A 57,020-nucleotide genomic window follows, 5' to 3' on the forward strand; every position below is an offset into this window, starting at 1 on the left:
GGCCCGCGCCCGCGCCCGCCGCCTCCCGGCCGAAGGCCGAGAGCGGCGGAGGGGTCACCGGCGCGGCGGTGCCCCGCCAGCGGGAGACGCCGGCGCCCGCCGCGCGCGACCAGGCGCCGCCGCTGTGGGCGAGGCGGGTCTCCGACGCCGAGCCACCCACCCCGTTCTGGCTGAGGCCGGCCGACTCCGACGACTGAGGCCATGAACCTGAACGACGACCGCCGGCGCCGCATGCTCTTCGCGGGCATCGCCGTGGTGCTGGTCCTGGCGGGCCTGTGGCTGTGGTGGCCCAGGCCCGACACCGACCCCGTGGAGCGGGACGCCGCCCCGGCGGGCCCCCCGCCCGCCACCGCCCCCGCGACCCCGCCGCCGGGCATCGACGAGCTCGTCGACCCGGAGGGCTTCGACGTCTACCGGCTGCTGCCCTTCAGCCGGGAGGACTTCGCGACCGCCGCCACCACCGCCCAGCAGTTCGTCTCCCGCTACGGGACATACCGGTACGACGAGGAACCCCAGACCTATCTGGACAGGCTCCGCCCGCTGGTGAACGATCAGGTCCATGACGACCTGCTGGCCGCCGCGTCGACACCGGGCATCCTGGAGCAGCGCAGGACCGATCAGACCGTCGCCGAGGGCAGCGCCTCGCTCAACTCCATCCGCACGATCGGCGACACCTCGATCACGTTCCTGGTCACCGGCATCCAGCAGATCACCGAGGCCGGGACCACCGGCCGCGACAGCGAGCAGTGGGCGGTGACGGTGCAGAACACCGGAGGATCCTGGCGGGTGTACTCCTTCGGCCCGGCCGACGTCGGTCAGGACGGGGAGACCGGATGAGGAAGCGCCTGCTGGTGGTCGGCGCGGTCAGCGTGTTCGGCGCGCTCTTCTTCGCGCTCCTGGTCGTCCCCACGTTCTTCGGCGCCTCCCAGTTCCTCTTCGGGGGAGGCGGCGGCCGCGGCAACTGCGTCGACACCTCCGACGCCGCCGCGCAGCCCAGTGAGGCCGAGGCGGCCAAGGGCATCCCCGAGAACTACCTCGCCCTCTACAAGAAGGCCGGCGAGGAGTACGGCATCCCGTGGAACATCCTGGCCGGCGTCGGCCGCGTCGAGACGATCCACGGCACCCTCAAGGCCGAGGGCGTCCTCAGCGGCGAGAACTACGCCGGCGCGGGCGGCCCCATGCAGTTCCTGGAACCGACGTGGAAGGCCTTCGCCGTCGACGGCGACCGCGACGGGGTGAAGAACCGCCACGACCCCGACGACGCGATCCCCGCCGCCGCCCGCTACCTCAAGCACAACAAGGCGCCCGAGAAGGTGCGCACGGCGCTGTTCCAGTACAACCACTCCTGGGACTACGTCGACGACGTGCTGGACTGGGCCGCCAAGTACGCCGCCGGCGAGTTCAAGATCATCCAGGCGGGCGGCCTGCCCGACTGCAAGGACACCGAGGGCCTGCCCGCCCACGCCGACGACGTCGTCGGCCGGATCATCGACTTCGCGCTCGCCCAGCGCGGCAAGCCCTACATCTGGGGCGGCGTCGGACCCGACGGCTACGACTGCTCCGGCCTCATGCAGATGGCCTACAAGCACGCCGGCCTGGACATCCCCCGCGTCACCTTCGACCAGTGGCCGTTCGGCGTCAGGGTCAAGGACGGCACCGAGCAGCCCGGCGACCTCGTCTTCTTCAACTCCGGCCCCGGCACCGCCCCCGGCAGGCCCGGCCACGTCGGCATGGTCATCGGCGAGAACAAGATGATCGTCGCCCGCTGCACCCAGTGCCGCCCCGCCATCGCCGTCATGCCCTACCGGATCGGCACCCTCATCGGCTTCACCCGCCCCCTCCAGCACCCCCAGGTCGCCGACCAGCTGGACAAGCTCGGCTGAGCCCGCCCGTCCCGCCGCTCCGTGGTCCCCGGAGCGCCCCCGCCGGCCCCGCATCGCCGCGGCCGGCGGGGACGGGAGGTCTGGCACACTGAACGGATGTTGCCTGACGAGCTGTTTCATCCGCTGGACCTGGACGACGCCCTGGAGGAGGCCGAGCGGGCCGGTGGACGCGCGGCGGTCGTCGGACTGCTGCAGGAGGCGCTGGACGACCCCCGGGCCAAGGGCGATGAGGCGCTGCCGGAGTACCTGGACGAGCTGATCGACCAGCTGACCGAGCTGAAGCGCTACCCCGAGGCGATCGAGGCGACCTACCGGCTGATCGGGGTGGACGAGTCCGCGCGGCTGGAGGAGCTCGGCGCGATCGCCCACCTGCACGCGCTGAACGGCGACCGCGCGCAGGCGCGCGAGCTGCTGGAGGAGCTGCGCGGCCAGGCCGAGCCGCTGGACGCGCTGATGAACACGCTGGTGCTCGCGGGCGAGCTGGACGACCCCGAGACGGCGGTCCGCTGGCTCGCCGAGGACCTGCGGCGCGGCGTCTCCGAAGGCTGGGACCCCGACCTCGTGCTGATCCACCGCGGCCACTTCCGCCGGCTGGGCGGCTCCGACGCCCGCCTGGAGGCGCTGGTCGCCGACTACCTGCCGCCCGTCGAGCAGCGCGGCACCAAACGCCTGCCGACCGGCCCCCGCTTCACCCACCCCGGCACCGACCGGCTGGAGATCGAGCGCCAGATGCGCGCCGACCTGTCCGCGCGCATCCTCACCCCCGAGGGCGACCTGATCCCCTGGCCCCCCGAGCGCAACGACCCGTGCTGGTGCGGATCGGGCGCCAAGTACAAGAAGTGCTGCGGACGTCCTACGGTGTGAGCCCCCGCTCGGTTAGGTTGCGGAGAACTCACGGGGAGGTCTCATGGTCATCGTGGTGGGCGCCGCCATCATCTCCGACGGCAGGCTGCTGGCCGCCCAGCGGGCGGCTCCGGCCTCGCTGGCCGGCGGCTGGGAGCTGCCCGGCGGCAAGGTCGACCCCGGCGAGTCCGACGAGGCCGCGCTGATCCGGGAGTGCAAGGAGGAGCTGGACGTCCTGGTCGAGCTCCTGGAGCGGGTCGAGGGCGACTGGCCGCTGGGCGAGGGCAAGGTCCTGCGGGTCTGGACGGCGCGCCTGTCGCAGGGCGAGCCCGTGGCGCTGGAGCACATGGCGCTGCGCTGGCTGGCCCCCGCCGAGCTCGGCGACGTCGCCTGGCTCCCCGGCGACCTCCCCGCCGTCGAGGCGGTACGTCCCTACCTGAGGCCTTCCGGGGCCTCCTAGCGGCGCACCTGAGGTCTTCTGAGGCGTCCCGGAACTGCGGATACGGGCCGCAGAGTGACGTGGAACACTTCGTGACGGCGGGTCAACAACCCGGGACGCACTAGAATTGTGGGGTAGACCGCTGATCTGCGCCGCCCGGTTCCGGATTCAGACCCGACTTCAGTCCTTCGGATGCGGCGAATCCCGACACGAAACCGAGCGTACTCTCATGCCCATCGCCACCCGTGACGACCTGCGAAACGTGGCCATCGTGGCCCACGTCGACCACGGCAAGACCACCCTCGTGGACGCCATGCTCTGGCAGTCCGGCGCCTTCCGCGACAACCAGTCCGTTGACGACCGGGTCATGGACTCCAACGACCTGGAGCGCGAGAAGGGCATCACCATTCTCGCCAAGAACACCGCGGTCCGCCACGGCGACCTCCTGCTGAACATCATCGACACCCCCGGCCACGCCGACTTCGGCGGCGAGGTCGAGCGCGGCCTGTCCATGGTCGACGGCGTGGTGCTGCTCGTCGACGCCTCCGAGGGCCCGCTGCCCCAGACCCGCTTCGTGCTGCGCAAGGCGCTGGGCGCCAAGATGCCGGTCATCCTGGTGATCAACAAGGTGGACCGGCCGGACGCCCGCATCGCCGAGGTCATCGACGAGGTCTACGAGCTGTTCATGGACCTCGACGCCACCGAGGAGCAGATCGACTTCCCGATCGTCTACGCCTCGGGCCGCGCCGGACGGGCCAGCCTCAACCAGCCCGCCAACGGCGAGATGCCCGACAACGAGGACCTGGAGCCGCTGTTCCAGGTGATCAAGGAGACGATCCCGGCTCCGGCCTACGACCCGTCCGCCCCGTTCCAGGCGCAGGTCACCAACCTGGACTCCTCCAGCTACCTGGGCCGCATCGCGCTGTGCCGGGTGTACAACGGCACCATCAAGAAGGGCCAGCAGGTCGCCTGGTGCAAGGGCGACGGCAGCGTCGAGCGGGTGAAGATCTCCGAGCTGCTGATGACCGAGGCGCTGGAGCGCAAGCCCGCCGAGTCCGCGGGCCCCGGCGACATCATCGCCATCGCCGGCATCTCCGAGATCATGATCGGTGAGACCCTCGCCGATCCCGAGGACCCGCGCCCGCTGCCGCTGATCACGGTGGACGAGCCCGCGATCTCCATGCTGCTGGGCACCAACACCGGCCCGCTCGCCGGCCGCGAGAAGGGCACCAAGGTCACCGCCCGCCTGGTCAAGGACCGCCTCGACCGCGAGCTGGTGGGCAACGTCTCGCTGCGGGTGCTGCCGACCGAGCGCCCCGACGCCTGGGAGGTGCAGGGCCGCGGCGAGCTGGCGCTGGCCATCCTGGTGGAGAACATGCGCCGCGAGGGCTACGAGCTGACCCTCGGCAAGCCCCGCGTGGTCACCAAGCAGGTCAACGGCAAGCTGCACGAGCCCGTCGAGCGGCTGACCGTCGACATCCCCGAGGAGTACCTCGGCGCCGTCACCCAGCTCCTGGCCGTGCGCAAGGGCCGCATGGAGCACATGACCAACCACGGCACCGGCTGGATCCGGATGGAGTTCCTGGTCCCGGCCCGCGGCCTGATCGGCTTCCGCACCGAGTTCCTCACCGAGACCCGCGGCACCGGCATCGCCCACCAGGTCTTCGAGAAGTACGAGCCGTGGTTCGGCGAGCTGCGCACCCGCCCGACCGGCTCCCTGGTCTCCGACCGCGCGGGCGTGGCCACCACGTACGCGATGTTCAACCTCCAGGAGCGCGGCACCCTGTTCGTCGACCCCTCCACCGAGGTCTACGAGGGCATGATCGTCGGCGAGAACTCCCGCGCCGACGACATGAGCATCAACATCACCAAGGAGAAGCAGAAGACCAACATCCGCTCCTCCACGGCCGAGGAGTTCGACCGCCTCACCCCGCCGAAGAAGCTCTCCATGGAAGCCGCCCTGGAGTTCATCCGCGACGACGAGTGCGTCGAGGTCACCCCCACCGCCGTCCGCCTCCGCAAGGTCATCCTCGACACCAAGGACCGCGAGCGCACCGCCGCCCGCGCCAAGCGCGCCTGACCTGCGGCGACATCGACCCGGCTCTCCGCGGAGAGCCGGGTCTTTCTCTTCGCCTTCGGGCCGCCGGCGAACGCGGAGGCGGTCAGGGGAGGGCGGGGCGGCCGGTGGTGTTGATTTCGACGGGCTTGGAGTAGGCGCGCAGGGTGTCGCCCTGGGCGGTGCCGTCGAAGACGACCTGGTATCTGGCGTCGCACCAGGTGCCGGCCTTGAACCTGAAGCGGCCCTCGGCGTCGGTGCGGCCGGTGGCGGCGATGCGCCAGGAGCCGGCGCAGAAGAAGATGACGGCGAGCTTCTGGCGGGGGTAGGGGCGGCGCTTGGGGCTCTTGGGGCCGGTGCGGTAGAGGACGCCGGTCACGGTGATCTTCTTGCCGACCTTGAGGCGGCGGGGGGTGAAGGAGACCCCGCCGAAGGAGGTCTTCCAGCGCCAGGCCTTGCGGACGGCGCTGACGGAGGGGGCGAAGCGCTCGCCGCCCGCGAAGCGCAGGCGCCACCAGCCGGGGGCGTGCGTGAAGGGGCCGAAGCGCAGGGCGCCCTGGCGGCCGGGGCGGCCGGAGGTGACCGTCCGCCACTTGCGCCTGCCGTCGGGGGAGTACTGCAGCGCGACGCTCATCGCCGCCGGGTCGCCGTCGCCGGCGCCCAGGGTGAGCCGGCCGGACGCCTTGACCTTGCGGGCCGGGGAGTAGGCGACCTTGAAGTCGTGGAGCACGGCCCTGGCCAGCACCCGGACCCGGGCGCGGGAGCTGCGGACCTCCTCGCCGTCCAGGACGAGCCCCGCCTGGAAGACGGCGCTCTCCCGCACGGGCGTCGTCACCGCGTACGAGCCGTCCGTGCGGGTGACGGCCTCGATCCCGTCCTGGCCCGCGGTGGCCAGGTCGTCGATCTCGACGGTCTCACCGGCGACCGGGAAGACGACGCCGCCCGGGGTCGTGCTCCGGAGCACCCCGCTCAACCGCACCCGCGTGCCCGCCGTGACCGACGGCTGATCGGCGAACAGGGTGAGGGTCGCGGTGGCCGGGGGAGCGGCGGCCCGCGCGGGAGCGCCGGGCAGCACGCCGATGCCGCAGGCCACGGCAGTCGTCAGGACAGGGAGGGAACGCCGCAAGATGATCTCGCCTTCACCGGGATGGCGCGATCGTATAAGCAAGCGATGACATTTCGCGCGTGTTCCCCGGTGCCGGGGCCGTGATGTCGCGGTCCGGGGGCGTGCCCCCGGACCTGCGGCGTCAGGTGAGGTGCACCGTGCCGGTGACGTCGGCGGCCAGGCGCAGGGAGTCCCCGTCCTGGAGGAAGGCCTCCACGCCGGGGGAGAGGCGCTCGCCGTTGACGAACGTGCCGTTGGTGGAGCGCTCGTCGCGGACCTTGGCCACCCCGCCCTGGTCCACCCAGACCGTCGCGTGCTTGCGCGAGACGTTGTCGTACTGGGTGAAGGTGGAGGCGGCCGGGGACTGCCCGGCGTCGCGGCCGAGGATCAGCTGCTGGCCCGCGGTGACCTTCAGCTCCCCGGTGGGGAAGCTCAGGCGCAGCGTCGGGCCCCCCATGCCGCCGGGCCGCAGCGGCTTGAGGCAGACGTTGCACTGGGCCGCGGCCGGGTTGGCCAGCACGCTCTCGCAGTGCGGGCACATCGCGGCGGTGCTGTCCTGCGGCGGCATCAGCGTGCCGTCGCGGGCGGGCGGCGGGTCCAGATGGCCCGGACGGCGTCCGTACGGGTCCTGGGGCTGCCCGTAGCCCTGCTGGCCGTACCCCTGCTGCGGCTGCCCGTAGCCCTGCTGAGGCTGGCCGTACGGGTCCTGCTGGCCGTACCCCTGCTGCGGCTGCCCGTAAGGGTCCTGGGGGGCCTGCTGGCCGTACCCCTGCTGGGGCTGGGCGTACGGGTCCTGCCCGCCGGGCTGCTGCCCGTAGCCCTGCTGCTGGCCGTAACCGCCCTGGGGGGCGGGCTGGCCGAGCTGGTTGGGCTGGCTGTACGGGTCCTGTCCGCCGGGCTGGGCGTACGGGTCCTGCCCTGCGGGCTGCTGGCCGTACGGGTCCTGCGCGGGCTGCCCGTAGCCCTGCTGAGGCTGTCCGAGCGGCGGCTGGGGCTGGTTGTACGGGTCCTGGGGCTGCTGGCCGTAGCCGGCGCCCTGGGGGCCCTGCTGGCCGAGCTGGTTGGGCTGGCCCTGCTGCTGGCCGTACGGGTCCTGCTGGCCGTAGCCCTGCTGAGGCTGGCCGTACGGGTCCTGTGCGGGCTGGGCGTAAGGGTCCTGTCCGCCGGGCTGGGCGTAGGGGTCCTGCCCTGCGGGCTGCTGGCCGTACGGGTCCTGCGCGGGCTGCCCGTAGCCCTGCTGCTGGGGCTGCTGCCCGTACCCCTGCTGCGGCTGGGCGTACGGGTCCTGCCCGCCGGGCTGCTGGCCGTAGCCCTGCTGAGGCTGGCCGTACGGGTCCTGTGCGGGCTGGCCGTACTGTGCGGGCTGGCCGTAGGGATCCTGCCCGCCGGGCTGGCCGTAGCCGCCCGCCGGACCCGGCTGCGACGCGTACGGCTGCTCCGAGGGAGCCGGCCGCCGACGGCGCCCGCGGGTGAGGTTGTTCCCGCAGGTCATGCAGATCAGGTCGCCAGGATTGTGCGGGGTCTGACAGACCTCGCAGGTCAGAGTCTCCATGAGGCCTCCCCGGCTCGTACTCCCGCCCCGTCCAGCACCGCGCTCAGACGATCCATGTCGCCTCGGCGCGGGATGCCGATGTAGTACACCCGCCGTCCTTCCGCACCGTCCTCGACGCACACCTGCATGCGCCGCCCGTCCATCTCGTCCGTCTCATACCGCCGGCGCCCGAGAGGGGACAGCGGTGTGAGTCGCTGGTTCGCCGATCCCCGGAGCGGGGATCCGTCGTTGAGCCGCTCCACGTACGGACCGGTCACCACAGCGTCGCACAGTTTAAGGATGTCCCGCGACTCCGGATCCCGGGAGAGCCTCGAGATTACATATCCGGAATAGACCAAGATGTCCAGCGCGCGTGACCTGCGCCACTCCTGGAGGCCCTCCAGCAGCTCCCGCAGCGCTCCCACCTGCTGGAACGGCTCTCCGCCGGAGATGGTGACCCCGTCCAGCACCGGCAGGCCCGCCAGCCACTCCAGGACCGCCGCGACCGGAACCCGGTGGCTCTCGTCGGCCTCCCAGGTGTCCCGGGACAGGCAGCCGGGGCAGGCCAGCGTGCAGCCCTGGAACCAGATCCCGGCCCGCACCCCCGGCCCCAGCGCGGTCACCGGGTGGTGCAGCTTGGCCAGCAGGACCGAGCCGCCGCCGCTCACGGCTCCTCTTCGGCGTCGTCGGGGGGCGTGGAGCCCAGCTCCAGCTCCACGATGCTGCCCTCGCGCCGGACGCTGCGCACCGTGACCCGCGTCCCGGCGGGCAGGTCGAGCTCGAACAGCGCGCGGGCCAGCGGGTTGACGAAGTGCGACTCCAGCGCCATGCCGATGCCGCGGCCGCCCTTGTCGAGCTCGCCGGTGCACCACTCGCGCAGCGTGCCCATCACCTCCGACTTGACGGCCAGGCTGAGCCGGTGCTCCTCGGTGACCCGGCGGCAGATGTTCGCCAGCTGCAGGTCGAAGATCTTCGACGCCGCCTCGGCGCCGATGAAGTTGAAGACGATCACGTTGTCGCCGAGCCGGTTGAGCAGCTCGGGCCGGTTGAGCGTCGAGGTGAAGTGGTCGGAGATCGCGCTCTTGATCCGGTGCTCGATCTCGGCGTACCCCAGGCCGGGCGTGACCGTGGCCGAGCCCAGGTTCGAGGTGAAGATCAGGATCGACTCGGAGAAGTGCACGGTGTGGCCGCGCCCGTCGGTCAGCCGCCCGTCCTCCAGGATCTGCAGGAACTTGTCGAGGATGCGCGGGTGCGCCTTCTCGATCTCGTCGAAGAGGATCACCCGGAACGGGTCCTCGCGCACCGCGTTGGTCAGCTCGCCGCCCGCCTCGTGGCCGATGTAGCCGGGCGGGGCGCCGATCAGCCGGTCGCCGGCGCCCTCGGCGGAGAACTCCGACATGTCGAAGCGCAGGTACGCCGAGTCGTCGCCGAACACCAGCTCGGTGATCGACTTGGCGAGCTCGGTCTTGCCGGTGCCGGTCGGGCCGGCGAAGAACAGCACGCCGCGCGGCCGCGAGCCGGACTTGGTGGCCTGCGCCCCCGACAGGCCCAGCACCGCCCGCTTGAGGATGTCGAGGGTCTTGGTGACGGCCTGGGGCTGGCCCAGGACCCGTTCGGGCACCCGGCGCTCGCCGTCCAGCACCCGGCGGCGCAGGTGGCCGCGCGACCACGGGTTGTCCAGGACGCCCAGCTTGTAGGTGCGCACCGCGTCCGGCAGCTCGGCCAGGTCGACGTTGCGCTCCTTGGCCAGCCGGGTGACCTCGATCATCGACTGGAGGGTCAGCCCGTCGGCCTGCTCGGCGAAGGCGTCGCACGCCTCGGCGGCGCTCTGGTCGGTCTCGGGGTCGGCGGCGAACGCGCGGGCCAGCAGCCGCGCCGTCACCTGCCGGTCGCCCAGGTGCGGGCGGGGCAGCGTCAGCTCGCGGATGGCGTCGTTCTCGGCGGCCAGCCAGGCCGGGAGGTCGCCGGGGCGCTCCACCAGCCACAGGATCGGGTTGTAGAACGGCTTGGGCCGCACCCCCGGCGCCCGGACGGGGCGCGCGGAGCGGGAGAGCTTCTCGCAGAAGCGGAAGAAGTCGCGTTCGGGGGGCTGGAGGTCGGTGGGGGAGGCGCCGATCCGGGACGCGCCCTCGATGAGGAAGGCCGCGCGGATCTGCTCGGTGGGCCTGGCCAGCGCCGCCAGGTACTTGGTGAGCCCCTCCAGGGACGGCTTGGCGTCCCACTTGCCGAGCAGCTTCTCGGCGGCGGCGTGGGCGTCGTCGTCCTCGGGGAAGACGCGCAGCCCGTCGACCACGTCGTAGACGAGCATGCAGGACACCCCGCTGGACTGCAGCGCCTCCCACAGCAGCTCGCGCAGCGGCAGCAGCGCCGTCTCGCCCCCGTTGGGGAAGAGGAAGCTGTCGTAGAGGTTGCCCGAGAGCACGTACTGGGAGTGCACCGACAGCGTCGCGTCGAGCTCCCGGACGAAAGGCGGCCAGCCCATGAGGCGGCCGCCGAGGGTTGGCTGGTCAGTGCTCACGTCGGCGTTCCCTCGGCTTGTTCTTCTGCTGCGTGGTGGTCGACGTCGATTGTGCACCCAACGGGAGCTCCTCGGCGCCGGGCTCCAGCCGCCAGGTGAGCTCCATGTTCAGGCCGTCCTCGCGCAGCCGCTCCTTGGCCGCCTCGAAGGCCTCGCACCACTCCCTTTCGCGCTCGGCGTCGCGGCGCCGGTCGTCCTCGCTCAGCGCCGGGCGGGTGCGCATCATCTTGGCGCGCAGGGTGGAGTCGTCCAGCTGCATCCGGACGGCCTGGTCGGGCCAGGCGGAGCGGGTCAGCAGCAGCGAGCCCTCCATGGGGACGAAGGTGGAGAAGCCGGTGTCGACCTGGTAGCCGAGCTCTTCGAAGGTCTGCGTGATGGTCGCCAGGATGTACCGGCGCTCGGCCTCGGCCTGGGCCAGGCGGTCCTGCTCCAGCGCCCAGGCCCTGAGGCGCTCGCGTTCGGCCCTGACGTTGCGGCCTGCCTCCTGGACGCGCAGCCGCACCTCGGTGAGCATCGCCTCGGCCTCGGCGTCCGTGGTGGCCCGGGCGACGCGCCCGGCCGCCTCCCGGACGCGCAGGCGGTCGGCCTCGGCGGTGTCGTGGGGGAGCCGGGAGAGGACGCGGGCGAGGTCCTCGCCGCGGTCCGCGGGGGCCTTGAGCTCCCGGGCGGTGCGGCGTCCGAGCTCCTCGGCGAGGGCGCTCTCGGCGCGGGCGAGCGCCTCGTCGGCGGCGGCGCACCAGGAGACGAGCACCTCGTACTCCTCCTCGCCGGTGAACTCCAGCTCCTCGGGGAGGGGCACGGCGGCCTGCTCCCGGCGCCGGACGTCGCCGAGCGCCCGGATCCGGGCGTTGCGGTCGATGACCTCGCGCAGCGCACGCTCGTACCGCTCGACCTCGGCGAGCGCCTCGGCCCGCCCGCCCGCCTTCTTCTCGGCGAGCGCGGCCAGCACCTCGGCCGTCTTCGCCCCGGCGCCGGCGCCCGCGCCGAGCAGCCGGTTCATCCCCAGGCTGGCGATCACCGCGGCGTCCAGGACGATCTCCGCCTCCACGCCACTGCTCAACTGCGCCCCTTTCCCGGCCCGTACGCGCGTACGGGTCAGCCCTCTATGACTTCCTTGCGGCGCGCGGAGTTCGCCTCACGCCACCGATGGCTTCGCACACCCCCGCCGAGCGCGTGGCCGACCGTCGCCACCGCGACCAGCAGCAGCCACAGCAACCAGGCCAGCGAGCTGAGGACCGAGACCAGCACGAGCAGCATCAGCACGGGGATCATCGCCGCCAGCAGCGCCACCCCGCATCCGCGCACGCCCGTCCGCCGCGCGGTGTTCGACACCGCCTGCGAGGTCTTGGACAGCCCGCCGCTGACGACCTTCCCGCCCTTGGCCAGCGCCGCCCACGGCCCGCCCGCCAGGTAGTCGGCGCCCTGCTGGTGGGCGAGCGCGACCTCCACGGCCGCCGAGACGAGCCAGGCGAGCGCGCCCGCGGCCAGCATCAGGCCGAGCGGCACCTCGGAGGCCCGCTGCACGCCTCCGACACCGGCCGTCTCGCCCGGCTGGGTCTCCCCGGCCATCGCGGCGACCACGAAGCTCCCGGCGCTCCACAGCGCCAGGAAGGCCAGCGACCACAGGACGGCCCTGACCCGTGCCGCGCTCCGCCCGGCCTTCCTCTTGTTCTCCCGCTGCTCCCACAACGCCGCACGGCCCTCGGCCCGGTAGGCGTCGGCGGCCGCGTCCACACCGTCGGGCAGCCGTGCGCCGTCCGGCGGACGCGTTCCGTACGGCCGCTGCGCGCCGGAGGACGATGACGCCTGCGGCGGCACGTACGGCCGGACCGGCTCCGCGGCCTCCTCCTGGACGGCCGGGGCCTCGCCCCGCAGCCACGCCATGATCTGCGCGTAGCCCCACCGCCGCCGCGGGTCGCGCGTGAGCAGGCCCTGGCAGAGCAGCCGCAGATGCGGGTCCTGCACGTCGTCGTTCTCGATGGCCCGCGTGGCCAGATGGTCGACGACGACCGTCTCGCTCAGCCCGTCGAACGGCCTGCGGCCGGTGATGAGCTCGCGTGCGATCATCCCGAGCGACCACCAGTCGCGCGCCGGGGACACCTGCCCCGACAACGACTCCGGCGCCGCGTAGGCGAGCGTCCGCGACGCGGAGGCGAACACCACGCTCTGCTCCAGCACCCGGCTGAGCCCGAAGTCGGCGATGACGAGCTCGCTCCCGCGCACCAGCACGTTCTCGGGCTTGAGGTCGCGGTGCACGATGCCGACGTCGTGCAGGGCCTTGAGCCCCTCGGCGAGCTGCGCCACGGCCGCCGTCGGATCCACCCGGCGGCCCTGCGACAACGCCTTCAGATTCCCCTCGGGCAGGTACTCGAGGATCTCGTAGTCCCGCCCGTCGGCGTGCCCCGTCTCCAGCACCCGCACCACGTACCGCGACGTCAGCCGCGGCAGCGCCTCCCACACCTCGCGATCGGCCGAATACCCCCGCCGATAGATCTTGACGACGTACCGCTGCTCTCCACCGGAGTGCTCCCGCACCAGCAGCAGGTCGGACTCCGCCCCCTGGACCGGAAGCTCCCCCTCGACGGCGAACCGCGATCCGAGCACTCCCGGCAACCGCACCAGGGAGTCTCCCCCCGCCTGCTGCGCCCCCTGCGCATCCCGGCTGGTGACTCCCGGATCCCGTCGTGTCCACTGCGGGTCGTCCACGCCGCGAGCCTACAGCCCCCGAACCCGGACGCACCCGACACGACCGCACCCTGCCGGACCGTGTTCCCTTACTCCGCCGGACGCGCGGCGCGGGGGCGGTCAGCCCAGCGCCCATTCGCCGGTCTGGGGGGCCATGCCGCTGTCCAGGGCGATCTGGAGGGTCACGGGGCGGACGCCCTTGGGCGCCTCGAAGACGAGGTAGCCCTTGCGCTTCTTGCCGGGCGCCATCTTCACCAGGTCGACGACCGGGCCCGCGGCGATCTCGGTGACGAGGATCGTGTTGTACTTCTGGCCCTCGGCGTCCAGCAGGACCGACCCGTTGGTGAGGGAGTCGTCGTAGACCGCGGTGCCGACGTTCTCCAGCGCGAGCTGCACGCCGACGAACCGCATGCCCTTGCGGGTGGGCTTGGAGCCGTCCGTGCTCCTGACGGTCCTGGGCGGTTTGAGCACCGTGATCGCGACCTTCAGGTTCTCGTCGGTGCCCTTCAGAGTGATCTTGTCGCCGACCTTCGCGACCTGCCGCGCCTGCTGCGGCGCCTCGTCGCCGGGCCGGTCCGGGCTGGTCGTCACCTCCGAGGCGGCGCATCCGGACGCGCCCAGCGCGAGCGCGGCGACCAAGGCGACAAAACGCTTCTTCATGGTTTTCTCCGAAACACGGGTCAACACCTGAGCAAGCCGAGTCTGGAGCGTGCCGTGCGCACGCTCTGTGTTGGCTGACGCAGGTGATCGACTTTCGGGAATTCCAGGAATTCCGGGAATCGTCAGCGGGACACGGAGACCGGGACGGGGGGCAGGTCGGCTATCTCGGCCGTGGTGGCGGGGGCGGAGGGGAGCTGGACGAGGGCCCAGAAGTGCTTGGTCTCGTTCGCCTCGAACTCGTTGGCGCCGATCCAGACTCCGGAAGCGGCGGAGCACAGGCAGAGGGCGGCTCGTGAGCTGCTGCCCTGCACCACGTAGCGGGACGTTCAGTTCGTGATGAGCCCGGTCTCCCAGGCCCAGGCCGCGATCTCGACGCGGTTGCGGGCGGGGAGCTTGGCCTGCACGTTCCCCAGGTGCGTCTTCACCGTGCCGACCGTGACGGACAGCGCGGCGGCGACCTCGGCGTTGGTGAGCCCTCTGGCGACGAGCCGGACGACCTCCGTCTCGCGGGACGACAGCTCCACCTGCGGCCTGCGCGGGGCGGGCGCAGTGCCCTGGAACCTGCGCAGCAGCCGCAGGGTGATGGACGGGCTGATGAGCGCGTCCCCCGACGCGGCGGCCCGGACGGCCTCCACCAGCAGAGCGGGCCCGGCGTCCTTGAGGATGAAGCCGTGCGCGCCGCCGTGCAGCGCACGGTGGACGTACTCGTCATCGTCGAAGGTCGTCAGGACGACGACCTTCGGCGGGTCGGCGACGCCCGGCCGGTTGAGCAGGCGCAGCGCCTCCAGGCCGTCCAGGCGGGGCATGCGGATGTCCATGAGCACCACGTCGGGACGGTGCCGGGCGGCCAGTTCCACCGCCTGCACGCCGTCCTCGGCCTCCGCGACGACCTCGATGCCGTCCTCGGCGGCGAGGATCATCCCGAAGCCGGTGCGGACCATGGCCTGGTCGTCGGCGACCAGCACCCGGATCGTCACAGGGCGCCCTCCACCGGGAGGGACGCCTCGACGGTCCAGCCGCCGTCCGGTCCGGGCCCCGCCCGCAACACGCCGCCGACCATGGACACCCGCTCCTCCAACCCCTTGAGCCCGAATCCTCCGCCCATACCGTGGCGCCTCCGCCCGTCGTCGCGCACACGCACGGTCACCCGATCCGGCGCACGGTCCACCAGGACCTCGACCTCCGTGCAGCCGAGGCCGTGTTTACGCACGTTCGTCAACGCCTCCATGACCACCCGGTGCACGGTTCCGGCCACTTCCAGCGGTAGTTCCCCGCCGTTCTCCGGCTCGACGAGTCGCGCCTTCGCCCCGTCCGGCAGGGAGAACTCCGCAACGAGGGACCGCACCGACGCCATCCCCGGCGACGCGGTGTGCGCGAGACCTTCGCCGGACTCCCGCAGCATCCCCACCATGCGGCGCATCGATGCCAGAGCCTCGACCCCGGCCCTCTCGATCTCCTCCAGCGAGGGCAAGACGAGTTCCGGCTTCTTCGCCGCGATGGAGCGCGCCCCCTGCGCCTGCACGACGATGCCCGTCACGTGATGGGCGACGAAGTCGTGCAGATCCCGGGCGAATTCGGCGCGCTGCTCCAGCCGTACGGTCTCCTCCCGCCGCCGTCTGTCCACCGCGAACAGCCGCCCCGCGAGCCCGGCCCCCGCCGCCGTCATCGCGGCCAGCGCGAAGAACAGGGCGAGGATCACCCCGACGTCCTGCACTCCGATCGCCAGCGGCCGCAGCACGATCGCCGCGACCAGCACCGGCGCGGCCAAGGCGGCGCTCACCATGGATCCCCGCCACGCGACGAGCGCCAGCAGGACGAGCAGAACAGCCGGCTCGGTGAACCCGAACGCGTCCGATGCCGAGGATTCCGCCCCCGAAACGGAGCGGAGGACAGCCGTCCCGGCCAACGACACCAGCCCGGCCGCACCCGAGGCCACCGATAGGCCGCGACCTTCCCATCGGTGGGAGACGAGGAGGATCACGGTGACCGCCGCCGCACACCCCAGCTTGAGGCCGCCCGAGTCTTCTCGGAACAGGCCGCCTCGCAGGTCGAGCAGCCCTCCGAAGAGCACCAAGGCCGCCGCGGCCGCCGCGGCGAGCCGTCCCCCAGATCTCATGCCGGTGAGGCTAACCGCATTCCGCAGGTCAGAGGCTCTGCCGAAAGTCGTAGAGCACGCGGAGAAGCTCGCCCTTTCGGGAGATCCGGAGCGCGGGGCCACCGGCCGAGACTCGTCGGCGACAAGGACCCCGAACCAAGGATCACACCGGTGAACATCGATTTCGAGCTCGGTTCCACGCTCGTCCTGGGCCCGCTCCTGGTGGCGTTCTGCGCCCTCACGGCCGTCCGAGCCGCCCGCAGGCGTCCCGGCTGGACGGGAGGACACGCCGCCGTTCGCCTCGCCGCGGCCTTCTACACGGCGGCCGTCCTCGACCTCACGATCTTTCCCATCGCCGTCACCTACGGCGAATACGCCAACCAGACCCCCTGGTACAGCCTGGTCAACTTCATCCCGCTGCTCGTCGCCGACCTGACGTTCGTGCCCAACGTGCTCATGCTGCTGCCGCTGGGCTTCCTCCTCCCGCTCATGACGGCCGGACCCGTCTCCCTGAAGCGGGCCACGGGTCTGGCCTTCCTCGCCTCGCTCACCATCGAGGCGGCACAGCTCCTGTGCTACCTGCTGTTCAACAACGGCCGCTCCGTCGACGTCAACGACCTGATCGCCAACACCCTCGGCGGCGCGCTCGGCTACCTGGCCTACCGCCTGGCGGTTCGCATCCCGTCCTTGAACGCCCTCCTGAACCGCCTGACCCTGCCGGCCGCAAAATGCTTTGTGCGGTGAATCGGCGTTTTCCTAGGATCGCCGGATGGGGCGCATCGTCATCGTGGGTGACATTCACGGGTGTTTCGAGGAGCTGCTCGAACTGCTGGAGAAGGTCGCCCTCCGTCCGGACGATCTGCTGATCAGCGTCGGTGACCTGGTGGACCGCGGGCCGGATCCCGGTGCGGTGGTCGAGTACTTCCGGGGGCGTCCGAACTCCGTCGTGCTGATGGGCAACCACGAGCGCAAGCATGTGCGGGGGGTCTTCTCCTACGCGCAGGAGATCACGTGCCTGCAGGTCGGCGACCGTTATGCCGAGATGGTCGACTGGATGCGGACGCTGCCCTACTACTTCGAGAACGAGCGGGTCCGCGTCGTCCATGCCGCGATGGTGCCGGGGGTGCCGCTGGCGTCACAGCGGGAGGAGGTCCTCTGCGGTTCGACGCGCGGGGATCGGGAGCTGGCGGCGCTGTTCCCCGACGGTCACTGGCACGACCATTACACCGACGCCGTGCCGGTCGTGTTCGGCCACCACGTCACCGGCCGGGAGCCTCTGATCCGCGACGGCAGGGTCTTTGGCCTCGACACCGGTGCCTGCCACGGCTGGAATCTGACAGCCCTGTGCGTCCCGGGATTCACGGTCCACGCGGTCCCGGCGCGCGCCGACCACTGGGCGGCGGCCAAACGCCGGTGGCAGCTGCCCGTCCTGAAGAGCAGGCCGTGGCTCGACCACACCTGGCCGGAACTGGATCAGGCGGTCGAGCGGTTCGCCGCCTCCCCCTCCTCCGACGCCGCCGTACGCCGCTGGCTGGAGGCGCTCGACGGATGGGCCGCGGATCTGCGGTCGCGGTTTCCCGCCCTGGTCGCCGCGGCGCGGCGCGTCGCGGGCGAGTTCACGGCGGACGAGCTGCGCCTGCACCCCGCCGCGCCGGTCCTCTTCCAGGCGCGCGGCGGGCGCCTCGACCCGGTGGCACTGGCCCGGCGGTGCCCGACGCCGCGCAGGACCATCGACCTGGCGGCCGCGCTGGGCCTGAGCCTGCCCGGACCTCCGGCCTGAGCCTGCCGGGCCCGCCGGGGCCTCCCGGACGGTACGGCGAGTCCACTTAGACACTATTGTCCTTTTGGTTCGGGGCAGGTGGTCCGTGGAGGTGGCGGTGCGGGTCTTGGCGGGGCGGTACGCGCTGGAGGAGGAGCTCGGGCGCGGCGGGATGGGCGTGGTCCACCGGGCCACCGACCTGGAGCTGGGCCGGGGCGTGGCGGTCAAGCTGCTGCCCGGGCAGTTCGTGCGGCAGCCGGGGTTCCTCGCCCGGTTCCAGCGGGAGGCGCGGTTGGCCGCCGCTCTGTCGCACCCGCACATCGCGGTGGTGCACGACATCGGGCAGGACGACGACACCCCGTACCTGGTCATGGAGCTGGTGGCCGGGCGGACCATGACCGAGGCCGCCGGCGGCGCGGCGATGGCGCCCGAACGGGTGGCGTCCGTGGCGGACGGCGTGCTGGACGCGCTGGAGCACTGCCACGCCCGGGGGATCGTGCACCGCGACATCAAGCCGTCCAACATCATGCTCGACGAGTCGGGTACCCGGTCGCGGGTGAAGGTGATGGACTTCGGCATCGCCCGGCTGCTGTCGGACACCGCCACCCGCCTGACCGCCTCCGGCATGCTCATCGGGACCCCGGCGTACCTGTCGCCCGAGCAGGCCGAGGGCAAGGACACGCTGCCCGCCTCCGACCTCTACTCCCTGGGCTGCGTCCTGTACGAGCTGCTGACGGGCCGCCCCCCGTTCACCGGCGACTCGCCGACCGTGGTGCTGCTCGGCCACCTCCAGCGCACCCCCGAGCCGCCGTCGGCACTGCGCCCCGGCCTCGCCCCGGAATGGGACGGCATCGTCATGACCGCCCTGGCCAAGGCCCCCGAGGACCGCTACGCCTCCGCCGCCGCCATGCGCGCCGCCCTCCGGTCCCTGCCCCCCACCGCCGTCACCGACGTCCCGCCACCCGCCCCCGCCCTCGCCCCGACGCCCGCGCCCGTCCGGGAGCCCGCCCGCAGCCCGGCCGCCGCCGAAGCGAGCCTCCCGTCACCACCGACGGAACTACCGCCCATCCCCCTCCACCCTCCCGCTCCCATCCCGCCGAACGGCGGACACGGCTCCGCGGGGACGGGACCGAACGGCGGGCATGATCTCGCGGGGTCCGGTCCGGGCGGCGGGCACGGCTTCGCGGGGCCCGGATCGGACGGCGGGTACGGCCTCGCGGGGACGGGGGCGGGGAGTCCGACCCGGAGGTCGGACGCGGTGTGGGTGTTCTTCGCGGGGGTCGGCCTGCTGTTCGCAGTGCTGGCCGGGGGCACGTTCGTCGTGGTCGCGGAGACGCGGCATGCCGGTGTTCCCGAGGCGGCCTCTCTGCTGCTGGTCCTCGCCGCCGCGGCCGCGGTGGTGCGGCGGGTGCGGCGGCCCGCCGCGGCGCTCCTCGCCGGGACGCTGCCGGCCTGGCCGTTCTGGATCATCTGGGAGTCCTTCCGGGCGTCCCCCGACCCGTTGTGGATCGTGTCGTACTCCTGCGCGCTGGCGGCGGCCGGAATCGGCGGCGCGCTGGCCATCGGCGGCGGGCTCGCCCGCCGTCCGATCCATCCGCTCCGTCCGGTCTGGGCCGCGCTCGGCTCCCTGGCGGGAGTGGTGGCGGCCACCGGGCTTCTCGACTTCCACCCGCGCCTGTTCGCGCCCGTCCTGGTGGCTTGCGCCGTGACGGTCCCCGTCATCGGCCTGTCGGCCTTCCTCCGCTCGCCGTGGGCGACGGTGGCGGCGGCCGCAGGCTGGCTGGCGGCCGTACCGCTGTACTCCTCCCTGATGCTCGCCTGAGGACGCGCCGGGCTGCACGGCCGGCAGGGCGGGCCCTGCCGGCCGCCGTGCGGGCGGCCGACAGGGCCGGAGAAGGGGCCTCGGGGGCCTGGCGGCTATGGCTGGGGGGAAAGGCGGTTGATGACGCCCAGGCGGTTCATGGCGTTCATCTGGGCGATGGTCGCGACGAGGGCGGCGAGCAGCTCCTGCGGGTAGTGGGCGGCGGCCTCCGCCCAGACGGCGTCGGAGACGCCCTCGCCGCCCGGGAGGAGGGTGCCCTCCTCGGCGAGGGCCAGGGCGGCGCGTTCGGCCGGGGTGTAGAAGGGCGACTCGCGCCATGCGGCGACGCCCCAGACGCGCCGGTCGTCCTCGCCGAGCTTCTTCAGGTCGGCACTGTGCAGGTCCACGCAGTAGGCGCAGCCGTTGAGCTGGCTGATGCGCAGGTACAGCAGGTCGATGGTGGCGGCGGGCAGGCCGGACGAGCGGATGTACTTCTCGAGTGAGCCGAGCGCCCGGTAGACGTCGGGGGCGGTGCTCCGCAGATCGATCCTCATGGAAGACTCCTCAGTTTCTCGGGATTCAACTGGATGTCGATCTCGCGGATCCGGCCGTCGAGGACGGTGAAGCCGAAGACGCCGGTGACCGTGCCGTCCAGGACGCGCAGCAGGCCGGGAGCGCCGTTGACCACCGCCGGGACGAACACCGACGTCGCGGCGAACTTCGTCCGCACCCCGACGAGGAAGCGGGCGACCCGTCCGGCGCCGGTCACGGGGTTGCGGGCCGCGCGCACCCGTCCGCCGCCGTCGGTGCGCAGGACGACGTCCGGGTCGAGCACGTCCACCAGCCTCGCCAGGTCGGCGCCGGAGGCGGCTTCGGCGAACAGCGCGACCGCCCGCCGGTGCTCCGCCTCGTCCACGTCGAACCGGGGCGCCCGGGCACGGACATGGCGCCGTGCCCGCGAGGCCAGCTGGCGGCAGGCCTCGGGGGTGCGCCCGACGGCCTCCGCCACTTCGGTGAAGGCCATCCCGAACACGTCGTGCAGCACGAACACCGTGCGTTCGGCCGGGCTCAACGACTCCAGGACGACGTGCAGCGCCAGGCTCATCGACTCGTCCAGCGTCACGCGGTCGGCCGGGTCCGGGGCGGTGACGACGGGCTCGGGCAGCCAGGGCCCGACATACCGCTCCCGGCGGTGCCGCGCCGACTTCAGCACGTCGAGGGCGAGCCGCGACACCGTCACCACCAGCCAGCCCTCGACGTCCCCGTCCACCCCGGCTCGCCACATCCGCAGCCAGGCCTCCTGGACGACGTCCTCGGCCTCGGCCAGGTCGCCGAGCACCCCGTAGGCCACCCGGACGAGCCGGGGCCGCAGCACGTCGAAACCGGTCGCGAGATCGTTCATGTCCCGAGCACGAGACGGGCCCTCGGAGTGTGACATCGGGCGGGAATCAGGGGAGGGCGTCGATGAGTTCGGCGAGCAGCCGGGCGAGGAGGCCGGAGAGGTCGGGGGAGAGGACGGTGAAGCCGTTCGGGCTCACCTCGTAGGTGGAGCCGACGAGGGCGCCGCCGGCGAGGTGGTAGATCTCGCCCTTGGCCGCGCCGAAGGCGAGGAGGCCGCCGCCGCCGTCGGAGCCGAAGACGGTGATGGCGTCCTCGGCCGCGCCGGTCAGACGGGTGGGCTGGGCGCCGTCGAGGACGTCCTCGACGGGGTGGATGAAGAAGCCGTTCGCCACGTCCGGCATGGCGAGCTCCGCGACGCGGCCGTAGAACTCGACGAGCTCGGCGGGGGCTCCCGCGGCGGCCAGGGCCTCAGCGGCGGCGCGGCCGGCCTCGGGGGAGGCCGCCACGAGGCGGTTCTCGCCGGGCGGATAGCCGAATGCCGCCTCGAAACGCCCGTTGAAATCCGCCAGGAGCCCCGACATGCGGTCGGCCCACTCACGGAGTCTCTCGCCACCAATAATCACCGTAACCCCTGTCGATATTCTCGGCGAATTCTTCGATCTGCGCACGGGTCGGGTTCGGATGGGTGTCGCGGAACCACGCCCATTGATTCGTGATGTCCTGGTGCACGTTGGCGCCGCGCGACTTCATCCTACTGCCGGGGATTCCGCGGATGTTCGAGGGCGAGTCGAAGTCGAAGTCCTGGAACTCCGGATGGTCCCGGTACTCCTGCGGAATTCTGTGGTGGGCGTCCCAGTCGTCGGGAAGGCGCTTGTAGCCGTTCTTGGCGAGCCAGGCGTTGAAGCGCCCCCGGTAGTTGGTGAGCTTGATGGTCGGGAACTCGGGGTCGTAGCCCTCGCACGGGTCCTCGTTGTGCGCGAGCACCGGGGTGCCGCCCGCCAGCACGTGGTAGGAGTGCAGGCCCGCGACGGAGAGGTTGTGGACGCGGGCGACCTCGACGTGCCGGGACGACGCCGTCACGGTGACGGGACGGCCGTCGGGAGCGCGCAGCGAGGCGCCCGCCGGGAGGTCCGCCGCGCGCTGCCACGTCCCGGTGTCGTACCGCCAGAACAGGTGGTCGGCGGTGGCGGTGAGCGCGGCGCCGGGCAGCGGTCCGGTGGAGAGCGTGACGAGCCGCTTGGGCCCCTCGCCGGTGATCAGACGGGTGACGGGACGCGGTCCCGAGAGGCGTGCGGCGGGATCGGACGCCCAGACGAGATCGCCGACCCGCACGTCCTCGATGGGTTTGTGCGAACCGTCGGCGAGAAGGACGGGAGTTCCCGGCGGGAAACTGTTGGGGAGATCGCAGAGACCTTTTTTCTCCAGTTTCTCCGCCGCGTCGTCGAGGGCGTCGTCGGCTTTCTTCTTGCGCGCCCGCGCGTCGGAGACCTTGTCCCAGAGCTCTTTGAGCCGTTTGGCGAGTTTGACGGCGCCGGGGATCTTCTTGAGGACCTTGAGGACCTTGCCCCAGGGCACGAGCCCGGCCAGCGCGCTGATGCACGCCACGATGTCGCCCTTGGACAGGCAGTCCTCGATGTCGGTGATGCCGACGACGTCCTTGAGCAGATCGAGGATCTCCTGCTCGACCTCCTCGGACTGGTCGCCGAGGTCGTCGAGCGCCTGCTGGGCGTCGTCCGCCTCCTTCTTCGCGTCGTCGTAGGCCTGCAGGTCCGGATGGACCGGCTGCGCCACCGGACCGACGGCCGTCGGCGGCCCCTCCGCCGCGGGCGCGCCGGGCGCCGGGCCTTCGACGGCGGGGGGCGGCTCCTCCTCCGGGCAGTCCTGGACGTCCGCACCGCCGAAGAGCCGGCAGATCGCGGTGGCCGTGTTCGTCCTGACCTGCTCGGGCAGCGCCACCACGGTGAAGACGGCGGCCAGCGCCGCGACGAGGACGAGGATCGCCCCGTACTCGGCGGCGCTCGCACCTCCATCCCGGCGCAGCCCGGAACGACGTCTGCGACTCAACGGACACCTTCCCCAAGACGGTGGAATGCCGCCTCAAGGGAACCGAAGGTGCAAACAGGGGAGAAGGGCCCGGAGACCTAACCCGGGCCCCGTCACGCGTGTTCGGGTGTCGCGGCGGTCCGGCCGCGGGGGCGGGTGAGGTGGTGGTAGGCGAGGCCGGTGAGGAGGCCCCAGAAGGGGGCGCCTATGCCGAGGGCGGTGATGCCGGAGGCGGAGACGGCCAGGGCGATGACGGCGGACTCGCGGGTGCCGGGGTCCTGGACGGCGGCGTGGAGGGAGGAGGCGAGGGCGGCGAAGAGGGCGAGGCCCGCGACGGACTCGATGAGGAGGGGCGGGGCGGTGGAGACGAAGGAGACGGCCAGGCCCGAGGTGAGGCCGAGGAGCAGGTAGCCGGCGCCGCCGGTGACGGAGGCGATCCAGCGGCGGCCGGGGTCGGGGTGGGCGTCGGGGCCCGCGGCGAGCTGGGCGGTGATGGCGGCGAGGTTGATGGCGTGGCCGCCGAAGGGGGCGCCGAGGACGGTGCCGGCGCCGGTGGTGGTGAGGACGGGGCGCAGGTCGGGGTGGTAGCCGTTGGCGGCCATGACGCTCATGCCGGGGATGTTCTGGGACGCCATCGTCACGATGTACAGGGGGAGGGCGATGCCGATGAGCGCGTTGAGCGAGAGGGCGGGCCACTCGAAGGCCAGGACGGGCGCGTGGCCGCCCAGGGGCGGCGCGCCGGGGGAGCGGGTCAGCCAGATCGCGGCGAGGGCGACGGCGAGCGCGGCGGGGACGGCCCAGACCTTCGTCCGGGTGAAGCGGCCGAGCACCAGCCAGGTCAGGACGACGGGGATCGCGGCGCGCGGGAGTTCGGCGACCGCCTTCACGGGCGCCAGGCACAGCGGCAGCAGGACGCCCGCGAGCATGGCCGACGCCAGCGGCACGGGGATCGCCGCGAGGAGCCGGGCGAGCCGTGCCGACATGCCGGTGAGCACCAGGAGGATCCCGGTGACGGCGAAGGCGCCCAGGGCCTCCCGGTAGGTGATGTCCCGGCCCACGCCGGTCGCCAGCAGGGCCGCGCCGGGCGTCGACCAGGCGATGCTGATCGGCATGCGGTGGCGCAGCCCCAGGTAGACGGCGCTCAGGCCCATCGTCAGCGACAGGACGAGCAGCCCGGACGCGGCCTGCCGCTCGTCGGCGCCGATGGCGCGCAACCCGGCGAGCACCACGGCGAACGAGCTGGCGAAGCCGACGATCGCCAGCACGATCCCGGCGAGCACCGGTTGCAGTCTCACCCGATCCCCCTCGTGAGAGTGTTCCGTTTACGGAACAGCCTAGCCGGGGTGTTCCGTGAACGGAACGGCCGCGGTGTCCGGCATGCTTGGGCACCATGACCGACGGACCGAGCTTCGCCGCCGAGATCGGACGGCGCATCCGCGACCTCCGCCTGGCCCGGGGGATCTCCCTGTCGGAACTGGCGCACCGCGCGTCCGTCGGCAAGGCGACGCTGTCCGCGCTGGAGTCCGGCACCCGCAACCCCACGGTCGAGACGCTGTACGCGATCACGGCGCAGCTGGACGTCCCCCTCGCCGCCGTGCTCACCGACCCGGGCGCGCCCGCGGCCGAGGCCGTCCACGGCGAGTCCGTCACCGCCGAGCTGCTGGAGACGTTCGAGGACGGGGGCTGCATCACCGAGCTCTACCGGCTGCGCATCCGTCCCGGGCGGCGGCAGGTCTCCCCGGCCCATCCCGAAGGCGTCACCGAGCACCTGACGGTCTTCGCCGGCACCGCCCGGGTGGGGCCCCTCGACGCGCCTCTGACCGTTCCCGCCGGGGCGCACGCCTCCTGGCGCTCGGATGTTCCGCACCTCTATGAGGCGGACGGGGAAGTGCACGCGGCGCTGCTCATCCGCCATCCTCGGGGGCGCGGAAAAGGCCATTAATGGCCGTACTCGGACATGGTTTCGGTTCGGCCGTTTCACCGCCCTCCTCTTGACCCTACCGGCCGGTGTGTTCAATAACCGGTGGGAATGGACGGCGGCTGGCCGGTTCGGGACAGGCGATCCGGCCCCAAGGCTCTTTCCTTCCGCGCCCGGGGCTGGTATGGCCGCGCGTTCTCCCAGGTCGACCGGGGTGGAGTGACGTTCTTGCGCCGTTCGACGCTGTTCTCCGGATCCCGTGCGGAGCAGGCCGTCGATTGAATTGTGAAGTAGCGGTTAAACGTGGCTCCGGAGCCCCTGTGTTCCTTTGTCAAGGATCGTTATGTTCCGTTACTCTCGCGGCTGAAAGCCCATCGGGCGGTGAACGGGGCGGAGGTGCGGGGGTTGACGTCTGTGGTCCTTCTGGGTGATTTCCCGACCGTCGGGCTGCGGGGCGCGGCCATGGCGGCGCGGACGCCCCTCACCGGACCGGGACCCGCCGCCGCCCACGACCTCGCCGAACGCCTCGCCCCGCTGCTCGACGGCGGACGCGCGGCCCTCGTGCTCTACCCGTCCTGGCGGGAGCGGACCGACCTGCCCGTCCTGCGGATGGCGCGGAGCCTCCTGGACGCCCGTCGCCTGGCCTTCGGCGAGGTGCCGCTGCCGCCGCTGGCGCTGTCCTTCGTCGCCGACCAGTGCGCCCACCTCGCCCCCCACGTGGAGCCCGGCGTCCTCACCAGCCTGCTGCCCCGCCTGGCCCGCGCCGTGGCCGCCGGCGCCTGGGTCTCCAGCGTCGCCAGGCTCGCGCACGTCAGGACGGGGCTGCGCCAGCACATGCGCTCCTACCTGCCGCGCGCCGGCTTCCTGGTGACGGCCTCCCCCGTCCAGGAGGTGCGGCGCACCACCGGGGAGGACCCGCTCTCGGCCTGGCCCGGCCGCCTCATCGGCCCGGTGCTGATGCTCGCCGCCGACCAGCAGGGCGACCCCGCCTGGGTCAACGACGCGCTCCGCACCTCGCTCGACGCCCGGTCCGTCTCCCTGACGCCCCCGCAACCGGCCTCCGCCGCCTACTGGGGCACCCCGAAGTTCACCGAGTTCGTCGCCTGGTCCGGCCACGCCCAGGCGATGCAGATCCTCGTCCGCGGCATGTCCTGCCGCCCCTGCCCCTGGTGCGGCGAACCCACCGGCCTCCCCGTCTGCGCCTTCTGCCGCGCCGCCCAGCCCCCGGGCACCGCCGTCCCCCAGCCCGACCTGCCCGACCTGTGGACCACGGCCCCGCCCCCCGCCCCCGAGCCCGCCCCGCCCCTGCCCGTTCCAGCGCCGCCCGTTTCAGCATCGTTCGTGCCCGGTCCTCCCGAGGCCGCGCCGTTCGTGCCCGGGCCTCCTCCGACGGCCGAGCCCGCGTACGGTCCGCCCGTGCCCTGGGGGTCCAAGCCCGCGGGCAACGGGCTTCCCGCGCCCGAGGCCTTCCGGGAGCAGGCGCCCGTGCCGCCGCAACCCGCGCCCGTGCCGCCACCGCAGCTCGCAGCCGGGCCGCCGCCGCGGCCCGCGGCCGTGCCGCCGGGGCGGGAGGTGGTGCGGCAGGACGAGCCGGAGGCGCAGGACCCCGAGGTGACCAGGCCGGAGCCGCTGCCGCCTCCGGCGCGTCCGCCGTCGTTCGGGTCGCCGGCCGTGCCGCCGCGGCCGGAGATCCCCAGCCACCAGCCGTAACCCCCCAGACCCCCCAGGAGCTCCCCCATGAACCCCCGCCAGCGAAGAGGCGTCCTGCTCATGGCCGTCGCGGTGGTCGGCGCCGTAGTGGTCTTCTTCATGGTGGCCAACTTCCTCGGCCAGGTCCGCGCCGAGGTCGGTTCCAAGATCGAGGTGCTGCGGCTCAAGCAGGCGGTGCCCGCCTACACCACGCTGACCAGCGACATGTTCGAGCCGGTCAAGGTGCCGCGCAAGTGGACGCCCCAGACGATGATCGGCGACCCGAAGGAGCTGTCGGGCCAGGTGGCCGCCACCGACCTGCCCTCGGGCGCCTACCTGCAGCAGGGCATGGTGATGCCCGCGCCGCTGCTGCAGCCCGGCCAGCGGGAGATCGCGATCCTCATCGACGCCGAGACGGGCGTCGCGGGCAAGGTCAACCCCGGCTCGATCGTCGACATCTACGCCACGTTCCCGGCGGCCCAGAACGCCAAGGCCTGCGCCAAGCGCGTCATCCGCACCGCCCGCGTCATCCAGGTGGGGCAGCAGACCGAGCAGCGCGACGCGCGCAACGCCGAGGTCAACGCGGTCGTGCCGATCACCTTCGCGCTGAGCAGCACCGACAGCCTGAAGCTGACGTACGCCGAGAGCTTCGCCACCAAGGTGCGGCTGGCGCTGGTCGGCGGCCAGGACACCCAGGCCCCGCCGCAGGGCGAGGTCTGCGACGCGACGGCGGCCAAGTGATGAACGGCGAACTGCGCATCCTGCTGGGCACCGAGGACCGGGAGCTGGCCGCACGGCTCGCCGCCCAGTTCCAGGAGCTGTCCGACCTCCAGCTCGTCGGGGTCGAGGCGCACTCCGACGCGCTGATCGGCGCGGTGGCCACGCTGACGGACCTGGACGTGGTGCTGCTGCACCAGAACCTCGGCCCGCTCCCGGCCTTCGACGCCATCCGCGAGCTGGGCGCCCGATACCCGCAGCTGGCCGTCGTCCTCATCGCCGACGAGGCGACCGCCGAGGTGTACGCGTCGGCGATGGGCGTCGGAGCGCGCGGCGTCATCTCCGACGATCCGACGCTCGCCGAGCTGCAGAACCGCCTGCAGACGGCCGGCGAGTGGTCGCGGACGATGCGGAGGCACTTCGACTCCTCCTACAACAGCCCCATGCCGGGACGGCTCGGCACGATGCTGGCGGTGTGCGGAGCCAAGGGGGGGACGGGCGCGACGACGCTCGCCGTCCATCTCGCGATCGCCGTCACGTACGGCAAGCGCAGCGTCTGCCTCGTCGACATGGACCTGCAGAAGGGCGACGTCCCCACGTACCTGGACGTGCAGCACCGCCGGAGCATCGCCGACCTCGTCCGCGCCGCCGACGATCTGGACGGCGCGATCCTCTCCGAGGCGCTGTTCGTCCACAAGGACGGCCCGCATCTGCTGCTCGCGCCCGAGCAGGGCGAGCTGGCCGAGGACGTCACGGCCCGCGCGGCCCGCCAGATCCTCGCCGCCCTGCGCTCCCGCTACGACGTGGTCGTCGTCGACTGCGGCTCGCACGTCACGGACGGCACGGCCACCGCCGTGGAACTCGCGGACACCGTCGTCGTCGCCGTGACGCCCGACCTCCCGGCCATCCGTTCGGCCAAACGCCTGGTGAAGATGTGGCGCCGCCTCCAGATCCGCAAGGAGGAGGACGTCGTCGCAGTGCTCAACCGGCACGACAAACGCAACGAGATCCAGCCCGATCTGGCCCGCAAGATGCTCGGCCTCTCCCTGCTGGACACCACGCTCCCGGCGGCCTTCCGCGGCCTGGAGGAGGCCGCCAACACCGGCGTCCCGCTGGACGTCAAGGACGCGGGGTTCCGCAAGGCCGTGGGCGCGCTCGCCCGGGAGACGGGGCTGCTGGACAAGCGCAAGGAGGACCCCGAGAAGAAGGACGCCGGCGCGGCCGTCGCGGAGTTCGCCGCGATCATCCCGCTGATCGGCCTCCTGGGCCTGCTGGTCGCGCAGGCGATCGTCACGGGCCTCACTTCCATGTACGCCTCGCACGCCGTCAACGAGGCCGCCCGCGCCGTCGCGGTCCTCGGCTACGACGATCCGGCGAGCCAGGCGGAGGTCCGCGAACGCACCGTGAAGCGCATCACCGGCCGCTGGGGCAACCAGGACCACCTCACCCTGACCGTCCAAGGCGACGACGCGAAGGTCGCCATCGACACCCCGTTCCTGCTTCCGGGCCTGCGCACCGGCTTCGACGTCACCGCGGAGGCGAAGATCGTGCCGGAGGGGGACTGATGCGTCGGGACCGGGGGGCGGCGGCCGTGGAGTACGCGGCGATGTTCCCCCTCGCCACACTCCTCATCCTGTTCCTTTTCGAAGCGCTGATGACGTCGCTGAGCGTCGAGCGGGTGGAGAACGCCGTGCGCACGGGAGCGCGTACCGCCTCGCAGAACCACGCCGTAGGCGCCTGCGTCCCCGCGGCTCACGCGGCGATGCCGGGCTGGCTGAACGACAAAGTCGTCACCGCGGCCGCCACGGACGGCGGCGTGAAGTGCTCGGTGCAGGCCGATGTCCCGCTGCTGTGGCCCGGCGTCCCGTTCGAGTTCACCGTTCAACGCAGCGTCACCATGCCGATGGGGTAGCCGATGGCACTCAAGGACAGACTCGAAGACGACCGGCAGGCCGACGAACGCGTCAGCCGCGCCGGGGTGGCGCACTGGCGGCAGCGGCTCCTGGAGGAGATCAACCTCGACGAGCTCGCGTCCCTCACCATGGCCCAGCGCCGGGCCCGCCTGGAGAAGGTCAGCGGCCACCTCATCGCCCGCGAGGGCCCCGTCCTGTCGGCGGGCGAACGCGCCGCGCTGATCCGCCGCGTCGTCGACGAGGCGCTCGGGCTGGGCGTGCTGGAACCGCTCCTGGCCGACGAGAGCATCACCGAGATCATGGTGAACGGCCCGGACCACATCTTCGTGGAGCGCGCGGGCCAGGTGCAGCGCATCGACACCACCTTCACCAGCGTCGAGCAGCTCTACCAGACCATCGACCGCATCGTCGCCCTGGTCAACCGCCGCGTCGACGAGTCCAGCCCGATGGTCGACGCCCGCCTCCCCACGGGCGAACGCGTCAACGTCATCATCCCGCCGCTGTCCCTGGCCGGGCCGATCCTCACCATCCGCCGCTTCCCCCGCGCCTACACCATCGAGGAACTGGCCGAAGGCGGCGCGATGGACGCCCCCACGGGCATGCTGCTGGCGTCGTTCGTCCGCGCCCGCATGAACCTCGTCATCTCCGGCGGCACCGGCACCGGCAAGACGACGATGCTGAACGCGCTGTCGGCGTTCGTCCCCGGCCACGAGCGCATCGTCACCATCGAGGACTCCGCCGAGCTCCAGCTCAAGCAGGAGCACGTCATCCCGCTGGAGTCCCGGCCGCCCAACATCGAGGGCAGGGGCCAGATCACCATCCGCGACCTGGTCCGCAACGCGCTGCGCATGCGCCCCGACCGCATCATCGTCGGCGAGGTCCGCGGCGGCGAGACCCTCGACATGATCCAGGCGATGAACACCGGCCACGACGGCTCACTCGTCACCGTCCACGCCAACAGCGCCGAGGACGCGGTGTACCGGCTGCAGACCCTGGCGAGCATGAGCGACGTCAAACTGCCGTACGAGGCGATCCGCGACCAGATCAACAACGCGATCGACGTCATCGTGCACCTGATGCGCGGCCCCGACGGCTCCCGGCGGATCGGGGAGATCTCCGTGGTCGCGGGACGGCGCGAGGCCTTCGGCCTGAAGAAGGTCATGCGGTTCCAGGCGGACCCCATCGGCCCCGACCGGACGGTGCGGGGCGAGTTCCGGCACGAGCCGCTGCCGGTCGTCGTGGCGGACCGGCTGCTGGCGGTGGGGGAGAACGTCCCCGGACGGTTCGGAGTCGAAGCATGAGCCCTCAGGCGATCCTCGCGGCCCTCGCGGTGACGCTGGTCTTCGTGGTCCTGGCCCTCCGGGAGCTGCACGAGGGGTGGCGGCAGCGCCGCCGCCTGCTGGCGAGCCGGGCGCTCCTCGGCGAAGAGCGGAAGATCATCGGTCTGTGGGAGAGCCTCGACGCCCGGCTGCGCCGCACCGAACCCGGCCGCAGCCTCTCGCGGAGGCTGACGGCGGCCGGCGTACGCATCTCGGCCTCGCTGTTCCTGCTGCTGATGGCGGTCGGCGTCGTCGTCGCCGTGCTGTTCATCAGCTCGTGGATCGCGCCGCTGTTCGGTGTGGCGGCCGCAGCGGCCGTCATCATGCTGTTCTTCGGCTACTTGAACCGGCGCGAGGAGCAGCGCAAGGAGGAGTTCATCGCCCAGCTTCCCGAGCTGGCCAGGGTGCTCTCCAACGCCACCAACGCCGGCCTCGTCCTGCGCACCGCCGTCGAGATCGCCGCGGACGAGCTCGCCGACCCGGCGGGAGCGGAACTGAAACGCACCGCCGACGCCCTCAAGCTCGGCCAGCCCGTCGAGGAGGCGCTGCGCGACCTCGGTGAACGGCTGCCTTCCCGGGAGCTGGCCGTGCTGGTGTCCACGCTGGTGGTGTCGGCGCGGGCGGGAGGCTCGCTCGTGACGGCCCTGCGCACCATCGCCGACACCCTCGAAGATCGCAAGGAGATCCGGCGGGAAGTGAAAACGATCATGGGTGAGGCGGTCGTCAGCAACTGGGCGATCGGCGCGATGGGCCTGGGCTCGCTGGTGATGGTGAACCTCATCCAGCCGGGAGCGCTGCGTTCCATGAGCGAGAACACGATAGGCCAGGTCCTGCTCGGCCTCTCGGCCACCCTGTTCGTCTCCTCCATCCTCATCATCCGCAGGATCACGCGGATCGACGTCTGAGCAGGAGCCATGTTCATTCTCGGGATCTCACTGGCCTCCGCCCTCCTGGTCACGACGGCGGTGTGGGGGGCCGCGCTCTACACGCAGGGCGACCGCGTGGTGCCGGGAGAACTGCCCCTGCCCGCGCCCAAGGCCAGGACCGAGAGCGTCTTCATCCTCAACCGCATCGCCGACGTGATCGGAAGGCCCTTCACCGGCCTGGCGCTGGAGATGCTCGCGCCCTGGCGCGCCGGTATCCGCAGGCGCATCGACGCGGCCGGACGTCCGGGCGGGATGACCGTCGAGTCCTACGCGCGGCAGACGGCGGGCATGGTCGTCATGTTCGGCGGGCTCGGCGTCCTGCTGCTCCTTCTGGACAACACGGTGGTCGCGGCCTTCACCCTCGTCGCCGCGTTCCAGAACGAGTTCCTGCTCTACGGCCGGTCCCGGACCCGCCAGGACGAGATCGAGCGGGGACTGCCCGATTTCCTCGACGTGCTGGCCGTCACCGTGACGGCGGGGCTGAGCTTCCGGTCCGCGCTCGGCCGGGTGGTGGAGAGCATGCCCGGAGCCCTCGCCGAGGAGTTCCTCATCGCCCTGCGCCAGATGGAGCTGGGCACCCCGCGCAGGGAGGCGTTCGAGGATCTGCGGGAGCGCAACGACTCCCCGGCCATCGGCCAGTTCGTCACCGCCCTGCTGCAGGCCGAGGAGCTCGGCGCGCCGCTGAGCACGTCGCTCATGGACATCGCGACCGACATGCGCAGGGAGTCGGCGCAGTGGGCCAGGCGCCGTGCCCAGCGGATCACCCCCAGGATCACGGCGGTGACCACCGCGCTGACCCTGCCGGCGATGATGCTGGTGATCGTCGGGGCGCTGTTCTTCGGTTCGGGATTGGACCTCGGTGGCGTCTTCGGCTGAGCGGAGGGTCCGGCTCGCCCGCGACGCGCTCACCTCCCGGCTGGGAGCGATGGTCCGCCTGCTCATGCAGGTGCGGCTGCTGCTGGCGGCGATCTCGGTGCTCTTCCTGTCCGTGGAGGAGCTGCGGATCGAGACGCTGTCGCTGCTGGCCTTCGTGGCGCTGTTCTCCTGGCTGGCCGCGCGCTACTGGGACGTCCTGGTGCCCTGGGCCCTGGCCTACCCGGTGCTGGCCTGGGCGGACGTGGCGGTCTCCTTCGCGGTGCTGGGGATCAGCGGGCAGGACGGCCCGTTCTTCCTCTTCACGCTGGTGAACGCGGCGGTCGCCGGCCTGCTGTACCGCTGGCCGGGCATGGTCGTCATGTGCCTGTTCGAGATCGGCTGCTACTACCTGATCCTCTGGGGCGACCCGGGGGAAGAGGCCACCTTCCAGACCGTCGTGGGCCAGCCGTCGTACTACCTGCTGCTGGGGTTCTGCGGTGTGGCGCTGCGCCGCCTGCTGGAAGAGCAGGCGGCGCAGGAGAAGGCGCGGAGGGCGGCCGAGGTGAACGCCGCCGCATGGGCGGAGCGCACGAGACTGGCCAGGGAGATGCACGATTCGCTGGCCAAGACGCTGCGCGGTGTGGCGTTGCGCGCCGCGGCGCTGCCGCTGTGGGTGGAACGGGACGCGCGGCGGGCGGTGGAGGAGTCGGAGCAGCTGGTGGCCGCCGTCGAGATCGCCTCCCGGGAGGCCAGGGAGCTCCTCGTCGAGCTGAGGGACGGCCGGCTCTCGCGGCCGCTGGCGGAGGTCGTCCAGGAGATCGCCGAGGAGTGGGGCGCCGAGCACGGCGTCAAGGTGGAGTGCGCGTTCGACGCGGAGGTGGAGCTCGAACCCCTCACCAGGCACGAACTGCATTCGATCCTGCACGAGTCCCTGACGAACACGGCGCGTCACGCGCGGGCGGAGCGGGTCCGCGTCCGGCTCGTCCTCGACGATTCCACGGCCGTGCTGACGATCGAGGACGACGGCGTGGGATTCACTCCGGCGGAGCCCCGCGAGCTCGCGCGCGGAGGCCACTACGGGCTGATCGGGCTGAGCGAGCGGGCCGAACGGGTCGGCGGACGGCTCGAGGTACAAGGGCGGCCGGGCGACGGCACGACCGTGACGGCGAGGCTTCCCCTCTTCCAGGACGCCATGACGAGAAAGGCGGTCTAGATGAGTGCTCCCCGGGTGATGGTGGTCGACGACAACCTGGTCGTCCGCTCCGGACTCGTGTCGCTGCTCGAGGCCTCCGGGCTGACCGTGGTGGGCGAGGCCGGCGACGGGGAGACCGCCACCGAGCTCGTCGAGCGGCTCCGCCCCGACCTGGTCCTGCTGGACGTCCAGATGCCGCTACTCGACGGGGTGTCCGCCTGCGAGCGGATCAGCCGGATCAGCCGCGTCGTCATGCTGACCTACACCCAGGACCCGGAGGTGGTCCGGAACGCGCTGAACAACGGCGCGGTCGGCTACCTCGTCCACGGGGCCTTCACCGCGCAGGAGCTCGCCGACGCCGTCCACGCCGCGCTGGACGGCGGAAACCCGCTCTCGCCCCCCGCGGTCTCCGCCCTGGTCGGTCTGGTCAGGGCCGAACCCGTCCCGCCGCAGCCCCGCCGGGAGCCCGAGGAGTACGGCCTGTCGGCCCGCGAGGTCGACGTCATCAACCTCGTGGCCCAGGGCCGCTCCAACGGGGAGATCGCCGGTCTGCTCTTCCTCTCGGAGAAGACCGTGAAGAACCACATCAACCGGATCTACGCCAAGCTCGGCGTGGTCTCCCGGGGCGCCGCGATCGCCACCTGGCTGGGCACCATCGACCGCAGGGAGAATGCGCCGTGAGCCGTTTCCGCACGGCGGGGGCCCAAGCTTTCCTGGGCCCCCGGAGTTGGGTCTCCGGGCCCTGTTTCGCGGGGATCGACTTGTTTACCTTTTCCTGCAGAGCGCGCCTGAGGCGGACCTCTCTGAAGGAGAAAAATGAACCCTCTGATTCCCCTGTTCGTCACCCTGCAGACCTTCGCCTACGACCGGCTCGAGCGTTTCCAGGAGCGGGAGGACCGCGGCGCCGGCGTCGTGGAGTACGCCGCGCTGCTGGTCCTGGCGGGTGCGCTGGTCGCCGCCCTGTTCAGCGCCGGTCTCGTCCAGAAGCTGACCACGGCGGTGACCACGGCGGTCGGGCAGCTTTTCGGCACGCCGACCTGACAGAAGCCGCGTTCGGCCCGAGCCCGTGGTGGTGGAACCGTGAAAACGGTTCCACCACCATTTTTTGATTGGAGGAGAAACCGGTGAAGAGATTCCTACCGTTCCGCGGCGCGGGAATCCGCGCCGCGGCCGTCGGCACCGCCGCCGTCGTTCTCGCCGCGGGTTGCAGCGGTGACGGCGGGAACGAGCGCGAGCCGAAGCCGGGCCCCGGTTCGCCGAACCCCTCCTCCACGGCCGGGCCCCTGCAGGTCCAGCGGGTGGAGCTGCAGAGCGGCCCCGCCCGGCTGGAACTGCTCGCCCTCGGCCGGACGGACGGCGGCAGGGTCACCGCGCACTTCCGCCTGGTCTCCGAGACCAGGCCGCAGGGATACTTCGGCTCCTCCTTCACCTACCTCGACGACAAGGGCTTCGACATCGGGGGGATCTCGCTGGTCGACGCCGTCGGGAACAAGCTCTACTTCCCGTTGCGCACCACCACCGGTGAGTGCCTGTGCACCACTTTCGAGCCGGGGCGGCTTCCCGAAAGCGGATCGGTGGACCTGTACGCGGTGTATCCGGCGCCGCCGGACGAGGTGAAGAGCGTGACGGTGCGGGCCCCTCTCACGACGCCTTTCCACGATGTCGCGCTGGCGAGCGGTCCGGCGGTCGAGGCCTCGGCGCTGCCGGTGGACCCGGCGACCGCCGATCTCGCCGCGCCGGTCATCCGGCCTCTGGTGAGCCACGCCGAGGGCCTGGAGCAGTCGACGGACGAGGAGGGGGAGGACAAGAGGGTGCGCATCTCCGCGGACGTGCTCTTCGCCGTCGACAAGGCCGACCTGGGCCCGGCCGCGCAGCGGATCCTCAAGAACGTCGCCGGGCAGATCGACGCCTCCTCCGACGACGTGGTCGAGGTCGACGGGCACACCGACGACACGGGCACGCCCCAGCACAACCAGGACCTGTCGAGGCGACGGGCGGAGGCGGTGGTGAAGGCGCTCGAAGGGCTGGTGACCAGGACCGGAGTGAAGTTCCAGGCCCGAGGGCACGGGGAGACCGACCCCGTGGCCCCCAACGGCAGCGCGGAGGGCCGCCGGCTGAACCGCCGGGTGGCCGTCGCCTTCCTGCGTCCGGCTCCGGCCCGCCCGTCCGCTCCGCCGGCGGCGCCTGGAAGCGGGGCGTTCCAGGAGTCGTCCCCGCCCCCGGTCGTCGGCACGCTGCGTCCGAAGGCCCCGGCCGGCGCCGTCGCCCCCGTGCCGGAGGTCGAGACCCTCCAGTACGACGTCAACGCCGTCCACCGGGACTCCGCCGGCCTGGTCAGCCTGGTGTGGAGCGTCACCAACAAGGGGAGCGGGGAGATCAACCTCAACGCCAGCTTCAGCGCGTGGCTCACCGACCGCTACAAGATCGTCTCCACCAGCGGTGTCTCCCTCGTCGACCCGGCCGCGAAGGTCCGCTACGGACCCCTCCGCGACGACGCGGGCGTCTGCCTGTGCTTCCAGGGCAACCTGTCCGGCAACTACTCGCTCGCACCCGGTGAGAAGGTCACCTACGGCAGTCTCTACAAGCTCCCCGCGGACCTGGAGACCGTCGACGTAGAGATCCCCTTCTACTCGTCCGCCAGCACCATCGAGAACCTGCGGGTCGACTGACCCGGATCCGCTCACGCGAGGCCCTCGGCCATGGCGGCGGGGGCCGGGGATTCCCTCAGGGAACGAAAGCCAGGTCCCTGAGATTGAGGGTGAAGGACGGGCCGTCGCCGATGCTGCCCCGGCGGCCGACCACCTGTCCCGTAGGCGTCACCTCGAGCCATGCGCCGACGTGGAACTGTGAGGGAAGGACTATGAGGTTGCCGTTGGGCGCCCGCATGATGCCCGCCGTCTCGCCGAAGGCCATCCTGGACGCGACCTCGGCGGCGGTGGCCGCCGCCCGCTGGTTCAGGCCCAGCCCGCTGACCCGCTCCGAGATGTGGGCGAGCTGGCCGCTTCCCCGGGCGATGGACCTCGTCTCCTCCCCGATCTGCCGGCCGAGCGTGGTGGGGCACGGCTCCTCGTTGTGGACGAGGACGGCGGTGTCCCCGACCAGGACGTGGTAGGTGTGCAGGCCGGCGACGGTGAGGTTGTGGACGCGGGCGACCTCGACGCGGACGCTCACCGCCGTGACCGCGCCGGTCCCGCCGCCGGACGTGCGGAGCAGGGAGCCGGGGGAGAGGTCGGCCGCGGGCCGCCAGGAGCGGGCCCGGGACTCCCAGAACAGATGGTCGCCGGTCGAGGTCAGGGCGGGTCCGAACCGGCCGAGCGGCCCGGTGGCCAGGCTCGTCAGGCGTTTGGCGCCGCGGCTGCCGATCAGGCGGGTGACGGGCCTCGGTCCGGAGGCGCCGGTGCGGGGATCGGCCGCCCAGACCAGGTCGCCGACCCGGACGTGTTCGATGGGCCTTGCCGAGCCGTCGGCCAGGAGCACCCGGGTACCGGGCAGGAAGCTGCTGGGAAGCCTGCAGAACCCCCTGTCCCTGAGCCTGTCCTGGATCTTCTTGAGTTCGTCGTCGGCTTCCTTCTTGCGGTCGCGCGCCTTGTTGAGCTTGTCCCGGATGTTCTTGAACTTGTTGGCGAGCTTGATCGCACCGGGGATCTTCTCGAGGAAACGGAGGAACTTCTTCCAGGGAACGGCGTCGGACAACGCCTTCAGGCAGTCGACGATGTCGCCTTTGGTGAGGCAGTTCTCGATCTCGGAGGCGCCGACGAGACCCTTGAGGTAGTCGATGACCTCCTGTTTGAGCCGCTCGGCCTGGTCGTTGAGATCGGTCAGCTCCCGGCCTGCGTCGTTCGCCTCGTTCCTGGCGCCGTCGCGGGCGAGGGCGTCGGGGTCGGCGGGATCGAGGACGGGCTCGGCCGGGGGAACGGCGGCGGGCGGAGCCTGCACGGTGGGCTCGGGCAGGGCAGGCCCGTCCTGGCCGGGCGGGGCGTCCTGGCCAGGCGGGGCGTCCTGGCCAGGAGGAGTGTTCGCACCGGGCGGAGTGTTCGCGCCGGGAGGATCGGCGACGGGTGCCGGCGGCCGGTCGTCGGGGCAGTTCTGCGGCTCGCCGCTGAAGACGCGGCAGGCGGCGGTGGCGGTGCTGCTCCTGACGTGGTCGGGGAGGGCGACGACGGTGAAGACGGCGGCGAGGGCGGCGACGAGGACGAGGACGGCACCGTATTCGACGGCGGAGGCGCCGCCGTCGCGATGCGGCAGGAGACGACGACGCCCGTTCTCCATTCAGCACCAGCTTCCCGAAGCGACAAATGATGATCTAAGGGAAGCGAAAGGTGTCAGTGACGGACAGGGCCCGCAGACCCAATCCGGAATCGACGCCCATGGGCCACCGCCGGGACCGCACGGCGTCCGCTCGGCCGGGAGGCCGCGGCGGGCCGGTGGCCGCGCGACTGCGCAGCCGAGCGAGTTTTAGGTCTAGGGGCCCTGTCTGGATGGTTTGATCTTCGATTGCCTTGGAGTTCGCATTCATCCGACTTCGAGGAGCCGGGATGGGACGTCGGCGGTCCACGGGCCCACATCGCGATGACGGCGCTTCGGCGGCCGAGTACGGCGCCATCCTCATCCTCGTCGCCGCCCTTGCGGCGGTCTTCACCGTCGTCGCCCTCCCCGAACGCGTGAAGACCAACACCGCCGCCGCGATCTGCCAGCTCTTCAGCGGCACCGACGTCCGCGACTGCCCCAACGACCAGCCTCCGCCTGCCGGAACGACTCCGAACAACGGCGACCCGGAGGCCGGAGACGACCCGGCCGAAGACGATCCGGCAGGAGACGGCCCCGCCACCGACGACCCGCCGCCCGAAACCGACCCGGCGGATCCCGATGCCCCCGGCCTGGACCCCAATGATCCCGACGTCCAGGCCTACACCAACGCCAAGAACGAGGCCGACGCCGCGGACCAGGCGCTCAACGACCTCAACGGCCTCTCCGAACAGGCCAAACAGGAGATCATCGACTTCCTCAAGGACCTCGTCGGCATCACCGACATCGAGGACTGCCTGACCAAGGGCGACATCATCGCCTGCATCAGCGCCCTGGCCGGACTCGTCCCCTGGGGCAAGGTCCTCAAAGTCCTCAAGAAGATCCCCGGCGCCATCAAACTCGCCAAGAAGCTCAAGAACCTCTGGGACAAGCTCGCCGACGCCCGAGCCCGCAAGAAGAAGGCCGACGACGCCCTCGATGAGGCGGAAGAGAAACTGGGGGACAAGGTCTGCCTGGTCAAGAAGCCGCCGAACAGCTTCCCGCCCGGCACCCGTGTGCTCCTGGCCGACGGCACCACCAGGCCCATCCGGGACATCCGGGTCGGCGACGATGTGTGGGCCACCGACCCCGCCACCGGCGTCTCAGGGCCCCGTCCCGTCACCGGACTCATCACCGGTCAGGGCTCCAAGCATCTGGTCACTGTGGCCACAGGGCCCTTCGGCAGGTTCGGGCCGGCCGTCACCGCGACCGCGGGCCACCCCTTCTGGAACCCCGGCACCCGCACCTGGCTGGACGCGGAAGCCCTCGTCCCCGGCACCCCCCTCGGCACCCCCGAAGGCCGAACCGTCGTGGCGGACGTCCGGCGGCACACAGCGGCCCTGCGCGTGCACAACCTCACCGTCGCCGGTCTGCACACCTACTACGTACTCGCAGGCGGCACACCGGTTCTCGTCCACAACGACCCCCCCGAGGTCGACCCGTGCGAGGCCGCCAAGGCGGAGATCAATTGGAGTCCCAAGAGCGTCAAGACCTTCGGCCACACCTTCTCCGACCACGGGAAGTCGGTCGAGCAGCTTGCCGACCGGGCGAGGAAGAAGGGGGGACCGCAGGGACGGTGGCCCGACCAGGAGAAGGCGGCGGAGTTCCTGAAGTCGGTCTGGACCCCCGGCATGAAAGGCGCAGTGGAGGTCGACATGCCCCCCGGTCTGGGAGAGGTCGTCTTCGAGGACGGGACGACCCGGGCCGTCCAGCGCGTGCGCATCGTCTTCAGACCCAACGGAATGATCAAAACCGCCTTCCCCATTCTTCCCGACTGAGGACCGGAGGCCTCCGGGATGACCGTGCGGGGCGGCTCGGACTTGTTAGCATGCACGCGTGGATCTTTCTTTTGAACTGGTCGGGCCCGCCGAACCCCGGGCTCGAGAGGAGATCGATCACCTTCCGGAGGAACTCGAGGACTTCCCGACCCTGGTCATGGTCTGCTGCGGAATCCTGGAGGGCGCGGGGTATGAATTCAGGATCTCGGGATTCGGGTCGAGCGACTGGAATTTCGATGTCGGCTACGACATGTCCACCCTGATCGAAGGGATTCCGGATCTCGTGGACGGGATGAACAAGGCGGGGTCCGCCGAGGTCGATCTCTACTCGCAAGGGGTCGAGAGGACGCTGGAATTTCGGCTGAACGGCCGAGAGGTCCTTATTTCTTGCGCATCCCGCACCTCGTGGAGGCCTGATCCGCCGAGCATCACCATGGATTATGGAATCCTGCAGAGGATGTTCGCCGACCTCGCGAAGGATTTTTCGAGGGCGGTGCTGGAGCAGGCGCCCGAGCTCGCGGATTTCGAACCCCTGAACCACTGGCGCACCGGCGATATCGGCTACTCCGCGTAGCCGCTTGATCCCGTATTTCGGAGAAGAAGGCCATGGCGTCTCGGAAATTCCTCTTCCCCTGACCCTCGAAGTGCCTTGGGAGATGCCCCTCATCCACGCGCTGGACCGGCCGCTCAAGGGCGCCTACCGCGACCTCGGCTTCCGCTTCGACGAGGCGGAAGCCGTTCGGTCGGAACCGGCAGCGGGTCAGGAGAGAGCGCAGGCGCCTCTCAGGGAGAGGGGCGAGGTCCAGGAAGGCAGGTTGTTGCGGATGGTGGCGGGGTCGTCGGTTCCGTAGTCCGGGATGCGGGGGGCCAGGCGGGGAACGTCGGCGACATAGAACTCGGCGTGTTCGGCGGTGAGGCGGAGGCCGGCGTCGGGGTGGAGGCCGAGGTCGAGGGTGAACAGGCTCTCGGAGGCGCCGGGGGCGGAGGAGAGCACGGTCCAGGCGGTGCTGGAAGCGGGGCGGGAGGGCGCCGTCCAGGTGAACTCGCGGACGCCGTGGGCGATGAGGAGGGCGGCGTCGCCCTTGGCGAACTCCATGGTGGTGCGCAGTTCCAGGAGCAGGGCGGCGCGGGAGGTGCGGACCTCGACGCGGGTGTCCAGGAGCTGGGCCTCCAGGAGGACGTCGGGCTCGCGGAGCGGATCGCGCTCGGGGAGGGGAACGGCCTCGGGCTCGGCGGTTCCGTGGAACAGGTCTTCGGCTCGCAACATGGTGAGGCCTCCGAGGGGGAGAGGTCTGCGGCAGGCCCTTCTGATCATAAACAGGATCACCCGCCGACGGGGGTGCGGACCACGCGGACGCCGCACATCGGCTCTCCCCTCCGCCGGGTTCTCAGGGGATCCGCCAGTCGGAGAGCTGCCACCGGGACGCCGCCGCGACCAGCTGGACGCGCCATTCCGCACCCTCGCCGAGGGCGAAGGAGAACTGGATCCCGTCGGTGTGGCCCTGCTGGTTCTCCAGGAACAAGGAAGTTCACCCTGTCATCGATCTGGAGTACTCCTGGATTTCGTCGTGGACGCTCGCCTCACGAGGTCTCCGCGGACGGGTCCCTCGTGCGGTCCGGCGCTTCCGGGACGGGTTCGATCTGCTGGAGCACGCCCCAGGCGAATCTGAGGAAGAACATGTCTCCGCTCTCGGGCGCGCGGGCCAGATAGGTTCGGTAGTGGCCCCACTCGTCGATTTCTTGAATCTCGGTGAACCTCTGGGAGAGGTCGTCCTCAAGAAAATTCCATGCTTCCGGCTCTCCGTCGGGGAGCCTCCGGGAAGGGTCTCCGGTGAATTTGGCCTGTTCGATGAACCTGCCGGAGCAGCCGAATGACGCCTCGAAGATGAATTCTTCCCAGAGCGGGATTCTGTAGAAATTCCGGTCGTCGTCGGGGCGGGGGAGGCGGCCGCCGCTCAGGGTCGTGTGGAGGAAATCGGCGACGGTCGTGACCGGTTCGGCCGTGCCGAGCTGCGGACGGAGGGCACGCGACACGGCGTCCGCGGCTTTCCGCATCTCCTCCTCGGTGCGTCCGAGAAGGTCGAGGGCATGAGCCAGGAGGTGTTTCGGAGGCTTCATGGTGCGGAGGAGGTAAAGCTGGAACTCCACGATCCCCGGCGCATCGGATGACCCGCTGAAGGAAGATCACCCCGCCATCAGCCTGGAGTACTCCGGGATCTTGTCCAGGAATCTCGTCTCGTGCTCCGTTGCCGGGGTCATCGTGATGCCGCCGCGTTCGAGCATGACGAGGGAGATCAGCAGAGAGGGCTCGACCAGCGCGTGGACCAGCGGATTCCGCGTGCGGAAGAAGCGGGCGTAGAGCTTTTCCGCGAAGGTCCGGAAAGCGATCAGGTCCACGGTGTAGGTGTCGTCGTCGTTCTCGGTCAGGCCCGTCGGCGTCTGGACGATGTCCGCCGCCGCGTCGGCCAGGGCGGCGTACCACCGGCCGAGACCGGTGGCCGGATTCCACAGGGTTCTCCCCTGGTGCTCGAAGTAGACGCTCATCCGACGAACTCCAGTCTCAGGTCGAGCCCGGGATTTTCTCTCCTGAGCCGGTCGAAGTGGTTTTCGAGGGCGGTCCGGAACCGCGGGTCCATCCGGTCGCTGGTGAATCGGAACCCGATCGGGGCGTTCTCGTACCCCTCGATGTGCTCTCTGGCCTTGAGGTACTTGTCGAGCTTCTTCGTCACCTGTTTGTCGAGCCACTGTTCGTCGCCGTACAGGACGCTCTTCAACTCCCAGAGGACGCCGTTCTCGATCTTGTCGATATCGGTGATCCTGTTCTTGGTGACGGGGTCGTAGACATCGTATTCCTCCTCACCTTCGAGCGGTCCGCAACCGGGCTGGGGAACGGGGTTCTCATTGTGGACGAGGACGGGGACGCCGCCGATGAGCACGTAGTAGGTGTGGAAGCCGGCGATGGTGAGGTTGTGGACGCGGGCGGTCGCTGTGCGCGGCCGGGCTGAGGCCAGGACATGTCGGCCGTTGAGCGGGGTGCCGGGGGCGAGGCGGTCGGCGGGCTGCCAGACGCGGGCGGCGGGGTTCCAGAACGGGTGGTTCGCGGTGGCGGTGACGGTGGGGCCGAAGCGGCCGAGGGGGCTGAGGGAGAGGGTGACGAGCCGCTTGGGTCCCCGGCTGTCGATCAGGTGGGTGACGGGCAGGGAGGCGGTGACGCCTCTGACGGGATCGGTGGACCGGACGAGGTCGCCGACCCGGATCCGCTCTATGGGCTGGGAGGTGCCGTCGGCGAGGAGGACGCGGGTGCCGGGAAGGAAGCTGCTCGGCGGCTTCTTGACCGGGCAGGCCTTGCCGTCGAGTTTCTTCTTGGCGTCTTCGAGGGCGTCGTCGGCCTTCTTCTTGCGGGCTCGGGCGTCGGCGAGCTTGTCCCAGAGGTTCTTGAGCTTCTTGGCCAGTTTGATGGCGCCGGGGATCTTCTTGAGGACTTTGAGGACCTTGCCCCAGGGGACGAGTCCGGCCAGGGCGCTGATGCAGGCGATGATGTCGCCCTTGGTCAGGCAGTCCTCGATGTCGGTGATGCCGACGAGGTCCTTGAGGAAGTCGATGATCTCTTGTTTGGCCTGTTCGGAGAGGCCGTTGAGGTCGTTGAGCGCCTGGTTCGCGGCGTCGGCCTCGTTCTTGGCGTCGTTGTAGTTGCGGACGTCGGGATCGTCGGGATCGAGTGCCGGGGGAAGGTTCGGATCGGCGGCGGGCGGCTCGCCCCGGGGGGCGGGGTCGGGGAGCGCGGGGCCGTCCGGAGGATCGTCGCCGGCGGGAGGCCCGTTCGCGCCGGGTGGGCCGTCGGGGACGGGGGCCGGGGGTTGGCCTTCGGGGCAGTCGCGGGGACCAGTGCCGCTGAAGAGCTGGCAGATCGCGGCGGCGGTGTTGGTCTTCACGCGTTCGGGGAGGGCGACGACGGTGAAGACGGCGGCCAGGGCGGCGACGAGGATGAGGATGGCGCCGTATTCGACGGACGAGGCGCCGCCATCACGACGCAGGCCCGTACGACGTTCGCGACGCGGCAAAGCATCCTCCCCGGAAGCCAGCGGGTTGCCGCAACAAGGGAATCGAGTCGGAAACCGGGTGCACAGGGCCCCAGGGCCCAAAAAGGGGGCCCGCACGAAAAACCGGTCAGGACGCCTTGTAGGTGCGGATCCAGTCGACGGTGAGGCGGGCAGGGAAGCGGGTGGTGCGGTCGGGCGGGCCCACCCAGCTGCCGCCGACCTGGAGGCTGAGGACGAGGAAGAACGGCTTGGCGAAGGGCCAGTTCTTGTAGCGGGGGAGCTGGGCGTAGGGCTTGCCGTCGACCCACCAGGTGATGGACTTGGGGGTCCAGTCGACGCCGTAGACGTGGTAGCCGGCTTCGAGGGGCTCGGGCATGAGGAGGACGCCGCCGCCCTTGAGGTCCTTGGCGTGGGCGTAGCCGCGGGCCAGGTGGGGTTCCTGGCCGCGGGTCTCGATGACGTCGATCTCGCCGTAGGTGGGGCTGCCGACGAGGCCGCCGTTCTTGCGCTGCATCCAGAAGGCGGGCCAGACGCCGTTGCCGGTGGGGATGCGGACGCGGGCGGCGAAGCGGCCGTAGGTCTGGGTGAAGGAGCGGTCGGTCTGGATGCGGGCGGAGAGGTGGGTGCAGCGTCCGTACCAGCACTGCAGGCGGCTGCTCCGGGGCGCCTTCTCGGCGGTGATGACGAGGTTGCCGTATCCGTCCTGGCGGGCGTTGGCGGGGGTGTAGTACTGGCGGGCCTCGTGGCCCCAGCCGGTGCCGCCGCTCAGGGCGCGCCATGCGCGGGAGGGGGCGCCCTCGCCGTTGAACTCGTCGCCCCAGGTCTTCTTCCACCGGGTCTTCGGGAGGGTGAACAGCGGTGCCTGGGAGTCCTGCGCCACCGGCAGGACGGAGGGGGCCGGGGCGGCCTCCTCGCCGCCGAGCCGCCAGGCGGACAGGCCCGTCACGAGCGAGACGGCGCAGAGGACGGCGAGCGTGCTGCGGCGCATGTCACCTCTTGCCGGTGCTGGTTGCCATTTCCCGTGGCATTAGATCATCATTTTGCGAGATTTCCGGGTTTTCCGGGGTCGCAGGGAAAGGCGGGGTGCGGTGGGCGACTGGGCGCCATGGAAACGGAAGCAGAACGGCCACGGCGCCGACGATCCGTATTTGACCGTTCCAGACTATGGCGGCGGATTTCACCCGCAACCCGCGAAACCACCGCGCAGAATCCCCTGGCACTGGGTGATGCTCGGCGCCTCCAGCATGGCGTTGCTGCTGGTGGCCACCCTCGTCGTGGTGAAGCTGACCGGGGACGGCGACGACTCCTGGCGGCTGGCCGGGGAGGAGTTCGCCGCCGATCCCGTCGCCCGCTCCGACGGGCGCGACCAGGAGCTGCGCTCCGTCGCCTCGGTCGGGGCGCTGACCGTCGCGGTCGGGGGCGAGCAGAGCACCCTCGGCTACCGCGCGGTCTTCCTCGTCTCGCGGGACGGGGGCCGCACGTTCACCGCCGCCCGCGTCCGCACCCCCTCCGGCGAGCCCGCCCCGCTGGACGACGTGCCCTCCTTCGTGGCCGGGTCCCCCTCCGGCTGGACGGCCCTGGGCCGCAGCGTCGCGGGCGGCACCGTGGTGTGGACGAGCAGGGACGGCGCCGCCTGGACGCGCCAGCCCGACCAGGCGGGCCGGCCCTTCGCCGCCCAGGACCGGGTCCGCGCCCTGGCCCGCTACGCGCAGGGCTTCATCGCCACCGGCGGGACCACCGCCAAGGGCGACCACAGCGACACCGCGCCCGTCGTCTGGCTGTCCCAGGACGGCCGGAGCTGGCGCCGCGTCACCGGCTGGCAGCTGCACCCGCCCGCCAAGGGCACCCTGGAGTTCACCGAGATCGCCGCGGTCTCCGGCGTGATCGTGATCCGCGGCGTGTCGTCGGAGGGGAACGGCGAGGTCGTGTGGCGTTCGACGGACGCCGCGGCGACGTGGCAGGAGTTCGTGCCGCCCCGCCCGAAGGACGCCGACGGGCTGCGCGTCGCCGCGACGGCGGACGCCCTGCACGTGGTGCACCGGGTCAAGGACGGCGCGCGGCTGTACTCCTCGACCGACGGCGCGGAGTGGAAGGAGGGCCCGGCCCTGGAGGCGCCGGGCCTGACGGACCTGCGGGCGCTGACGGGCGAGGGCGGGACGCTGACCGCCGCCGTCGTCACCGACCGGCAGCTCGACCTGCTGGCCACCAGGGACGGGGCGGCCTGGACGCCGGCCGGCGCCCTCGCCCTGCTGGACGGCCGCGAGGTCACCGGCCTGGCGGCGCCGGGCGGCGGCGCCGTCGTCACCGGCCGGGACACCGGCGGCGACGACGCGAACGCGCTCCTGGCCGTCCGGGACGCGGCGGGCAAGGAGATCCCGCCGCGGGTCTCCGGCCTCGTCGTCCCGGACAAGGCGGTCACGGGCCTGGCGCAGCGCGACGGCACCGTCATGGCGGTGGGCAGCACCAACGGGGACGCCTCGGTCTGGCTGTCCTCCGACGGCCGCTCCTGGCGCAGGGCCAAGGGCGGCACGCTCGCCAGGCCCGGCACCCAGCGCCTGCACGGGGTGGCGGCCGGGGACGCGGGCTGGCTCGCGGTCGGGACGGACACGGCGGCCACGGGGACCAGGCCCATGGTCCTGACCTCCCGGGACGGCACCGACTGGGTGCAGGCCGACCAGGACGAGGTCTTCGCCGCCGAGGAGGACACTCCCGTGACGGCGCACGCGGTGGTCAGCGGCCCGGGCGGCTACGTCGTCGTCGGCGACTCCGGGGACAGCGCCATCACCTGGTACTCGGCCGACCTGAAGACCTGGGAGCGCGGCGCGGGCGCCGGCGGCGACAACCTGGAGGGCTCCCCGGCGAACCGCAGGTGGATGCGCTCGGTGGCCGCGGGGCCGTTCGGCTTCGTCGCCGCGGGCGGCGTGACGGACCCCGAGGCCTACGGCGGGGTGTTCGTCCGGCGGCCCACCGTCTGGGCGTCGCCGGACGGGCGCAAGTGGATCCTCAACCGGCTGCCGCTGCCCAACGGAGTCAACGAGGGCTGGCTGACGCACATCGCGGCCAGGGGCGACCTGCTGGTGGCGGCGGGGACGGCCGTGGTCGCGGACGGCGCGCGCACGTGGTCGCTCCTCTACGTCTCCTCCGACGGCGGGCGGACCTGGCAGGCCGCCGAGCTCCCGGCCGGATCCGGCCAGAGCATCACCGTGACGGCGATGACGGTGACGTCGCGGGGGGTGCTGGTCGCCGGAACGGCGGGGCGTCCCCGGGACGTGACGCTGTGGTCGACCCGTGACGGCAGGACGTGGCGCAGGTCCGTCCCGTCGGGGGTGGGCGCGAACGGCCCGGGGGACCAGCTGCTCACCGCCGTGACGGTGTCCGCGGGATCGCTGATCGGGGTGGGCGCCAGCGCCGCGGGCGGCGAGGACCAGCCGACCCTGCTGGTCAGACCGGACAAAGACTTAACAAAAGGGCACAATTCTGACCACTTCCGGACAGTTGTGACCGGATGAGGTCAGAGTGACTCCTGTCAATCCGTGCGGTGCCCGTCCACGGATTCACTAGGTTCAGGGGAGGCTTCAGAAAAAGCAGAAATCGTGGGGATTTGGCGTGAAATCGCGTTGGGTGGGGGGCATCGCGGCGGCCGCCGTGCTGCTCGCCGCCCAGACCGCTCCCGGCACCGCCCTCCTGACCGCCGCGGGCCTGCGCGCCGCGCCGGAGGGGTTCACCGAGCTGGCCTTCGCCGACCCCCACGCCCTGCCCGAACTGGTGCTCTCCACCGGGGTGCTGCCGCTGCCGGGATTCACCATCGGCAACCACACCGGGCACGACCGCGACTACGGCTGGACCGTCACCCTCACCGCCGGCACCGAGACCAGGCTGATCGCCCGCGGCCGCGCCCGCGCCCCCGGCGGCGGCACCGTCGCCGTCGAGCCCTACGCCACCGCCCAGTGCAAGGTCGGCGAGTTCACCCTCGCCGTCCGGCTGGAGGGCAGCGGGGAGAGCATCGACCACCGGTCGGCCTGCACCTCCGACCCCGACCAGAGGAGACCCGGGTGACGTCCCGCCCCGTGGTGGCGGTCGTCGTCGACGCCGTCCACCCCTTCAGCTTCGGCGGGCGGGAGAACCGGTACCGGGAGCTGTCGGGCCACCTGTCGGAGCGGTTCGAGCTGCACGTCTACACGATGAACTGGTGGAAGGGGCCGAGCGTCCGCGAGGAGGACGGGCTGACCTTCCACGCCCTGTGCCGCCACCTGCCGCTCTACCGGGGCGGCAGCCGCTCCACGCTGCAGGCGCTCTGGTTCGCCGTGGCCTGCCTGCGCCTGCTGTGGCGCCGCTTCGACGTGCTGGAGGCCGACCAGATCCCGTTCTTCCCCGTCCTGGCGCTGCGGCTGGTGGCGACCCTGCGCCGCCGCCCCCTCGTGGGGACCTGGCACGAGGTGTGGGGTCCGGAGTACTGGCGCGACTACCTGGGCCGCGCGTGGCGGCTCGGCTGGTGGGTCGAGCGCGCGGCGATGCGCGCGCCCGACCGGATCATCGCCGCCTCCGCCGAGACCGCCGGCCGGCTGGAGTCCCACCTCGGCGGGCGGACGCCGGTGACCGTCGCGCCCAACGGCATCGACCTGGCCCGCGTCGCCGCCGCCGAGCCCGCCGACGAGCCGTGCGACCTCGTCGCGGTCAGCAGGCTGATGCCGCACAAGCGGCTCGACCTGCTGCTGGAGGCCGTCGCGATGCTGCACGCCCTGGACCGGCCGGTGACCTGCCGCATCATCGGCGACGGCCCCGACCGCGAACGCCTCCACCGCCGCGCCGCCGAACTCGGCATCAGCGCCGCCGTCGACTTCCGGCACGACGTCCGCGAGCAGAAGGACGTGTACTCCCTCATCAAGGCCGGGCGGGTGTTCGCGTTCCCGTCGGTGCGCGAGGGCTTCGGCGTGGCGGCGCTGGAGGCGCTGGCGTGCGGGGTGCCGGTGGTGACGACCTCCGCCCGCGACAACCTCGCCCAGTTCCTGGTCGCCCGCTCCCGCGACGGCATCGTCTGCGCCCCCCACCTCGCCGACTTCACCGCCTCCCTGATGCGCGGCCTGGCGGGCGGCGCGGAACGGCCGTCCGAGCGCGCGCCCGAGCCGTGGCTGGCCGAGTACGAGTGGAGCCTGGTCGCCGACCGCGTGACGGAGGTCCTGCGCGACCCATGAGAGTCCTCCACCTCGCCCCCTATCCGCCCGCCCGCGACGGCATCGGCGCCTACGCCCGCGTGCTGGCCGCCGCGCTCGCCGACCGCGGCCACGAGACGGCGGTCGTGGCGGCCCGCCCCCACCCGTCGTCCCCGCCGGAGGTCCTGGGCGCCCTGGGGGACCCCGGCCTGCCGGAGAAGATCGCCCGTTTCAGGCCCGACCTGGTGCACGTCCAGTTCGCCGTCCCGGCGTTCGGCCTCCGCGTCCCCGCCGTCCTGCGCCTCCTGCGCGAACTGGACGCGCCCGTCGTCGCCACCCTCCACGAGATCACCCGCGACACCGCCCTCCTCCGCGCTCCCGGCCGCCTCCTCTACCGCCGCCTCGCGTCCCGCTGCGCCGCCCTCATCGTCCACACCCGCGACGCGCGCGCCGCCGCGGGAAGCGCAGAACTGATCCCGCACTTCTGCGCCCCGCCACCGCCCTCGACCACGACCTCCGACGCGCTGCGCGCCCGCTTCTCCCTGGGCTCCGCCCCCGTCGTCCTGGCCTTCGGCTTCATCCACGTGGACAAGGGCCTGGACGTCCTCGCCGACGCCCTGCGCCACGTGGACGACGCGATGCTCGTCGTCGCCGGAGCCGTGCGGGCCCGCGACCCCCTGTTCAAGCCCATGGAGCTCCGCGACCGCCGCCACGAGCGCGAGGTCCGCGCCGCGCTCACCCGCCACGGGCTGGCCCACCGGGTCGTCTTCACCGGGCACGTCCCCGAGGCGGAGGTCGCCGCCTGGTTCGCCACCGCCGCCGTCGCCGTCCTTCCCTACCGCAAAGCGGCTCAGAGCGGAGTCGCCCACCTCGCCCTCGCGTCCCGCACTCCGCTCGTGGCCACCGCGGTGGGCGGCCTCCCCGACCTGTTCTCCGCATCCGGCTCCGCGACGGAACCGCGGGAGGCCGGAGAGCCGTCCCGAGGCCTGCTGGCGCCGCCGGGCGACGCGGCGGAGCTCGCCAAAGCGATACGGACGGTGCTGGACGGCGGCGGACACCCCCTGCAGGGGTTGGCGCCCGGCCCCGAGGAGGTCGCGGCTCGCACGGAGGCGCTTTACGAGAGGGTCCTGGCCGGTGCCGTTTAGCCTGAGCGTCGTCATCTGCAGCAAGGACGGCGAGGAGCGGATCGGCCGTTGCCTGGACGCGCTGGACGCGCAGACGGTCCGGAGCGAGCTGGAAGTCATCGTCGTCGACGACGGCTCCCTGGACGAGACCGCCGAAGTGGTGGGCGAACACGACGCGCTGCTGCTGCAGCACCCGCGCAATCTGGGAGCCCCGGCGGCCCGGAACACCGGGTGGAGGGCGGCGTCCGCGCCGGTCGTCGCGTTCCTGGACGACGACTGTGTGCCGGAGGAGAAGTGGGCGGAACTCCTCCTGGCCGCCTACAAGAACGAAGACGTCACCGGGGTCGGCGGGCCGATCGTCCAAGCCGGTGCGGGCGGGTACGCGGCCCGGTTCATGAAGCGCAACCACCGGCACGTGCCGCTGGAACTCGCCCTCACCGAACAGAAAGGGATCGCAGGACGGTTCCTGAGGTATCTGCGCGGGCAGTGGCAGCCGCCCGAAGCAGGGGAGCGGCGGTACGTCCACGCCTTCTGCGGCGGCAACATGTCGTACCGCAAGAGCGCCCTCGAAGAGGCGGACGGCTTCGATGAGGACTTCCGGTACGCAGCCGAGGAAGAAGACCTCGCACGGCGGCTGGACGGACGGCTGCTGTTCCTCCCGGACGCCATCGTCGAGCACCACGGAGTCCCGTCTCTGTTCGGGCGGAGTCTCGCTTACGGGCACGGGAACGCGATGCACTACCGCAAGTGGCCTTCCGTACGGCCGACCATCTTCCCCTGGCCGGTGCTCATGGCGGTGCTGGCGGTCGCGGCCGTACGGTTCCCCGTACTGGCCTTCTCGGCGGTGCTGCCGTTGTTGCTCTACCCCGGCTGGGGACGGGCGGCGTTCCGAGGCCAGCCCGTCGCCGTCGCCGACCCGTACGTGCGGCTCCTTCAGGAAGGGCTGGAGAACGCGGGGTTCGTACGGGGACTGCTCCACGCGCCGCACGGACCCGGAGCCGACCAGAGGCAGTACGGCTACGGGGCGCTGCTGGTGGCCATCGCGGCGTTGACGCAGGTACGAGAGCTGTGGGCGGCGCAGCTCGTCCTGGCCGTCCTGCTGCTGACAGTCCCCGGATGCCTGCTCCTTCGGGCTCTGCGCGTCCCCGGAGAGCGTGCCGCAGCCTTTCCGCTCTACGTTCCGGCGGCCTCGCTGGCCGTGCTGCTCATCTCGGGCTTCGGCGTCAACTTCCTCTGGCCGCTCTTCTCCGACACGCCTCCGCTGCGTGCCGGACCGCTCCTGATCGGCCTGGAGCTGTGCCTCCTCGCCCTTCTCGCCGCCGGAGCGAGCGCAGGCCCCGGCACGGTCATCCCCTGGCGGGAGTTCCCCTCGCCCGTGCCCCTGCTGCTGCTGCCGCTCGCCGCAGCGGGCGGAGCCCTGTGGCTGAACCACGGAAGAGGTCCGGGCCTGGCCGCCGTGGCGGTCGTCGGCTGCCTCGGGCTGCTCGTCGCCGGTGCGGCGGGCGCCGGGCACTGGCGGCACGGACGGCTGGCGATGGTCCTCTACGCGGTGGCGCTGGCCATGATGTGGTCGTACTCGCTGCGCGGCGACATCCTCTACGGCTACGACGTGGCGACCGAGTACTTCGCGGCGAACCGGACGGCGGCCGAGGGGATCTGGCACACCGGCCCGCACCCCGACGCCTACGGGGCGATGCTCAGCATCACCGTGCTGCCCGCCCAGCTCGGCGCGCTCACCGGGCTGCCCGTCCTGATGGTGCTGAAGCTGCTGCTGCCCGCCGTCTTCGCGATGCTCCCGGTCGCGGTGTTCTTCCTGGCCCGCCGCGTCCTGCCGGTGCGGTGGGCCTTCGTGGCGGCGGTGCTGGTCGTGGCGCAGAGCGGTCTGGCCCAGCAGATGCCCGCCGTGGCACGGCAGGAGATCGCGATGCTGATGTTCGCGGCGCTGCTCGGCGCGGTCCTCGACGCCGGTCTGCGGGCGGGCCCGCGCACCGTGCTGGTCGGCCTGTTCGGCGCCTCGATCGCCGTGTCCCACTACACGACCGCCTACGTCACGATCGGCCTGCTCGCGGGCGCGCTCCTGCTGCTCCTGCTGCTGCGGACCGGCGGTGCCGGTCCGGTGGCCGCGGCCCTGGCGTGCTGCGCCGCGGCCGCCGCGGTCTGGTACGTCCCGGTCACCCATTCGACGTCCAACCTGGGCGAGCTGCGTGCGGCGCTGCAGACGGACGGCCTGCGCCTGCTGCCCCGGGCCGTCAAGGGCGAGAGCGCGCTGAGCGCCTTCCTGCGCGGAGCCGAGGCGACGCGGATGTCGACGGTCGCCTACGCCGACCAGGTCGTCCTCAAATACCGCCCGCCGAACATCGCCGTCACCCCGGCCGAGGACGCCGCCGAGCCCCGGTACGCCCTCGGCGACGCCCAGGCGCCCGAGCCCGCCGAACGCCTCCCGGCCGTCGGCACGGGCCTGGACGTGGCGCTGCTGATCCTGCAGCAGCTCGTCAACGTGCTCTCCCTGCTCGGCGCGCTCTGGCTGGTCCTCAGCCGCAGAGCCGCGCCCACCGCGCGGAGGCTGGCGGCGCTGGCGCTTCCGATGCTGGCGCTCCTCGTCCTGCTGCGCTTCTCCGGCACGCTCGCCATCGCCTACAACCCCGGGCGCGCCCAGCTCCAGGCGATGATCCTGACGTCGGTCGTGCTCTGCTGGCTGCTGCGCTCCCTGGTGCCCCGCCTTCGCCTCCTGCGGCCCGCCCGCTGGCTGGCCGGAGCCGCGGCCACGGCGGCCCTGCTGCTCTTCGCCGGGACGAGCGGCGCCACCGCACTCGCCCTCGGCGGCCCCCGCGCGGCCAACCTCGCCGACCGCGGCGAGGACGTGGAGCGGTTCGAGCTCTCCCGCTCCGAGCTGGCCGCGGCGCGGTGGCTGGGCGGCAGGCTCCCGTACTCGGCCGACCGCGTCTACGCCGACCGGTACGGCCAGCTCCGCCTCTTCGCCGCCGAAGGCCCCGACGTGCGCGTCCTGACCGACCTGACACCGCTCACCCTCGACCCGTCCGCCTGGATCTACGCCAGCCGCACCAACCTCCACCACGGCCGGGCCCGGTCGCTGTTCGCCGGGAAGCTGGCCATCTACGCCTTCCCCGAGCTGTTCGTCACCGACCACTACGACCGCGTCTACACCAACGGCCGGGCGGAGGTGTTCCACCGGTGACACCGGCGCTGAGCATCGTGATCATCACGCGGGACGAGCCCGCCCTCCCGGCGACCCTCGCGGCCCTGGAGGCACAGACGGACGAACGCTGCGAGATCGTCGTCGTCGACGCGTCCGCCGAGCCCGTGACACGGCAGGGCGTCCGGGTCGTCCCCTTCGCGCGCCCGCCCGGCGTGGAGGTGACGATCCCGCACCAGCGCAACGCCGGAGTCCGCGCGGCACGAGGCGGGATCGTGGTCTTCCTGGACGCGAGCTGCCTTCCCGGACCGCACTGGCTGGAACGCCTGACCGCGCCGATCCTCGACGGAACGGAGAACGTCACCGCCGGCCTGACCACCGGCCCGCACGACAGAGAAGGCCTGTACGACGCGGGACTGCGGAACGCCGGCCCCTACCTGGAGGAGGCGCCGACCCTCAATCTCGCCTTCCGCAAGGAACTGTTCACCGCACTGGGCGGCTTCGACGAGAGCTTCGCCTACGGCTCCGACGTCGACTTCACCTGGCGGCTGCGCGACAGGGGAGAACGGCTGCGGTTCGTCCCCGAGGCCGTGGTCGTCCACGACTGGGGCGACGCCCGCAGGCAGGCCCGCCGCTCGTTCGCCTACGGAGCGGCCCGCGCCCGCCTCTACCGCAAGCACCGGGCGCGCCGGGCGGGCCTGTGGCGCAGAGAGCCCATGGTCGTGGCCTACCCGCTGTTCCTCCTGGGCCTCCCGCTGACGTTCGTCTTCCCCCTCTACCCGCTGCTCCTGCTCGTCCCGGCCTGGCGCAACCGGCACGCGGGCATCCGCAGAACCCTCACCGACCACCTGCTCTACGGTGCGGGTGTGCTCAGCGAACTGGTCCGCAGATGAGGCTTCTGGCCTTCCCCCGCGATGACAACCCCTACCAGGAGCTGCTGTACACCGAACTCCGCCGTCACGGGGTACGCGTGCGCTACCTGGGTGAACTGACGCCCTCGCGCACCTTGAACGTGCTGCTCCTCCCGCTCGAACTGGCCTGGCAGCGGCTGCGCGGAGCCCGCCTGGTGCATCTCCACTGGGTGTGGGGCTTCCGCCTGCACCGGCCCGACATCGCCCGCTGGTGGTTCATGGCGGTGCTGGCGACGATCGCGCTGCTCGGCCAACGCCTCGTCTGGACGGCGCACAACGTCCTTCCGCACAGCCCGGTGTTCGACGACGACACCGCGGCCCGTCGCTTCCTGGTGCGCCGCGCCGACCTGGTGATCCTGCACGACGCCGCCACCCGCGACGCCCTCCGCCGGATCGGCGCCGAACCCCGGCACGACACCGTCATCCCGCACGGACCGTACCCGGCGCCTCCCATGCCCGACAGGCCGCCGGGAGAACCGCGTACCTTCCTGTTCTTCGGCCGCATCGAACCCTACAAAGGCGTCGAGGAACTCCTCACCGCGTTCGCGGACGTCCCAGGCGAGGCCCGGCTCGTGGTCGCCGGAGACTGCCCCGACCGGGAACGGGCGGCGCGTCTGCACGCGGCCGCCGACGAGCGGGTCGAACTGCGGCTGGGCCACGTGCCCGAGAACGAGATCGCCGCGCTGATGGCCGAAGCGGACGTCGTCGTCCTGCCGTTCCGCGCCATCACGACCAGCGGCAGCGCGCTCATGGCGCTGAGCCACGGCCGGCCCCTCGTGGTGCCCGACCACGACACCCTCGCCGAGCTCCCGGCGGTCCGCTACGACGGGACGGTCCCCGCCCTCACCGCGGCGCTCACCGCGCTCAGCGACGTGGACGCCGCCGTCCTGCACGCCGGACGCCGGACGAGCCTCGCCTATGCCCGCCGGACCGGCTGGCCGCGACTCGCCCAGGCCACCCACCGGGAGCTCACCGCCCTCCTGGAGAGGCCACGCCGCCCCGTCTGGCGCACGTTCCTCCGCGACGCCCTGCTGCGCGGCTCCACCCTCCTGCTGGCCAACACCGTGGCGCTGGCCGTCCTCGGCTTCGCCTTCTGGACCCTGGCCGCCCGCCGGTACCCGCCCGCCGACGTGGGACGGCTCGCGGCGGTGGTCGCCGCCGTCAACCTGCTGGCGGCCGTCGCCGCCCTGGGCCTGCCCAACACCCTGCTGCGGCACCTGGCGTCCGCGCCGCGGCCCCGGCTCCTGGCGGCCGCGGCCGTCGCGGTGGTCGGGACGGCGGGAGCCGCGCTGGCGGCACCGGCCTTCCTCGCCTGGGCCGCCTCACCCCTCCAGCGGGACCTCGACCCCGCGCCGGGCACCGTGGCGCTGGTCGTCGCGCTGGTCGTCGCCACCGCCGCGGGCAGCACGTTCGACGCCGGGCTCATCGCGGTCCGCGCCACCGGCCCCCTGCTGGCCAAGAACATCACCGGTTCGCTGCTCAAGCTCGCGGCGCTGTGGGCGGCGCCGGCGGGCGCGGCGGCGCTCGTCGCCGCCTACGGCTCGGGCACCGCGGCGGCGTGCCTGCTCGGCGGCCTCGCCCTGCTGCCCCGCCTAACCCGGGGCAGCGGCCCGGCGGGGCTGCGCGACCGGCTCGGCTTCTCGCTGCGCAGCCACCTCGGCACCGTGCTGGGCATCCTGCCGAGCACCGTCGTGCCGCTGCAGATCCTGGCGGTCCTGGGCGCCGAACCGGCCGCCTGGTCGGCCGTCGCCTTCCAGATCGCGGCCTTCCTCACCTTCATCCCGGCGGCGGCCGGGCAGGTGCTCTTCGCCGAGTCACGGCGCGCCTCCCGCCGCCGCAACCTCACCCTCGCCCTGCTGTGGACGTACGGGCTACTGCTGCCCGCCGTCGCCCTCACGCTCCTGGCCGCGCCCGTGCTCCTGGGCGTGTTCGGGCCGAGCTACGCCGCGGAGGCCGCCGGAGCCCTGCGCCTCCTGGCGCTGTCGGCCCTGGTGGGCGCCGGGAACTATCTCGTGGACGCGCTGCTCATCGCCGAGGACCGCACGGCCGCCTTCACCTTCGCCAACGGGGCCAACGCCGTGCTCGTCCTGGCGGCCGTGGCCGTGTGCGCGCCGCACGGCCTGACCGCCGCCGCCGGAGGCTGGGCGCTCGCCCAGGCCGCCTCGCTGCTGATCGGCGCCGCGCTGCTCGCCGCCGGCCGTCACCCCAGCCGGAAGACCCGGACGTAGTCGACGAGCATCCGCTGCGGGAACACCGTCGTCTCGTCCGGGCCGCCCGCCCAGTCGCCGCCCACGGCCAGGTTCAGCAGGAGGAAGTACGGGCGGTCGAACTCCCAGCCGGGCGTGGCCGCCTTCTTCCGGCACGCGTGGGTGAGGCCGTCCACGGAGAAGCAGATGCTCCCCGGGCGCCAATCGGCGGCGAAGACGTGGAAGCCGCCGGTGAAGTCCTGCCCGTCCGGGAGGCGGTAGGTGTCGGTGACCCGCAGGTCGCGGTCGCCGTGCAGGCTGCTGTGCACCGCGCCGGGATCGCGGCCCAGGATCTCCATCACGTCGATCTCGCCGCGCCCGGCGTCCGGCGGGTCGCGGCGCGCCCAGAACGCCGGCCACAGGCCCTGGCCGCCCGGCACCCTGATGCGCGCCTCGATCCGGCCGTAGGTGAAGGTGAAGCGGCCCTCGGTGGTGAGGCGGGCCGAGGTCGCGGCGCAGCGATGCGGGCCGCAGTCGAAGAGGTGGGCGTCCTCGGCCTCGGCGGTGATGACGAGACTGCCCCGCCCGTCCAGCGCGGCGTTCTCCGGCCGGTAGTACTCCAGCTCGTCGTTGTAGCCCAGGTGCCCGTCGACGAGGTTCCACTTGTCGAGGTCGGGAGGCCCCTTCGGACCGTCGAACTCATCGGAGAAGACCAGCCCCCGCCCCGCCGGGGGAGCGTCCCGCAGCGTCGCGGAGAGACCGGCTCCGGCCAGCGCGCCCAGGATCAGGCCCCCGGCGGCCAACATCCCCGCCGACCGGGGAAGACGTGTCACGGGGCGGCGGCGCTGCTGCTTCTGCGGTACCGGCATGATCAGTGCGTCCCACTCGGTCTTCGCTTATCTTCGATCACAACGGACAGATCGCCTCGAACGTTCTCGGAGGCACGGGGTGTCGGCTGCGAGCCCGCTCGACCGCGACGATCCGCGGCGGATCGGCGGCTACCGCCTGGTGGGCCGGCTGGGTACGGGCGGCCAGGGGGTGGTCTACCTCGCGCAGGCGCCCGACGGCCGCGGGGTGGCGGTGAAGGTGCTGCACGCACGGCTGT

Annotated in this window: 54 protein-coding genes (1 of these 54 running past the window's edge); 31 read left to right on the forward strand and 23 right to left on the reverse strand. The window is 72.0% G+C overall.

From position 1 onward, the window contains the following. From ABD140_RS30570 to typA, 6 genes are all read left to right on the forward strand, one after another. Positions 1-197, forward strand: a 197-nt coding sequence (locus tag ABD140_RS30570) for a hypothetical protein (protein WP_344244639.1), incomplete at its 5' end; no start/stop codon positions are given. Between the two features lie 4 nt (positions 198-201). Continuing rightward, positions 202-837: a hypothetical protein gene (locus ABD140_RS30575; protein WP_344244641.1), complete on the forward strand. Its 636-nt coding sequence runs from the start codon at positions 202-204 to the stop codon at positions 835-837. Next, positions 834-1,883, forward strand: coding sequence for a C40 family peptidase (locus tag ABD140_RS30580; RefSeq protein ID WP_344244643.1), 1,050 nt, complete (start codon positions 834-836; stop codon positions 1,881-1,883). Before ABD140_RS30575 ends, ABD140_RS30580 begins: the two co-directional genes overlap by 4 nt. Before the next feature lie 96 nt (positions 1,884-1,979). Beyond that, a complete protein-coding gene (locus ABD140_RS30585; protein WP_344244645.1) occupies positions 1,980-2,747 on the forward strand; it encodes an SEC-C metal-binding domain-containing protein in 768 nt (255 codons plus the stop codon). A gap of 43 nt (positions 2,748-2,790) precedes the next feature. Further along, positions 2,791-3,186, forward strand: a complete 396-nt coding sequence (locus tag ABD140_RS30590; RefSeq protein WP_344244647.1) for a (deoxy)nucleoside triphosphate pyrophosphohydrolase — start codon at positions 2,791-2,793, stop codon at positions 3,184-3,186. A gap of 208 nt (positions 3,187-3,394) precedes the next feature. After that, the gene (gene typA / locus ABD140_RS30595; RefSeq protein WP_344244649.1) at positions 3,395-5,245 is read left to right on the forward strand and encodes a translational GTPase TypA; all 1,851 of its coding nucleotides are present in this window, start codon (positions 3,395-3,397) and stop codon (positions 5,243-5,245) included. An 82-nt stretch (positions 5,246-5,327) separates the two neighbouring features. Here typA and ABD140_RS30600 read toward each other — a convergent pair whose 3' ends face one another. The 10 genes from ABD140_RS30600 to ABD140_RS30645 form a co-directional block, all read right to left on the reverse strand. Continuing rightward, a complete protein-coding gene (locus ABD140_RS30600) occupies positions 5,328-6,347 on the reverse strand; it encodes a hypothetical protein (protein WP_344244651.1) in 1,020 nt (339 codons plus the stop codon). Positions 6,348-6,468: 121 nt separating this feature from the next. After that, complete coding sequence (locus ABD140_RS30605) at positions 6,469-7,878, reverse strand: FHA domain-containing protein (RefSeq protein ID WP_344244653.1); 1,410 nt, start codon at positions 7,876-7,878, stop codon at positions 6,469-6,471. Then, positions 7,866-8,525: a 4Fe-4S single cluster domain-containing protein gene (locus ABD140_RS30610; protein WP_344244655.1), complete on the reverse strand. Its 660-nt coding sequence runs from the start codon at positions 8,523-8,525 to the stop codon at positions 7,866-7,868. Before ABD140_RS30610 ends, ABD140_RS30605 begins: the two co-directional genes overlap by 13 nt. After that, the gene (locus tag ABD140_RS30615; protein ID WP_344244657.1) at positions 8,522-10,375 is read right to left on the reverse strand and encodes an AAA family ATPase; all 1,854 of its coding nucleotides are present in this window, start codon (positions 10,373-10,375) and stop codon (positions 8,522-8,524) included. Before ABD140_RS30615 ends, ABD140_RS30610 begins: the two co-directional genes overlap by 4 nt. Then, complete coding sequence (locus ABD140_RS30620) at positions 10,365-11,435, reverse strand: response regulator receiver protein (RefSeq protein WP_344244659.1); 1,071 nt, start codon at positions 11,433-11,435, stop codon at positions 10,365-10,367. Before ABD140_RS30620 ends, ABD140_RS30615 begins: the two co-directional genes overlap by 11 nt. Positions 11,436-11,470: 35 nt before the next feature. Further along, the gene (locus ABD140_RS30625; RefSeq protein ID WP_344244661.1) at positions 11,471-13,081 is read right to left on the reverse strand and encodes a protein kinase domain-containing protein; all 1,611 of its coding nucleotides are present in this window, start codon (positions 13,079-13,081) and stop codon (positions 11,471-11,473) included. 99 nt (positions 13,082-13,180) lie between these two features. Next, positions 13,181-13,720: a DUF4352 domain-containing protein gene (locus ABD140_RS30630; RefSeq protein WP_344244663.1), complete on the reverse strand. Its 540-nt coding sequence runs from the start codon at positions 13,718-13,720 to the stop codon at positions 13,181-13,183. A gap of 122 nt (positions 13,721-13,842) precedes the next feature. Further along, entirely contained in the window at positions 13,843-14,034 is a 192-nt protein-coding gene (locus ABD140_RS30635) for a hypothetical protein (protein ID WP_344244665.1), read from the reverse strand. 12 nt (positions 14,035-14,046) lie between these two features. Next, complete coding sequence (locus tag ABD140_RS30640; protein ID WP_344244667.1) at positions 14,047-14,697, reverse strand: response regulator; 651 nt, start codon at positions 14,695-14,697, stop codon at positions 14,047-14,049. Beyond that, positions 14,694-15,836 (reverse strand): sensor histidine kinase, encoded by a 1,143-nt coding sequence (locus ABD140_RS30645; RefSeq protein ID WP_344244669.1) that lies wholly within the window; start codon positions 15,834-15,836, stop codon positions 14,694-14,696. The genes ABD140_RS30640 and ABD140_RS30645 overlap by 4 nt, the downstream gene beginning before the upstream one ends. Positions 15,837-15,986: 150 nt before the next feature. On the opposite strand from ABD140_RS30645, the gene ABD140_RS30650 reads away from it, so the two are divergent. The 3 genes from ABD140_RS30650 (at position 15,987) to ABD140_RS30660 (ending at position 19,396) form a co-directional block, all read left to right on the forward strand. After that, positions 15,987-16,559 carry a VanZ family protein gene (locus ABD140_RS30650; protein WP_344244671.1) on the forward strand — a complete coding sequence of 191 codons (573 nt, stop codon included), beginning with the start codon at positions 15,987-15,989 and terminating at the stop codon, positions 16,557-16,559. A 25-nt stretch (positions 16,560-16,584) separates the two neighbouring features. Then, positions 16,585-17,595, forward strand: a complete 1,011-nt coding sequence (locus tag ABD140_RS30655; RefSeq protein WP_344244673.1) for a metallophosphoesterase — start codon at positions 16,585-16,587, stop codon at positions 17,593-17,595. A gap of 97 nt (positions 17,596-17,692) precedes the next feature. Beyond that, positions 17,693-19,396, forward strand: coding sequence for a protein kinase domain-containing protein (locus ABD140_RS30660; protein ID WP_344244675.1), 1,704 nt, complete (start codon positions 17,693-17,695; stop codon positions 19,394-19,396). 95 nt (positions 19,397-19,491) lie between these two features. Here the strand turns inward: ABD140_RS30660 and ABD140_RS30665 are convergent, their stop codons facing one another. From ABD140_RS30665 to ABD140_RS30685, 5 genes are all read right to left on the reverse strand, one after another. Further along, positions 19,492-19,929 (reverse strand): carboxymuconolactone decarboxylase family protein, encoded by a 438-nt coding sequence (locus ABD140_RS30665; RefSeq protein WP_344244677.1) that lies wholly within the window; start codon positions 19,927-19,929, stop codon positions 19,492-19,494. Continuing rightward, positions 19,926-20,777, reverse strand: a complete 852-nt coding sequence (sigJ, locus tag ABD140_RS30670; protein WP_344244679.1) for an RNA polymerase sigma factor SigJ — start codon at positions 20,775-20,777, stop codon at positions 19,926-19,928. Before sigJ ends, ABD140_RS30665 begins: the two co-directional genes overlap by 4 nt. Positions 20,778-20,823: 46 nt before the next feature. Further along, entirely contained in the window at positions 20,824-21,297 is a 474-nt protein-coding gene (locus tag ABD140_RS30675; protein ID WP_344244681.1) for a hypothetical protein, read from the reverse strand. Positions 21,298-21,310: 13 nt separating this feature from the next. Beyond that, on the reverse strand, positions 21,311-22,780 hold the full coding sequence (locus tag ABD140_RS30680; RefSeq protein ID WP_344244683.1) for a Hint domain-containing protein: 1,470 nt from the start codon (positions 22,778-22,780) through the stop codon (positions 21,311-21,313). A 92-nt stretch (positions 22,781-22,872) separates the two neighbouring features. Then, complete coding sequence (locus tag ABD140_RS30685; protein ID WP_344244685.1) at positions 22,873-24,054, reverse strand: benzoate/H(+) symporter BenE family transporter; 1,182 nt, start codon at positions 24,052-24,054, stop codon at positions 22,873-22,875. 95 nt (positions 24,055-24,149) lie between these two features. On the opposite strand from ABD140_RS30685, the gene ABD140_RS30690 reads away from it, so the two are divergent. From ABD140_RS30690 to ABD140_RS30745, 12 genes are all read left to right on the forward strand, one after another. Then, positions 24,150-24,701, forward strand: coding sequence for a helix-turn-helix domain-containing protein (locus ABD140_RS30690; RefSeq protein ID WP_344244687.1), 552 nt, complete (start codon positions 24,150-24,152; stop codon positions 24,699-24,701). 381 nt (positions 24,702-25,082) lie between these two features. Next, positions 25,083-26,387, forward strand: a complete 1,305-nt coding sequence (locus ABD140_RS30695) for a hypothetical protein (RefSeq protein ID WP_344244689.1) — start codon at positions 25,083-25,085, stop codon at positions 26,385-26,387. A gap of 27 nt (positions 26,388-26,414) precedes the next feature. Then, positions 26,415-27,107 (forward strand): Flp pilus assembly protein CpaB, encoded by a 693-nt coding sequence (cpaB, locus tag ABD140_RS30700; protein ID WP_344244691.1) that lies wholly within the window; start codon positions 26,415-26,417, stop codon positions 27,105-27,107. Continuing rightward, positions 27,107-28,648 (forward strand): CpaE/TadZ family protein, encoded by a 1,542-nt coding sequence (locus tag ABD140_RS30705; RefSeq protein ID WP_344244693.1) that lies wholly within the window; start codon positions 27,107-27,109, stop codon positions 28,646-28,648. Before cpaB ends, ABD140_RS30705 begins: the two co-directional genes overlap by 1 nt. After that, positions 28,648-28,995 (forward strand): TadE/TadG family type IV pilus assembly protein, encoded by a 348-nt coding sequence (locus ABD140_RS30710; RefSeq protein WP_344244695.1) that lies wholly within the window; start codon positions 28,648-28,650, stop codon positions 28,993-28,995. The genes ABD140_RS30705 and ABD140_RS30710 overlap by 1 nt, the downstream gene beginning before the upstream one ends. Before the next feature lie 3 nt (positions 28,996-28,998). Continuing rightward, positions 28,999-30,297: a TadA family conjugal transfer-associated ATPase gene (locus ABD140_RS30715; RefSeq protein WP_344244697.1), complete on the forward strand. Its 1,299-nt coding sequence runs from the start codon at positions 28,999-29,001 to the stop codon at positions 30,295-30,297. Continuing rightward, entirely contained in the window at positions 30,294-31,220 is a 927-nt protein-coding gene (locus tag ABD140_RS30720) for a type II secretion system F family protein (RefSeq protein ID WP_344244699.1), read from the forward strand. Before ABD140_RS30715 ends, ABD140_RS30720 begins: the two co-directional genes overlap by 4 nt. Positions 31,221-31,229: 9 nt before the next feature. After that, positions 31,230-32,117 carry a type II secretion system F family protein gene (locus ABD140_RS30725; RefSeq protein ID WP_344244701.1) on the forward strand — a complete coding sequence of 296 codons (888 nt, stop codon included), beginning with the start codon at positions 31,230-31,232 and terminating at the stop codon, positions 32,115-32,117. Next, complete coding sequence (locus ABD140_RS30730) at positions 32,101-33,309, forward strand: sensor histidine kinase (RefSeq protein WP_344244703.1); 1,209 nt, start codon at positions 32,101-32,103, stop codon at positions 33,307-33,309. Before ABD140_RS30725 ends, ABD140_RS30730 begins: the two co-directional genes overlap by 17 nt. Continuing rightward, positions 33,310-33,969, forward strand: a complete 660-nt coding sequence (locus tag ABD140_RS30735; protein ID WP_344244705.1) for a response regulator — start codon at positions 33,310-33,312, stop codon at positions 33,967-33,969. Between the two features lie 135 nt (positions 33,970-34,104). Then, positions 34,105-34,329, forward strand: a complete 225-nt coding sequence (locus ABD140_RS30740; protein ID WP_344244707.1) for a hypothetical protein — start codon at positions 34,105-34,107, stop codon at positions 34,327-34,329. An 83-nt stretch (positions 34,330-34,412) separates the two neighbouring features. After that, complete coding sequence (locus ABD140_RS30745) at positions 34,413-35,957, forward strand: OmpA family protein (protein WP_344244710.1); 1,545 nt, start codon at positions 34,413-34,415, stop codon at positions 35,955-35,957. Between the two features lie 55 nt (positions 35,958-36,012). On the opposite strand, the gene ABD140_RS30750 is transcribed toward ABD140_RS30745, so the two are convergent. Next, positions 36,013-37,557, reverse strand: coding sequence for a polymorphic toxin-type HINT domain-containing protein (locus ABD140_RS30750; RefSeq protein WP_344244712.1), 1,545 nt, complete (start codon positions 37,555-37,557; stop codon positions 36,013-36,015). Positions 37,558-37,823: 266 nt separating this feature from the next. On the opposite strand from ABD140_RS30750, the gene ABD140_RS30755 reads away from it, so the two are divergent. Together ABD140_RS30755 and ABD140_RS30760 are read left to right on the forward strand one after the other, a co-directional pair. Continuing rightward, positions 37,824-39,350 carry a polymorphic toxin-type HINT domain-containing protein gene (locus tag ABD140_RS30755; protein ID WP_344244714.1) on the forward strand — a complete coding sequence of 509 codons (1,527 nt, stop codon included), beginning with the start codon at positions 37,824-37,826 and terminating at the stop codon, positions 39,348-39,350. Between the two features lie 58 nt (positions 39,351-39,408). Continuing rightward, complete coding sequence (locus ABD140_RS30760) at positions 39,409-39,924, forward strand: hypothetical protein (RefSeq protein ID WP_344244716.1); 516 nt, start codon at positions 39,409-39,411, stop codon at positions 39,922-39,924. A 186-nt stretch (positions 39,925-40,110) separates the two neighbouring features. Here the strand turns inward: ABD140_RS30760 and ABD140_RS30765 are convergent, their stop codons facing one another. From ABD140_RS30765 to ABD140_RS30790, 6 genes are all read right to left on the reverse strand, one after another. Next, positions 40,111-40,617, reverse strand: coding sequence for a hypothetical protein (locus ABD140_RS30765; protein ID WP_344244718.1), 507 nt, complete (start codon positions 40,615-40,617; stop codon positions 40,111-40,113). A 121-nt stretch (positions 40,618-40,738) separates the two neighbouring features. Next, positions 40,739-40,873, reverse strand: coding sequence for a hypothetical protein (locus ABD140_RS30770; protein WP_344244720.1), 135 nt, complete (start codon positions 40,871-40,873; stop codon positions 40,739-40,741). Between the two features lie 58 nt (positions 40,874-40,931). Next, positions 40,932-41,498 (reverse strand): hypothetical protein, encoded by a 567-nt coding sequence (locus ABD140_RS30775; RefSeq protein ID WP_344244722.1) that lies wholly within the window; start codon positions 41,496-41,498, stop codon positions 40,932-40,934. 36 nt (positions 41,499-41,534) lie between these two features. Next, positions 41,535-41,894 (reverse strand): DUF6086 family protein, encoded by a 360-nt coding sequence (locus ABD140_RS30780; protein WP_344244724.1) that lies wholly within the window; start codon positions 41,892-41,894, stop codon positions 41,535-41,537. Then, on the reverse strand, positions 41,891-43,411 hold the full coding sequence (locus ABD140_RS30785) for a Hint domain-containing protein (protein WP_344244726.1): 1,521 nt from the start codon (positions 43,409-43,411) through the stop codon (positions 41,891-41,893). The genes ABD140_RS30780 and ABD140_RS30785 overlap by 4 nt, the downstream gene beginning before the upstream one ends. Before the next feature lie 106 nt (positions 43,412-43,517). Beyond that, a complete protein-coding gene (locus ABD140_RS30790; RefSeq protein WP_344244728.1) occupies positions 43,518-44,378 on the reverse strand; it encodes a glycoside hydrolase family 16 protein in 861 nt (286 codons plus the stop codon). Between the two features lie 238 nt (positions 44,379-44,616). On the opposite strand from ABD140_RS30790, the gene ABD140_RS30795 reads away from it, so the two are divergent. The 7 genes from ABD140_RS30795 (at position 44,617) to ABD140_RS30825 (ending at position 55,957) form a co-directional block, all read left to right on the forward strand. Further along, on the forward strand, positions 44,617-46,899 hold the full coding sequence (locus ABD140_RS30795) for a DUF6242 domain-containing protein (RefSeq protein ID WP_486303352.1): 2,283 nt from the start codon (positions 44,617-44,619) through the stop codon (positions 46,897-46,899). Between the two features lie 97 nt (positions 46,900-46,996). Further along, positions 46,997-47,446, forward strand: coding sequence for a hypothetical protein (locus ABD140_RS30800; RefSeq protein WP_344244732.1), 450 nt, complete (start codon positions 46,997-46,999; stop codon positions 47,444-47,446). Then, positions 47,443-48,582: a glycosyltransferase family 4 protein gene (locus ABD140_RS30805; RefSeq protein WP_344244734.1), complete on the forward strand. Its 1,140-nt coding sequence runs from the start codon at positions 47,443-47,445 to the stop codon at positions 48,580-48,582. The genes ABD140_RS30800 and ABD140_RS30805 overlap by 4 nt, the downstream gene beginning before the upstream one ends. Continuing rightward, positions 48,579-49,685 (forward strand): glycosyltransferase, encoded by a 1,107-nt coding sequence (locus ABD140_RS30810; protein ID WP_344244736.1) that lies wholly within the window; start codon positions 48,579-48,581, stop codon positions 49,683-49,685. Before ABD140_RS30805 ends, ABD140_RS30810 begins: the two co-directional genes overlap by 4 nt. Continuing rightward, positions 49,675-52,860 carry a glycosyltransferase gene (locus tag ABD140_RS30815; protein WP_344244738.1) on the forward strand — a complete coding sequence of 1,062 codons (3,186 nt, stop codon included), beginning with the start codon at positions 49,675-49,677 and terminating at the stop codon, positions 52,858-52,860. The genes ABD140_RS30810 and ABD140_RS30815 overlap by 11 nt, the downstream gene beginning before the upstream one ends. Further along, entirely contained in the window at positions 52,857-53,711 is an 855-nt protein-coding gene (locus ABD140_RS30820; RefSeq protein ID WP_344244740.1) for a glycosyltransferase family 2 protein, read from the forward strand. The genes ABD140_RS30815 and ABD140_RS30820 overlap by 4 nt, the downstream gene beginning before the upstream one ends. Further along, positions 53,708-55,957 carry a glycosyltransferase gene (locus ABD140_RS30825; protein WP_344244742.1) on the forward strand — a complete coding sequence of 750 codons (2,250 nt, stop codon included), beginning with the start codon at positions 53,708-53,710 and terminating at the stop codon, positions 55,955-55,957. Before ABD140_RS30820 ends, ABD140_RS30825 begins: the two co-directional genes overlap by 4 nt. Here the strand turns inward: ABD140_RS30825 and ABD140_RS30830 are convergent. After that, the gene (locus ABD140_RS30830; RefSeq protein ID WP_344244744.1) at positions 55,930-56,784 is read right to left on the reverse strand and encodes a glycoside hydrolase family 16 protein; all 855 of its coding nucleotides are present in this window, start codon (positions 56,782-56,784) and stop codon (positions 55,930-55,932) included. The two genes, ABD140_RS30825 and ABD140_RS30830, sit on opposite strands and share 28 nt — an antisense overlap. A gap of 79 nt (positions 56,785-56,863) precedes the next feature. Here ABD140_RS30830 and ABD140_RS30835 point away from each other — a divergent pair, with 79 nt between their 5' ends. Continuing rightward, positions 56,864-57,020, forward strand: partial view of a WD40 repeat domain-containing serine/threonine protein kinase gene (locus ABD140_RS30835; protein WP_344244746.1) — the beginning only. 1,943 nt of this gene lie beyond the right edge of the window; only the first 157 of its 2,100 coding nucleotides appear in the window; its start codon is at positions 56,864-56,866; its stop codon lies off the right edge, out of view.

The organism is Actinocorallia libanotica, from assembly GCF_039525175.1.
GTDB classification, from domain to species: domain Bacteria; phylum Actinomycetota; class Actinomycetes; order Streptosporangiales; family Streptosporangiaceae; genus Actinocorallia; species Actinocorallia libanotica.

Coding starts and splice junctions, on each gene's coding strand:
- ABD140_RS30715 (WP_344244697.1), top strand. CDS start 28,999: ATGGCACTCAAGGACAGACTCGAAGACGACCGGCAGGCCGACGAACGC.
- ABD140_RS30655 (WP_344244673.1), top strand. CDS start 16,585: ATGGGGCGCATCGTCATCGTGGGTGACATTCACGGGTGTTTCGAGGAG.
- sigJ (WP_344244679.1), bottom strand. CDS start 20,777: ATGAACGATCTCGCGACCGGTTTCGACGTGCTGCGGCCCCGGCTCGTC.
- ABD140_RS30705 (WP_344244693.1), top strand. CDS start 27,107: ATGAACGGCGAACTGCGCATCCTGCTGGGCACCGAGGACCGGGAGCTG.
- ABD140_RS30735 (WP_344244705.1), top strand. CDS start 33,310: ATGAGTGCTCCCCGGGTGATGGTGGTCGACGACAACCTGGTCGTCCGC.
- ABD140_RS30710 (WP_344244695.1), top strand. CDS start 28,648: ATGCGTCGGGACCGGGGGGCGGCGGCCGTGGAGTACGCGGCGATGTTC.
- ABD140_RS30675 (WP_344244681.1), bottom strand. CDS start 21,297: ATGTCGGGGCTCCTGGCGGATTTCAACGGGCGTTTCGAGGCGGCATTC.
- ABD140_RS30765 (WP_344244718.1), bottom strand. CDS start 40,617: ATGTTGCGAGCCGAAGACCTGTTCCACGGAACCGCCGAGCCCGAGGCC.
- ABD140_RS30810 (WP_344244736.1), top strand. CDS start 48,579: ATGAGAGTCCTCCACCTCGCCCCCTATCCGCCCGCCCGCGACGGCATC.
- cpaB (WP_344244691.1), top strand. CDS start 26,415: ATGAACCCCCGCCAGCGAAGAGGCGTCCTGCTCATGGCCGTCGCGGTG.
- ABD140_RS30585 (WP_344244645.1), top strand. CDS start 1,980: ATGTTGCCTGACGAGCTGTTTCATCCGCTGGACCTGGACGACGCCCTG.
- ABD140_RS30725 (WP_344244701.1), top strand. CDS start 31,230: ATGTTCATTCTCGGGATCTCACTGGCCTCCGCCCTCCTGGTCACGACG.
- ABD140_RS30825 (WP_344244742.1), top strand. CDS start 53,708: ATGAGGCTTCTGGCCTTCCCCCGCGATGACAACCCCTACCAGGAGCTG.
- ABD140_RS30795 (WP_486303352.1), top strand. CDS start 44,617: ATGCTCGGCGCCTCCAGCATGGCGTTGCTGCTGGTGGCCACCCTCGTC.
- ABD140_RS30690 (WP_344244687.1), top strand. CDS start 24,150: ATGACCGACGGACCGAGCTTCGCCGCCGAGATCGGACGGCGCATCCGC.
- ABD140_RS30755 (WP_344244714.1), top strand. CDS start 37,824: ATGGGACGTCGGCGGTCCACGGGCCCACATCGCGATGACGGCGCTTCG.
- ABD140_RS30780 (WP_344244724.1), bottom strand. CDS start 41,894: ATGAGCGTCTACTTCGAGCACCAGGGGAGAACCCTGTGGAATCCGGCC.
- typA (WP_344244649.1), top strand. CDS start 3,395: ATGCCCATCGCCACCCGTGACGACCTGCGAAACGTGGCCATCGTGGCC.
- ABD140_RS30790 (WP_344244728.1), bottom strand. CDS start 44,378: ATGCGCCGCAGCACGCTCGCCGTCCTCTGCGCCGTCTCGCTCGTGACG.
- ABD140_RS30740 (WP_344244707.1), top strand. CDS start 34,105: ATGAACCCTCTGATTCCCCTGTTCGTCACCCTGCAGACCTTCGCCTAC.
- ABD140_RS30830 (WP_344244744.1), bottom strand. CDS start 56,784: ATGCCGGTACCGCAGAAGCAGCAGCGCCGCCGCCCCGTGACACGTCTT.
- ABD140_RS30645 (WP_344244669.1), bottom strand. CDS start 15,836: ATGAGATCTGGGGGACGGCTCGCCGCGGCGGCCGCGGCGGCCTTGGTG.
- ABD140_RS30665 (WP_344244677.1), bottom strand. CDS start 19,929: ATGAGGATCGATCTGCGGAGCACCGCCCCCGACGTCTACCGGGCGCTC.
- ABD140_RS30575 (WP_344244641.1), top strand. CDS start 202: ATGAACCTGAACGACGACCGCCGGCGCCGCATGCTCTTCGCGGGCATC.
- ABD140_RS30605 (WP_344244653.1), bottom strand. CDS start 7,878: ATGGAGACTCTGACCTGCGAGGTCTGTCAGACCCCGCACAATCCTGGC.
- ABD140_RS30580 (WP_344244643.1), top strand. CDS start 834: ATGAGGAAGCGCCTGCTGGTGGTCGGCGCGGTCAGCGTGTTCGGCGCG.
- ABD140_RS30720 (WP_344244699.1), top strand. CDS start 30,294: ATGAGCCCTCAGGCGATCCTCGCGGCCCTCGCGGTGACGCTGGTCTTC.
- ABD140_RS30630 (WP_344244663.1), bottom strand. CDS start 13,720: ATGAAGAAGCGTTTTGTCGCCTTGGTCGCCGCGCTCGCGCTGGGCGCG.
- ABD140_RS30590 (WP_344244647.1), top strand. CDS start 2,791: ATGGTCATCGTGGTGGGCGCCGCCATCATCTCCGACGGCAGGCTGCTG.
- ABD140_RS30750 (WP_344244712.1), bottom strand. CDS start 37,557: ATGGAGAACGGGCGTCGTCGTCTCCTGCCGCATCGCGACGGCGGCGCC.